The following is a 57,223-nucleotide window of genomic DNA, read 5'->3' as shown; positions in this document are numbered from 1 at the left end:
GAATGCCAGCATCCCCAGCTCCTTGGCCCGGGCAAAAATCGGTGCATGCCACTCCCACGGTGTATGCGCTTTTTCGTACAAGGCATACAGCGAGGTGCCCGCCCACAGGCTGTTGGGGTCCTTGATGAAGAACTCACCTTCGGACAGGTCCAGGGTCATGGTCTCGGCCGTGTAGGTTTGCAGTTTCAAGGCATGGGCGCCGGCCTTGGCCGCCGCTTCGACGATTTGCAGCGCCATGTCCAGTGACTGGTTATGGTTGCCACTCATCTCGGCAATGATGAAGGGCGGCGCGTCAGCACCGATCAAGCGGTTGCCGATCTTGAAACTAGTCATTGCGGTGATCCTTCAATACGCGCGTGAACGCGCAGGCACTCTGGGTGAAACCGGCTTCGCGAAAGACCTTCAGCGACGGCTGGTTGGACGGCAAAACCTGAGCGGTGATGGCGGTCAGTTGTGGCCAATGACGGGTGACGAAGGCCTCGCCCCTGGCCAGTAGCGCCCTGCCCCAGCCCACACCGAAACGGCCTTCGAACAGATAAATCGACACTTCGGCTTCAACGCCACGCCGGTCATAACGCAGCACACCGACCGGGCCGTCATCCGCCTCGGCGATCAATAACAAGCGCTGGTCATTGCTCAGGCTGGCGGTCAGCCAGTTTTGATGGGCTTGTCTGTCAATGACAGCGGTCTGCAGCGACCAGCGCCGCACGGCCTGCGCGTTGCGGCCCTCGAACAACAGCGTCGAATCGTTCAGCGTCGCCGGGCGTATCTGTAAAACCGCGCCGGCCAATGCCGCCGCCACACGCTGCGCGCCACGACCATCGACCAATTGCCGGGAGCGTTCGGCGAGACTCTGGCGCATGCCCTGATTGTCCGCGACAAAACCCACGGCCTGACGCAGCTGTTCAACACTGACCTGCTCACGCGGCCCCAGGTAGACATGAGCCCCCGCCGCCGCCATGACCTCGCCATTGGCCTGCTGATTGTTCGACACTGCAATACAGATCGTCGGCAACCCCAGCGCCGCCCGCTCCCAACTGGTGCCGCCGCCGGCACCGACAAACAGGTCAGCCTTGGTCATCAACCGATAAAAGTCGCTGACAAAACTGTGCAAGCGCCAGTTTGGATGATCTGCCGCCAACGCTTGCATCTGTTCCCAGGCCGGGTTGTCGGCACCGGCCACAAAATCGACGTCCAGCTCATGCAAGTCCGCCATCGCCAACATCGCATGATGCGTCTGCATTGCCGCGTCGAAACCACCAAAGTTCACCAGCACCCGTTTGGCTTGCGGTTTGATCTCGATGGCTACACAGCAGAACTCATCGCGCAGCATCGCAAAACGCGGGCCGAGCAAGGTCTGGCAATCCCGTGGCAGCAGCGAGGCATAAGCCTCAGGCGTTCCGGACAGGTTCTGATTGAGCAGCAGATCGGCGTCGTAGGTGCGCGTCGCGAGATCATCCACTACGGCGATCCGGGGCGCCCAGCGCCGGGCTGCGGTTTGCCAGCGATGGTCGAGGCCATAGTGGTCGACGATGATCCAGTCGAACGCCGGCTGGCCTTTCAACGCCTGAGTCATTGCATCGATGTCCGCTTGCCACGGCAGCATCGATTCGATGGCTTGTTGCGGATCTTCATCGGGATAACGATCGGGCAGCGCAAAGGTTTCGAAGCCCTCACCCGCCAACGCATCCAGTCGATGGCCCGGCAGCAGACGACAGGCAAACGCCACGTGCGAACCCTGCTTGCGCAAGGTTCTGGCCAGTGGCAACAGGCGCGCAATATGGCCGCTGCCAATGGTCGGCGAGGCGTCGGAACGAATCAGCACCCTCATTGCACTTCACCGCCGGCTTTCAATGCCGCGTACAGATATTCGGCACGCTTCCAGTCTTCAACGGTGTCGATGTCTTGCACCAGATACCGCGGCAGAATCACTGGCAGGCTGAGTGGCGAGTACAACGCGTCGCCGCGCAACCATGCCTCTCGGCGCCCCCAGTAAAACTGACCCGCGTCTTGATAGGCCGGCGCCAAGTCCTGAGAGCGGGTGTTACAAAATTCCGGGTATAGCGCGGTCAATGTGCCCTGATCATCAACGGTCAAAGCACGCTGTACCGGGAAACCGAAATCACACACTGAAAATGCAAAGGACTTCGCCGGGTGTTGTCCCAACAACGTCAGCCCTTGCTGCAGAAACCGGGTTTGCAACAAGGGTGCGGTGGCGTAAATGCAGCAGGCAAAATCAAAGTTCTGCTCTCGCAACGCTTGTAAAGCGTGGGCGATCACCGTCGCCGTACCGGTGAAGTCATCCGCCAGTTCTGCGGGGCGCATGAATGGCACTTGAGCGCCGCACGTCCGGGCCAAATCGGCAATCTCTTCGTCGTCAGTGCTGACCAAGACCTGAGCGAACAAGCCTGAATCGAGAGCGGTTTGAATCGAGCGGACAACCATCGGCACGCCGTCGAACGGTTTCAGGTTTTTGCGAGGGATGCGTTTGCTACCGCCGCGAGCCGGGATAATTGCAACGCTGTTCAAGGGCGTTTTTCCAGAAGAAACCAGGTGATGTCATCCACCGGGAATTGCGGGTCGCGGTGATAGCAAAAGCCGTAGTCCAGCAGTTGCAGATCACTGTAACGGTCAAGCATCTCACCAGCGAAATCGCGCTTGAACAGCTTGCCGTTGTTGCCTCGATACGACAGCTCTATCGGCACCGGGTTGTAGTACTCGGCGATCAGGATGTAACGCTGGCTCAGCTTATACAATTGCGCATAGGCGGCGGGTAGCAGCTCGGATGCCACGTGAATAAGTACGCCCTTGCTCAAGGTCAGGTCGTAGCGGCGCTCCCGAGAGTAATCGAACAGAGAGCCTTGCCAGAGCTGCTCAATGTCCAACGCCTGGGCCTGGGCGCAGGCACGGGCATTGATCTCCACGCCAAACAGCTTGCATCGTGGCAGCAGTTGGCGAAGCGCCTGCAAATTGTTGCCAACATTGGTGCCCAGCTCCACCAGGCTATCGATGCACCCAGCGCGGGTCAGTGCTTTGGCAAACAACGCCAAATTCGCCGCCAGCAGTGGTTGACCGACATTACGGTCAACGTACTGGTTACCAAAATCGCCCTGCCAGAATTTTTCCTGCTCGGTCAATTCACGCATCACATTCTCATCGGCCCTTTTCGGCAATGCTTACTTAGTGAGTCGACGCAGTTGTTCGACCACATAGTCTTGTTCTGCATCCGTAAGGTCAGGGTACAACGGCAGGCTGATTGCCTCCGAAAAATAACGCTCGGCCTGCGGAAAGTCTCCATCCTTGAAACCCTGCCCCCGGTAATAGGGTTGCAAATGCACCGGAATATAATGCAGGTTCACGCCCACCCCGGCAGCCCTCAATGTTTCAAACACCTGTGCCTGGTTGAGCTTGAGTAGCGGCAGCTGCAACCGGACTACATACAGGTGCCAGGCCGACTCGGCACCCTGCTGAGCCACCGGCAATGTCACTGCTACACCAGCCAACAATGTTTGATAGCGCGCAGCCAATTGACGACGCTTGGCGACAAACGCATCGAGTCGCTTGATTTGCGACAACCCCAGCGCAGCGTGCAAATCGGTCATGCGGTAATTGAAACCAAGCTCGATTTGCTGGTAATACCACAAGCCCGTCTGCGGCACATTCATCTGCGCCGGGTCACCGGTAATACCGTGGCTGCGCAGGCGCCGCAAACGCTCGGCGAACTCTGGGCGATTGGTAAGTACCATGCCACCTTCGGCAGTGGTAATGATCTTGACCGGGTGGAAACTGAAAATCGTCATGTCGGCGTATTGGCCACAGCCGACTGGCCGTCCCAGATACGAAGCACCTACAGCGTGAGAGGCGTCCTCGATCAGGATAAAACCATAGCGCTCGGACAACTGCGAAATGGCACGCAGGTCACAACTCTGCCCTGCGAACGCGACCGCCACCACCACCTTTGGCAACTTGCCCGTCGCCTCGGCCCGTTCAAGCTTATCTGCCAGCAACCGCGCATCCATGTTCAGGGTGTGCGGGTCGATGTCAACGAAATCGACATCGGCGCCGCAGTAGCGTCCGCAGTTGGCCGACGCGACAAAGGTATTGGGACTGGTCCAGAGCAAGTCGCCCGGTCCAAGACCGGTGACCAAGCAGGCAATGTGCAACGCCGCCGTAGCGTTGCACACCGCTACGGCGTACTCCGCCTGACAGCGTTCGGCCAAGGCTTTTTCAAAGCGCTCAATCGTCGGCCCCTGAGTCAGCCAGGGCGAATTGAGCACTTCCATGACGGCATCGATATCCGTCTGATCAATGTTTTGTCGGCCGTAAGGAATCTTGTAAGTCAGCATGGCCGTGACTCAACACAGTACCCAACCAGCTGGCAGGCATGAGTATCCTTGAACATCATCTTGCCGTTGCACATGTGATAAGTCCTTCTGTTGACCAGACCGCTTAAGCCAGCAACCGCGCCCAATCCACGCCGGTCGCGCTGCCAAGGGTGAAACCCTTGCCGGTCAGGGCGAGGTTCTTGTTGTACGCCAGATCGTGCTGGAATGGCCCAGGCCATTTTTCACGCAAGGCCTGAAGGGCCTGCGGTGCATCGGGCAGGGTGCCGGGGTGAATGACCTGAACCTGTGGCGTCCACACCACCAGATAACCCGCCTGGCCAACTTTCAGGCACAGATCCACGTCGCTGAAGGCTTCGGCGAATACGCCTTCGTCCAGCCCACCTACGTCGTCGAACAAGGCTTTGCCGATCATCAGGCACACGGCCGATACGGCCGAGTAGTTTTGCTCCAGCACCAAACGATTCAGGTAGCCCTTGGCATCTTTACGTTCGCCCACAAACGCCGAACCGACACCGTCATGCATCCCCAGAATCAGTCCAGCCTGGGTGACGTTGCCGTCACGGTCCTGCAACTTGGCACCCACTACGCCCACTTCCGGGCGCTGGGCCTGGTTGAGCAGGGATTCGAGCCAGTTCGGGTTGACCACTTCACTGTCTGCCGCCAACAGCACCAGGTATTCACCCTGGGCCTGTTGAGAGGCCTGGTTGTACAAGGCCGACGCGCTGAGACGTGCCGGAACCCGCAGGATACGGACCCTGTCACCCGGCTGCCCCAGGCCGTCCAGCCATTGCAGGGTATCGCCGGACTGGCTCGCGTTGTCGGCGATCAACACTTCGTAACGGGTGTAACGGGTGCGCTGCACAATCGCGGTCACGCAACGTTGCACCTGCGCCAGGTTGTCTTGGCTCGGCACGATGATCGACACCAGCGGGCGTTCAGTGTGACGGTAGTCAATGCGGTAGGTGCCGGGCTCATCCGAGGTGACTTGCGCTTTGTAGCCACGGGTTGAGAGGTGGCGGATCAATGCCTGACGCTCGTGGGGATTGTCTTCCAGCACGGGCGCACGGGCGATCAGCAGCGGTTCGTCCAAATGAGCCAGCCAGGCCAGGCCACCCTCTTCGATAATACGCAGCAACAGATCAAACTCCAGCGCCTTGCTGAAGTCGGCCTGATAACCGCCTGCGGCCAACCATACATCCTTGCGGATCAGCCAGTGCCGCGCCATCAGCGCGGGCAGACTTTGCAACAAATCAAGGTTGAAGCCAGGACGGAATACGTCCACCAACGCGCCGTGGGCGTCACGGTGAATTTCGTCCACCGCCACCGCTCGGCAGTCCGGTGCAGCGTGCAACTCCAGACCGGCGCGCAACAGACCGCCAGCGGTGAATTCATCACCGGCTTCGGTCAGCAGTAACCAGTCACACGTCGATTGACGCGCGACCTGATTGAGCTTGTCGACATAATTGGCCTGGGTTACCCGAACGAAGTGCAGCGTATTGCGCTCAGTCGTTGCCGCCAGTGGCTCGCCCGTGGTGAACACCACAATTTTGAAGGCGTGGTTGCGCCCTTCCAGCAAACTATCGAGCGTGACCTGAAGCTTGGCCGCGTCGTGATCGAGGTCCAGTATCAGAATGCCGAATTGTGGGCCTCCGTTGTGGGCCGCCAGGTGACGCGAAGTGGCGGCGACTTCATCAGTGTCCGGCGTACGCGCTGCCAGCCACTTGAGCAGGCGACCGGAGCGCATGTCACCAAACGCCTCTTCATGGCCTTGAATCGATACCGCGTCCAGACGCTGGCCCCAAGCGAACATCTTCTGCGCCTCGTCGGTTTTGCCCAGAAGTTCCAACTGCTGCGCCAGGCGCTTGACCACCTGACGGTTGAACGGACCTGCGTCATACGCATGCCACAGCCGATCGACAACGCTTTCGGCGGTGTCGTTGTTGCGTGGCCGCATCATGTCTTCCTGGTCCGCCCAAATACCTTCCAGCCCTTGAAGCTGAACGCGCCCGGCCGGCATGGCGTGCAACAGAAACTCATACTGACTCAGCAGATCAAAAAACGGCTGGTTGTAGTAAGGCAATTCAACGTACTGCATGACCCCGAAGCGGCGTTCCGGCCCCTTGTGCACGTCGGCCCAGCGCGACTCGATAATCGGTTCGGCGGTCAACGAGCAGCCGGTGCGCAGGCACTCGGCCATTGCCTCAAAACTCTCCAGAGCCAGCTGCTTGCCCTGAGCCTGATCCAGGCCGGTGTGCGCAGTTGGCAACGTTGACAGCAACTGGGCGAAAACCTCACGTTCCGCCACCGACTTGGCATCGCTGGCACTCAGGGTGGTATAGACCTCTGTCTTGTGTTCCGAGGTCAGGTAATTGACCTCACGCACGACGTAAGGAATAGGCAGCATTCGCGCCTTGGACCTTGCCAGCATGTAGTACGCATGGCCGATTTCCTGCCATTCGAAACTAATGTCCTCCGGCATCATTGCGTACCAGTCGCGCAACAGTTCGACGCGGTGGACGGCGTAGAACGGCGGAATGTACTGCTGCATGAAATCGATGACCCGGTCCTGAGCACGCTCGGACGAATAGTCTTCGCAGACCTTCTTGTCTCGTCGGTAGTAGCTCACGCTACTGGCCAGCGCCAGGTACATCAGGCAGTAACCGTGGCACATGCCGTAATCGGCGTTCGACTCCAGGAATGAGACTGACGCGTTGAGCGCGTCATGCACAATGAAGTCATCGTCGGCGGCGAACACCATGTACGGCGTGGTGACCTGCTTGACGCCGTAATGCAGTTTGGCGCGCAAGCCCTGGTAGCCAAACTCCGGCAGATGCCGATAGTCGACTGAAGGGTACACACCCTCGATGCCCTCAGTGATGTGGGTCGAGGAGTCCAGCAGTAAAATCCTGCAAGGCAAGCTGCTGTAAAACTTAGCTGCCCGGCGAGCAAATGCCGGCCGGTTGTGGGTGACCAGCACCACCGTCAACAACTCGTTCAGTGGTAATCCGCTTTCAGAACCGTACTTGCCTTGCATTGTCTTTCCCCACAACCGACTGTCGCCCGATGAACTCAAGAAATGATGGTGTTGCTTAACGAACCCGACGCAGATAGCCGTCCGGCGCCACGGTGATCAGCAGCTTGTTCTGCAACTGACGGTCGATCTCGAAGTCAGCGTTTTCTTCCAGGTATTTCCACACGGCGGTCTTCGGGTTGTCGCCTGGGCCCCATGGACGGTCCGGGAAGAAATCGGCCGGCATGTCTTCAACCACGGTGTCCATGACCACGCAGTAGCTGTCCACCGACACCAGCGGTGCGTACAGGCGCAGCTCTTCCAGCACGTGATCGTGGGTGTGGTTGGAGTCGAGCACGAGGATGACTTTCTTGCCCTCGGCGGCAGCGCGTACTTGTGCGGCGATGGCCTCGTCGATGCTCGAGCCTTCGATCATTTTGATGCGCTTGCTCATCGGGTGGCTTTCGATGGCTTCGCGGTTGTGCGGGCGAATGTCGAGGTCGATGCCCAGCACTTCGCCGTGCCCTTGCAGCTCCAGCAACGAGGCGTAGTAGATGATGGAACCGCCGTGGGCGATGCCGCATTCAATCACCAGGTCGGGTTTGACCTGCCAGATGATTTCCTGCATTGCCATCATGTCTTGCGGCAGCTGGATGATCGGGCGGCCCATCCACGAGAAGTGGTAGCTGTACTTATGCTTGGCCGATTGGTTGAAGAAATCCTGGGCCAGACCGGTGAGTTTCTGGTCGTCGCCCTGAGCGGCGATTTGTTCTGCGCACTCGGCTTCGAAGGCTTTATTGATGGTGTTGTCAGTCATTTTTCTAATCTCAATAGTCACTGGAACGAAGCGCTGTCGACGGCGTGATAGACGTAGCGTCCATCGGTCATCCGCTTGATTTCTTCGAGGTAGTTGGAATTCATTACAAACAGGTTGGCGCCTTCGGGCAGCGCGTCCATGGCCTCTTGCGGCGAGGACACACGCACGCCGCTCAGGGGTAGATAACGCCCCTGCTTCGCCGGGTTGATATCGACCACGCGATCCACCGCCACACCGGCCCTTTGCAGGAACAGCGAATAGATCACGCCTTTGGACGATGCGCCCCAGATCGCCGAACCCTGCTGGGGCGCGTCCTGGATAATCTGCACTGCGCGCTCGAGGCTCGTAGTGAAACCTTCAGGCAAGTCCAGGCGTGGCACCGGTTGTTCCGGGGTCAGGCGCAAGGTCGCCAGGTCGGCCACGATGTACAGGTACTGGCCGCCGAACAGGTGGCCGGCCTCGTGCACGTTGCCGAACATCCGGCGCAGGTCATCGAGGCGGAAGTAATTGACGTGCTCGTAGAACAGGTCAAACCAGGCTTTGTGCTCGAGGATCCAGTCGAAGCACGGCACTTCGATGTAGATCTGCCCGCCCTGATTGGCGTGGGCGATCTCGGCGAGAAAACTCACCGGATCCTGAATGTGTTCCAGCACATGGCGCAGCACGATAGCGTCCGCCGCCAGGCCAAGGCCACGGGTGAACGGCGCCTTGATCACGTCGGCGTTGTCGCCTTCGTAGGCCGGGTCGATACCGGTGATGGCGTAACCCAGCCCTTTGAGCAGTTCGAGGAAGTAGCCCTTGCCGCAGCCGACTTCGATCAGTTCCCGGCCCTTGAAGTGGCGAGCAATGATGCCCTCGACATCACCGAGGTGCTTCTGGAACTGGCCCGAATGCGCCTGCTCGTTCTGGTAGTCGGCGTCGTAGCTCAGCTTGTCGGCATCGAAGGCCTGGTTGAAGATCAACCCGCTTTTTTCATCCTGCACCAGGACCATGTCGGCACACGCCGAAGCCCTGGCCGACTCGGGGTCGGCGAAGGTGCGGTTTTGCAACACCGGCAGGTCGGCGACCCGGTACAACTCATGCCTCATGCTCTGCTCCCAGTAGCTGTTGCAAACGGTCCGCCACGCCCCAGAACGCCATCGGCTCGTGGGTCGGGTATGGATAATGACCGAGGTTCAAATGGATCGACGCGCCGCGCTCACGCAGCCGCTGCTCGACCAGCGCCCGCACCGAAACCGGCTGGCCGCTGGAGCAATTGATCACGCCATCGAAGTCACTCTGCTGCACGATAGCGGCGAGGTAACCGGCCGCAGTTTCAATCGCCAGGTAATCACGCAACTGCTCACCGGCCGACATGTTGAAGCTGGCATCGCCCGCGTCGATGGCGCGGTCCAGCGCGGCGAGCAAACTGTTCGGGTTTTGCCCTTCGCCGTGCAGGTAAAACAACCGTGCCCATTGCAGAGTGAACGGTTGAACCTGCTGCAGGTTTTGCAGAAACAGGCGCAGCGTATTTTTTGCCAACCCGTAGGGGTTGCTCGGCTGCGGCGCGCTGTGTTCGCTCAGCGGGCCACTCTGCATGCCGTATTCGAAACAGGTGCCGGTGATCAACACGTGCGAGACGCCCGCCTCGACCGCACCCTTGATGAACCGGTAATCGGCCATCAGGTTGTGCTCGAAGTGGAACAGCGCCCGATAGTTCGGCAACCCTGGCCAGGCCAGGTGCGCCAACGCGTCGACGCCATCGGTCAATGCGGCGATGTTCAAATCGTCGGCGTGAATATCCGCCGCGACGAATTCCACCGCATTGATCCACGGCATGTTCGCGGCAGTCTCGGCGTTGCGCGCCACGGCGCGGACTTCGCAGCCACGGGCGAGCAAGGCGGCGACCAGATGACGGCCGACAAACCCGGTGGCACCGGTCACGAGCACTTTCACAGTACGGTCAACTCAGGCACGGCGATCACGAAGCGCCCCTCCCACTGACGCACCTGCGCCAGTTGCTGACTGACTTCGGTCAGCAGGTTCCACGGCAACACCAGCACGTAATCGGGCTGCTCGAGGTCGATCTGCGCTGGCGACACAATCGGAATGCGGCTGCCCGGCAAATACTTGCCCTGCTTGTGCGGGTTGGCATCGGCCACCCACGCCAGCAAGTCCGGTTTGACCCCGGCGTAGTTGAGCAAGGTGTTGCCCTTGGCCGCGGCGCCGTAACCGACGACGCGTTTGCCGTCGGCCTTGGCCTTGAGCAGGAACCGCAGCAGTTCGTGTTTGATGCGTTCGGCGGCGGGTGCGAGGGTCGCGTAGTACTCGGCAGTTTTCACCCCGGCGGCGAGTTCGGCTTGCAGTTGCTTGGCAACCGTTGGTTGCACGTCGCGGCCTGCACCGTCGGCACGCTGGACGAAAACCCGCAGCGAGCCGCCATGGGTCGGCAACTGAGCGACGTCGAACACTTCTAGTCCATTGCGCTCGCACAAGGTCTGCACAGCGGTCAGCGACAGGTAGGAATAGTGCTCGTGATACAGCGTGTCGAACTGCTGGCCGGCCATCAGCGTCAGCAGTTGGGGAAACTCGAACGTCGCCACGCCGCCCGGCTTGAGCAAGGTGGCAAAACCACCGAGGAAATCATTGATGTCCGGCACGTGGGCCAACACGTTGTTGGCGGCCATCAGGTCGGCGGACCAGCCTTCGCTGACCAACTGCGCCGCGGTGTCGCGACCGAAGAACAGTTCACGAATCTCCAGGCCTTTGTCTCTCGCCGCTTGCGCAGTGCTGCGGGTCGGCTCGACGCCCAGGCACGGAATGCCGCGACCGGCGACGTACTGCAACAGGTAACCGTCATTGGCAGCGATTTCCACCACGCGGCTGTCAGCGGTCAGACCGAAGCGTTCGGTCATCTCGGTGACGTAACGCTCGGCATGGGCCAGCCAGGTGCTGGAGAACGAACTGAAGTAGGCGTACTCGGCGTCGAACAGGCTGTCGGCGCTGGTGTAATCCTCGGTCTGCACCAGCCAGCATTGCTGACACACCGCCACCTTGAGCGGCACCCATTGCTCGGCTTGCTCCAGCTGATCGGCGCGCACATAAGCGTTGGACGGCGGCGAGGTGCCGAGGTCAATCAGCGGCAAGGCCAGGGAAGTCCCGCAACCACGGCAATTCATACACGCACTCCAGCGAAGTGGTCATCAAGCAAGGGATGGCTGGAATCCCGCGCCGACAGATTATTGACAGGCAACGGCCAGGCGATCGCCAGCCGTGGATCGTTCACGCTCAAACCACCCTCGTGCACCGGCGTGTAGTCCGCGCTGTGCAGGTAGAGCAATTCGGCGTCGTCAGTCAGGGTCTGGAAACCGTGGGCGAACCCGGCCGGGATCAGCAGGCTGCGACCGTCACCGGCACGCAGGTGCTCGGCATGCCAGTGCAGGAAGGTCGCGGAATCGGGGCGCAAATCCACCGCCACGTCCCAGACTTCGCCGCGCAGGCAGGTGATCAATTTGGCTTCCGGCGCGCTCGCGTTTTGATAATGCAAACCACGCACACTGCCCCGCTCACGGGTGCAGGAATGGTTGATCTGACGGATATGAAACGGCTCGCCGAAAGCGCTCAGGCTGCCTTCACAGAACAGGCGCGCGAAGTACCCGCGCTCATCCTCGAAGCGTTTGTGCTGCACGCTGAACAGTCCGGCCAGCGGCAATGGCGTTATCGAAAACTCGCTCACAGCGTGCCTCGGTACAGGTTCAACTGGCCCAAGGTGACAGCGCGCATGTCGTCGCCGTTTTGCCAGGCCAGGTGCCAGTCCAGCGTCTGGGTCAGGCACTGCTGCAACGACCAGCGCGGTTGCCAGGCCAACAGCTGACGGGCACGGCTGCTGTCCAGGCGCAACAGGCCGGCTTCATGCAACTCACTCGGTTCGATACGCAAGCCACGGGCCTGCGGCCAGCGGTTGGCGAGCAACTCGACGACTTCGCCGACGCTGCACATGTCCGCCTCACTCGGGCCGAAGTTCCACGCACCGGCAAACTCGGGGCCTTGTTCATAGAGACCTGCCGCCAGTTGCAGGTAACCGGCCAGCGGCTCCAGCGCGTGCTGCCATGGGCGCACGGCTTGCGGGTAGCGCAGGGTCACCGGCTCGTCGGCGGACCAGGCCTTGAGCACATCGGGAATCAACCGCTCAGGTGCAAAATCACCGCCACCCAACACGTTGCCGGCGCGGGCGGTGGCCAGTGCCAGACCGTGCTCGCCGTACTTCTCAGCCGGGAAGAACGACGCGGCGTAAGACTGCGCCAGCAACTCGCAGCAGGCTTTGCTGCTGCTGTACGGGTCGTGGCCACCGAGGGCTTCGTTTTCGCGGTACGGCCACAGCCATTCCTGGTTGGCGTAAACCTTGTCGGTGGTCACCAGCACGCAGGCACGCACACCGCCGACCTGGCGGATCGCTTCGAGCAGATTGAGGGTGCCCATGACGTTGCTGGAGTAAGTCCCCAGCGGGTCGCGATAACCTTCGCGCACCAGCGGTTGGGCCGCCAGGTGCAGGACGATTTCCGGTTGGGTCTCGGCGATCAGCTCCAATAAGGCACCGAGGTCACGCAGGTCGCCGCGCTGATCGTTGATGCCTTCGTGTACGCGCGCCAATTCGAACAGGCTCGGCTCGGTGGACGGGTCCAGCGAAAACCCGCTGACCTCGGCACCGAGGCTTTGCAGCCACAACGTCAACCAACTGCCCTTGAAGCCGGTATGGCCGGTCAGCAGAACCCGCTTGCCGCGCCAGAATTCCTGGCTCAGTCCCATTGTTTCCATGGGGCCTCCCCGCTCAGCCACAGCTGCTCAAGGTGGTTTTTGTCGCGCAGGGTGTCCATCGGGTGCCAGAAGCCGTCGTGCTGGAAGGCTTGCAACTGCTGCTCGTTGGCCAACGCGGCCAATGGCTCGGCTTCCCAGGAGGTCTGATCGTCAGCAATGTAGGGCAGGACCTTGGGCGACAGGACGAAGAAGCCGCCATTGATCCAGCCGCCGTCACCGCGTGGTTTTTCGATGAAGCCTTTGACGCTGTCACCGTCGCGTTCCAGGGCGCCGTAGCGTCCCGGCGGCTGCACGGCGGTCACGGTCGCGAGCTTGCCGTGGGTCAGGTGGAAGTCCACCAGGGCACCGATATTCAGGTCCGAGACGCCGTCGCCGTAGGTGAAGCAGAACGCCTGTTCGCCTTCAACATAACGGGCGGCGCGACGCAGGCGGCCACCGGTCATGGTGTCTTCGCCGGTATCGATCAGGGTCACGCGCCACGGCTCGCTGTAGTTCTGGTGAACGTCCATGCGGTTGTTGGACATGTCGAACGTGACGTCGGAGGTGTGCAGGAAATAGTTGGCGAAAAAATCCTTGATCGCATAGCCCTTGTAGCCAAGACAGATCACGAAGTCATGAATGCCGTGAGCGGAATATTGCTTCATGATGTGCCAGAGAATTGGCTTGCCACCGATCTCGATCATGGGCTTGGGCTTGAGGTGCGACTCTTCGCTGATACGCGTGCCCAGACCACCCGCCAGAATAACTGCCTTCATCATTTCCCCTCTTGTTCGTCACAGCGCCAGCCCAAGCCCGACAGGGCTTTGCGACCATCTGGATAAATCGCATGAGGCAGCATCCATCAGCTTCTGGCTGCGTCGCACATGCTAGATTTATGGCGATTTTCAGGGGACTTGCAGGAAACGCGCCAGCTCGAACGGCGGCGCCGATGTAGCCGCTACCGTTGGGCAGCGACGCCATCAAGGGGACGGATCAATCGGCCAGCCAGCCATTCTCCCAGTAACGCACATTGTCACCGCGCAGCATGAAGTCACGCAGAACCGCCTCGCGCAATTCATCGCCCATGCGGTAGCTGGCATCAGGGTCTGCCAGGTGCATGCGGATGGCTTGCAGCCATTCATCGGTGGAGTTGCTGACCACCCGTGTGCAAGGCAGGTAACCCCGGTAGGCCTCGGTATCGGTACAGACCACCGGGTAGCCACACGCGCCGTACTCCAGCAAACGCAAGTTGCTCTTGCAATCGTTGAAGATATGGAACTCCAGCGGCGCCAATGCCAGGTCCAGGTTCAGACTGGCCAGCTTCGCCGGGTAGATGCTCAGGTCGATGACACCATGGAACTCATACACGTAGGGCAATAGCTCTTCGGGGCACATGCCGAAGAACACCCAATCCACCTCATTGGCCAGTTCACGCACTACATCAGCAATAATCGCAAGGTCACCTGAGTGGCTGGTGCCGCCCCCCCAGCCCACCCGTGGCTTTTTCGAGGTACGACGCTGACTGCGCAGATCACTCCAAAGGTGAGTGGCGAGCATATTCGGCACGACCCGAATGTCGTGATGCATGGACGACAACGCATCGGCCAATGGCTGGGTCGACACCACGACCCGATCGCACAGCCCGATAGCGCGACGAACCAAACGCTCCATCTCGACGTGGTCCGGCATATTGCGAATGTGCAGGTTCTTCTTCGGCGCCTTGATGACATAGTCATCCAGCTCGTAAATCAGCCTGGCATTGGTGTAGGGCTTGAAGGCAGCGATGTCATTGATCGGCCCTTCGCTGTAGCGCCCCTGCAAAATAATGACATCCGGTGAGTCACGTTCGATGTCGATGATCGAAGGAAAATCGTAATAGACCCGCCCGGTTGCCCGCCCCGCCTTCTCCAGTTCAATCAGCGGCTGGAGGGCGCGGTAATGGCCGACCGCCGAAGAGTTGACCGGCAGCGCCATCACTTTCGGAATCTGGCGCGCAGAAAATGGGCTCCATCCTGCGCACATGCCTGGGTCCAGGCTGAAGCTGGACCCCCCCGGCGTATTCAGCATCAGGTTAGGGTTGTAGGCCGGATCGCGAGCAATGATGGGCAGCCAGCGATGGTAAAACGCCTCCTGCTCCTGAGCTCGTAGCGCCAGTTCAGCCGCTCCCACCTCGACGGCAGGCGATGTCCCGATGGTCAGTTGCGCGTACGGAGTCCATACCACCAGATACCCGTTTTGTCGGACTCGCAGACACAGGTCCACTTCGTTGAGGGTTAACGCGAAGTCCTGGGCCTGGAAGCCCCCCATACTCACGAACAGCGTTTTGCGCACCATCAGGCAATCAGCACCGACCGCGCTCAGATCCTGAACCACCAGCAAGCGGTGCATATAACCCACTGAATTCAGCGGATCACCGAGAAATGGCGAGCCCGCCGGACCTTGTAGCCCGAGTATCAGACCGGCATGCAGTACGCGGCCGTCAGGGTTGAGCAGCTTGCCCCCCACCACGCCGACTTCCGGACGTTGAGCATGATTGAGCAACTCATTTAGCCAGTCTCCACGCGTAATGACCGCATACGGGTTGAGCATCAGCACGTAATCACCACGGGCCTGCCGCGCAGCAAAATTGCGCGTTGCCGCGATATTTCCCTGCTGCGCAAATACCTCCACCCGCACCCGATCACTGCCCAGCTGAGCCATGCCACTGAGCCATTCAAGTGTTTGCGGCGACTCACTGCCATTATCGATCAACAGCAACTCGTACTCGCTGTAAGCAGTTTTCTCGAGAAGCGTTTCAACACATCGCTGCACAGCAGCCAACTGGTCTTTGCAGACAATGATGATCGACACCAGCGGGCGGGTCGTATGCAGGTAATCGACCCGATTGAGCAAGGTAAAACTGCCCTGGCGAATCTCATGGGCAACGCCCAATCGTTGCAGATGCGCCTCCACCACCTGCGGGTTGAGGTCAATGACTTCAGGCAGTGCCAACCATTGCGCCAGGCCCAGAGTCGATTCCAGCATCACCTCGGCGATATGTTCGACGACCGTGACGTCGTCATTTTCGACCATGCGCCACAGCATATCGTGAGGCGCCAGTTCGCCGTGGCTTGAATTGAAGCCGCCCAGCGCCAGGAAACGCTCACGCTCAAACGCCAGGGCGCGCCCGACGTATGGATAGCTGCGCATCAGGTCCAGATTGAAATCCGGTTTGAAGACCGGGTCTGCCGATTCACCGTCGCGCAATCCACCTTCATCGCCGTAGATACACAAAGCGCTCGGCGAGACACTGATTCGCTCGGCCAGCAGCAACAGGGCCGGCTCCACCAGTCGATCGCCAGCACGCAGCAGATAGAACCAGTCCGCCCCGTCGAGTTGTGCCAGCAATCCGTTGATCTGTTCACACCAGTCATGCTGCAACGGTAAAGTGAACACCCGCTTGTCGAGATGCGCTTCAGTGCAGGTACTGGACAACACCAGGGTCAGTTCCGGCGCATAGAGCTGTTCGTCAAGGCTCTGCAGCGTGAGGTCCAGACCGGCACGGCTGGCCTGATCATTGATGATGATCGGGACGATCTTCGGTTGCCGCGACCAACCGGCCACGGTTTCCGGCAACAGACGTCGTTGAGTGTCGCTGAGTGTGCGACACGCCAGCCATTGTGCGTAAAGCTGAGAAAAACTCTCGCTGGCAACACCCACCCGATACTCCTGGTGAGCCTGGCGCGTACCCAGGGTCCGACTCAAGGCCACTTCGTCCCAGACGCGCGGTTCTTCTTTACTTCGACTCAATGGCAAGTACCGGACCCACCCCCCGGCGGGCGCACCTTCGCCGCCGCGCACTTTGAGCATCTGCACCAGCCACTGCCTTTCCACCTCGGCCGCGTCCTTCATCGGTTGCTGACGGCTCAAACGATCCGGATGCAGCCTTTCGATGCTCAACACATAGTTGAGTTGCGCGGTGTTGCCCCGACGCATCAGGCAGATATACAAGGCCAGATCGAGAGACGCTACAAAGCAGTGGCCGGGTTGAGTCAGGGCCGGCAGCAGCGCCTGCACATCCTCGCGGCGAAAAAGTGCGTTACTGAACCCACCGAGGAAGTTGATGGGAAAGTTTTCGAAAATCGCCAGCAGGTCATCGCCCTTGAAAATCCCGCAAACCGGCGACAACGTGCTGTTCTCCAGGCGAGAGGGCAGCGGGTGATCGTCGGCATCCCAGAAAACGCGCTGAGCCAGCACCAGATTGATGTCCGCGTTCTCGGCCAGCACCTGCGCCTGGCGCTCGATGCACGCCGGGGACAGTTGATCGTCATCACAGAGAAACTTGATGAATTCGCCTTCAGCCTCATCCAGGCAGGCCAGCAGGTTGCCGACAAAACCCAGCGTCTGCGGATTACGTACATATCGCACGCGCAACACCGCATCACCGGTCAGCGACTCGACAACCTTTTGAATTTCATCGCCGCGACTGTCGTCGCACACAATGATTTCAAGGTTGGCGTATTGCTGCATCAGGGCACTGTGCAGGGCCCGGGCGAAGAAACGCGGGTTGAACGCAGGAATGACGAGGCTGACTAGGGAGACTGGATTCACGACGGGACTCTCAAGCGGTGGATGCTCACCCGGCCGGGTGAGCCCCCTGGTACCGCTGAAAAAAGGCGATTGGTTATTAGCGACTTACGGCCGGGCGCTGTCGCACCCGACGCCTTTAGATCTTATTGAACAAGCCCAACTGAGTGATTTTGCTGAACGCCAATTGCGAGGCCTGCAACATGGTTTGCTGCAACGTCAGTCGCGTCATCACTTCTGCCGGATCGGAATCGCGGATCGACGATTGAGTCTGGGTGTTGGCCATGCCCAGGCTCTGGTTGATCTGGGCTTGAGTATCCAGCGCGGCACCGCGTCCACCCACCGAACTCAAAGCACTGGACAACCGATCGGTGCCACTGGCGAGGTTGGCAATGCCCGAGGTCACGGCAGCTTGCTGCTGCTGCATCAGGACCGGGTTGCCGTTGGTGGGCGCGTTCAATGCACTCTTCAACTGGCTCACGGTATCCAGAATGTTCTGGGTTTGGTGAGTATTGACGGCAATGCTGAACTGATCGTTCGCCCCCGGCGTTGGTGCAGCGCTCATGGTGAAACTCACACCCGATGCAGTGGCAACGTTGCCAACCATCGTCCCGCTGGACACCGGCTTGCTGGTAGCAGTCACCGGTGCCGCGTACAAGTCAAAGGCCGTGGCGCTGGTGAACTTCAGGACAGCCGCGCCCGCAGGGAAACTGGCATGATAATTTGCCGGGTTGGTGATGCTGGTCGAAGTCACCTGCGCCGCCGTCGGGTTGCCCGGGCTGCGGGTCGCCGTGAACGTATCGGGCTTGGCGGCGAGCGTGAAGCTGTGGCCAGGCAACACGGTCGCGGCGTTATCACCGGGCTGCAGATTAATGTTCAGGTTCAGTTCAACACCTCGAAAACTGACAGCCTGCCCCACCGTGGAATTCGGATCGAAAGTGCCGCCCTGCGTGGCTTCGGCGGTGACATCGGTACCGCCCGAGTCAGTGATTTTCAGCTGTGTACCGCTGACAAACGACACGGTATACGGCTCACCGCTACGGAACTTGCTGTCGTAGGTCACATTCGACGACACCTGACCGTTGGACAGTGTTATGCGCCCGTCATCGACAGCCGGCGCGGTCATGGTGACCTGGCTGCGGCTGGTATTGATCGCCTGCTGGAAGACGTCCCAGCCGGTGCTGTTGGTGGCCATCGACATGGTATCGCCGACCTGCAGATCGAGGGTTACCTGATCACCGTTGTAGCTGTAGGTGCCGTCGGTATTGCGCGTGAACGGGACGGTATCACCCTTGGAACCGGAGAAAATGTACGTACCATTTTCATCCTTTGAATTCATCAGGCTCAGCAGTTGGTCTTCGATCTGGCCCAGCTCCGAGGCATTGGCCTGGCGGTCGGCGTCGGTGAAAGTGCCATTACCCGCACCGATGGCCAGTTCCCTGGCGCGCTGCAGCACGTTGGTGATGCTGGTCATCACCGACTCGGTCTGACCCAGGGTCGCTTTGATCGTGTTGGTGTTGGCCTTGAACTGATCGAGCATCGAAGCCTGCTGACCCAGTTGCAGCAGGCGCGAAGCCCCGACGGGATCATCGGCAGCGGTATTGACGCGAACCAGACTGCTGGCCTCTTCGCTGCTCTTGACCGCATTGGCGAAGTTCTTTTGATAATTCGCAGCCGAGGACTCGTAAAACTGACTGGTAGAAATACGCATGGGCTACGACTCCTTAAAGACTGTTGATCAGCGTGCTGAAGGTTTCTTGCGCAGCTTTGATGATCTGCGAAGAGGCGGTGTAGTACTGCTGATATTTGACCAGGTTGCCGGACTCTTCATCGAGATCCACACCCGAGAGAGAGTCGCGGGCGCCCTTGGCATTGGCCAGGATCGCGTCAGTCGCTGCGGTGTCGAGTTTGCTCTGGGCCGCTTTGGAGCCAACGCCTTCGACCAGCTTGCCGTAGGCATCATTCAGCGAAATACCCTTGCTGGCGGCGCCGGTGTCCACCACCTGCTTGGTCTGCAGACCGGCCAACGCGGTACCGTTACGGTTGTCCAGCGTGCCCGGTTGAGCGAACGAAATGTTGATCGCTGATGCCGTGCCCGGCGAGCCTGCGATGGTCATGTCGAACGACGCGGTACGCTGCACGGCCGGCGGACCCGGGTCCATGATCGCCGCACCCGTGGCATCAACCAGCGGAATGTTCAGGCTCAACGTATTGTTCTGGTTCGGTACGATGCTGCCGCTGCCGAGAAGGTTGCCCTTGGCATCGAGCATCTGATAAGTCTGGGTCGCACCACCGGAAGCACCGAACACCACTTTGACCGGTGTCGAGTTCTTCAGACCGTCCTGAATAGTCTGGGTGGTCGCCGGATCGTAGATATCGAAGTGCGTGGTCAGGGTTGGCTGCCCGCTGGACGAGATAGTCAAGGTGCCGCTACCGCCCGGCGCAATGGCCGCACTCAAGGGCGCCGCCATCGCCAGACGCTGGGGGTCGGTCATCTCGGTCTTGATGTTCGTCGCCGCGTTGCGGGTCGGCGTGATCTTGAAGGTGTCACCGGCGGCGGCTGTACCACCACTGAGTGTCAACGAGAAACCATCAATCACTGGCGGCGGCGTGGTCAGGGTGCTGAAAGCCCCCATCGACGTACCGTCCGGCAGGCGCTGCACGGTGTAGTTGGTGCCGCTGGTGAAAGTGACTTTGTAATCGTTGATGGTCAGCTTGCCGCTGTCCTTGATGGTCACATCGAAGTTACCGGAACCGGCGCTGTTGCCGACGGTGGCGACGCTGCGACTGGCTATCTGTGCAGCGCTGTTGATGCTGTTGAACAGGTTCGAACCGAACGCACCGTTCTTGTCGATGCCCTGGGCTTGAAGGCTGTTCATCTGGTCGGCAACAACCAGGGCCACGCGCCCCAGTTCGTTCATGGCCGGATCCAGCACGGTGCTGCGATAACGCAGCAGGCCACCCATTTCACCACCGGTCATCACCGACGTAATGTCGACGGTGCTCGAACCACGATTGAGCTGAATACCCAGGCGCGATGGATCGGCCTGGCTCGGCACCACTTGCAGGGTGCTGGAGGTGCCGCCCATGACCAGCGGCTGGCCGCTGCCCAGGTACACATCAAGGTTACCGTCGCGCTCGATGACCTGCGTACCGGTGAAGGTGGAGAGCTGACGCACGGTTTCGTTGCGAGCGTCGAGCAAATCGTTCGGCATGCCGCCGGACTTGGAAACCTCGGAGATTTTCTGGTTCAACTGCGCCACGGTAGCGGCCAGCTTGTTGACCTGATTAGCCATGTTCGCCAGGTTGCCGTTGATGCTCGCGGCTTGCGCGGTCAATTGGCTGGATACTGAGTTGAAACGATTGCTCAAGGCCTTGGCATCGCTGAGCAGCAGCTGACGGGACGCATCGTCACCCGGCTTGGCGTTGACGTTTTGCACCGAGGCGAAAAACTTGGTCAGGGCCCCATCAACGCCGGTGCTGCTGTCCGAGAGCAATGTATCGAGCGGAGTGACCTGCCCGGCATAGGCTTTCGCATCGCTGTCGAGCGAAGTGGTGGTCTGCAATTGCGCATCGAGGTAGCTGTTGTAGACGCGACGCACATCGGCCAGGGTCGTGCCGGTACCGATGTAGAGGTTGCCGAACTGATTCGAGGCTTTGGTGCCCTGCACGGTTTGCTGGCGTGAATAACCGGCGGTGTCGGCGTTGGCAATGTTATTGCCGGTAGTCATCAACGAGGATTGGCTAGCGGATAGACCCGACATCCCGATATTGAGCAAACTCATGGTTCAGACCTTATGCCTTGTGCCTATAGAGGCGTGGTGGAAGCGCCCGCCGCAGCGTAGTTTTGGTAACTCGTCATCTGTTTGGCTATCTGCGAGATCTTGCTTGCGTAATCCGGGTCGGTTGCATACCCGGCTTTCTGCAACTCGCGTACAAACTGTTCTGGGTTATCGGCCGACTTCACAACATCTTGATAGCGATTATTGGTTTGCAGCAAAGTCACGAGGTCGTGGAAGCTGTCTTTATACGAGTCGTAGGAACGGAACTCGGCCGTCTCCTTGACCATCTCGCCATTCCTGAATTCGCTGGTGATGGCTCGCGCCGAATCACCCTTCCAACTGGTGCCTGCCTTGATGCCAAACAGGTTGTGGCTACTGCTGCCATCCTGGGCACGCATGACCGATTTGCCCCAGCCGGTTTCCAGAGCAGCCTGGGCCACCAGGTAACGCGGATCGACGCCAATGCGCTCGGCGGCTTCCTTGGCCATCGGCAGCATGGTGTTGACGAATTCGTCGGCGGAGCTGAAGGCTTTCTTCGGCGGCGCGAGAGGAATCTGCGCCATCGCACGTCCGTAAATCTGCATCTGCCCGCTCGACTTGCTGTCCGTTTGCGAGGCCAGCCAGTCGCCATTGAAGAGCGGGCCGGCACCGGTCGTGGCCGTCGTCGTGGCGCGCTCTGGCAACAAGGTTTTGTTCGGTGTCGCAGCGGCAGTCGTGGTGGCCGAAGGCACCAGACCGGCGAGCAAGCGATCCGCCAGTTTCGGCGGCAAGGCCAGACGGCGCTGATTGATCAGCTCCATGTCATTGCGATGCGTGCTCTCGCCGGCCGGTGCTTTCACCGAACGCGACGCCCACAACGGACGCTGACCATTGAGCCGCGACAGCGGACCGTCAGTGGCCACGGTGCCAGCCGCAATCGGCGTTGGCACGGCGGCTTTCGCTGCTTCTTGCTTGGCCGCGGACATGGCCGCAGCCTCACCCGGCGCGAGCGGTTTATTCTTCGACATCTGCCGCATCAGCACGTCTGCCAGACCAATACCACCGCCTTCACGAGACATGGAAATGGCCAGTTGCTGGTCGTACATTTCCTGGTATTGCTTGGCCGCTGGCGTGTTAAGCGGGTTGTCCTTGCCCAGCGCTTCGGTAGCCGAACGCATGGACTTGAGCATCTCACCCAGAAACAGCGATTCGAACTCCTGCGCCACTTTGCGCATGTTGCCGTCGCTGTTCTTGTCGCCCACCTTGAGCTGGTTCAAACGATTCAAGTCCGAATAGGAACCGGAGTCGCTGCTGCTGACCAGACCGCTCTTGCGCATATCCATGACAGCCGTCCTCAGATCACGATCAGGTCGGCTTGCAACGCGCCAGCCTGTTTCAGTGCTTCGAGGATCGCCATCAAGTCGCCCGGCGCCGCGCCGACCTGGTTCACCGCACGGACGATTTCGTCGAGGGTGGTGCCCGGGCCGAACTTGAACATCGGCTTGGCTTCTTGCTGTGCGTTAACCCGCGAGCGCGGCACGACGGCCGTCTGACCATTGGACAGAGGGCCGGGCTGGCTGACAATCGGGTCTTCGGTGATGGTCACGGTCAGGCTGCCGTGGGTCACGGCGGCGGGTGAGACCTTGACGTTCTGGCCGATCACGATGGTGCCGGTACGCGAGTTGATGATGACTTTCGCCACCGCCTGACCCGGGTCGACTTCAAGGTTTTCCAGGATCGACAGGTAGTCGACACGCTGGCTCGGATCAAGCGGTGCACTGACGCGAATCGAACCGCCATCGATGGCCTGGGCAACACCCGGGCCGAGCAGGTTGTTGATCTTGTCGACGATGCGCTTGGCGGTGGTGAAGTCCGAGCGGTTGAGGTTCAGCGTCAGGCTATTGCCCTGGTTGAAACCGCTCGGCACCGAACGTTCGACCGATGCACCGCCGGGGATACGACCGGCCGACGGAACGTTGACAGTGATCTTGGAACCGTCACGACCTTCGGCATCAAAACCACCCACCACCAGGTTGCCCTGAGCGACGGCGTAAACGTTGCCGTCGATACCTTTGAGCGGGGTCAACAGCAAGGTGCCGCCGCGCAAGCTCTTGGAGTTACCAATGGAGGAAACGGTGATATCAACCTGCTGACCCGGTTTGGCAAACGCCGGCAAGTCCGCACTGATCGAAACCGCTGCGACGTTCTTCAACTGCACGTTGCCCGAACCCGGCGGCACCTTGATGCCGAACTGCGAGAGCATGTTGTTGAAGGTCTGCAGGGTGAAAGGCGTCTGCGTCGTCTGGTCACCGGTGCCGTTAAGCCCGACCACCAGGCCGTAGCCAATCAATTGGTTGGACCGCACGCCGGAAATACTGGCGATATCCTTCAGCCGCTCGGCCTGAGCACCGAAGGCTGCGGACATCAGGAACGCAGCCACCATCAGGTGTTTGAAATTCAACGTGGCCACCTAGAAAGGGAACAGCGGGCTGAGGAAGAAACGGTCGAACCAGCCTGGCTGACTCGCATCGGCAAACGAACCGGTGCCCGAGTAGGTGATGCGTGCATCGGCGACGCGGGTCGACGACACGGTGTTGTCGGTGGCGATGTCATCGGAGCGCACCAGACCGGCAATCCGCACCAGCTCGTCGCCGGTGTTGAGGGTCATCCACTTCTCGCCGCGTACCGCGATGATGCCGTTGGGCAGCACATCAGCCACGGTGACAGTGATCGAACCGACGAGGGTGTTGCCCTGCGCCGCCTTGCTGTCGCCCTTGGTCGCGCGGTCGCCTTCATAGCTGGCGTCCAGACTCAAGTCACCACTGCCGAACGGGTTATTGGTGTTGGGCGTGGAGCCGAACAAGGAGCTCAGGCCGATGCTGGCCTTGCTGTTCTTGCCAATTTGCGAATTGGCGTTTTTGCTCGCCTGGGTCTTCTCGTTCAGGGTGATGGTGATGATGTCACCGACCCGGAACGCCTTGCGGTCGCTGTACAGGTTCTGCTCAAAACCGGCTTGATAAATCGAGCCATTGTTTGCGGCAGCCGGCAACGGCGTGCGCGGCAACACCGGCGCGTAATACGGGTCATTGGGCTTGGGCGTCGAGGGGACGCAGCCTGCGAGCACAACAGCCCCACTCAGTGCCAGAACAGATACAAAGCGATTCATGACCCTACCTCACGGTGTTGCAGGCGACCTCATGGTCGCCTCATAGACTTGATTACAGATTCTGCGTTACGAACGAGAGCATCTGGTCGGCGGTGGAGATCACCTTGGAGTTCATCTCGTAGGCGCGCTGAGTGGTGATCATGTTGACCATCTCTTCAACGGTGCTGACGTTGGACGTTTCCAGGGTGTTCTGCAGCGTGGTGCCGAAACCGTTCAGGCCCGGAGTACCGACTTGCGGCGCGCCGGAAGCAGCGGTTTCCAGGAACAGGTTGTTGCCCACTGCCTGCAGACCGGCCGGGTTGATGAAGTCGGCGGTTTGCAGGTTGCCGATCACCTGGTTGGCCGGGTTACCCGGAACGGTGATAGACACCGTGCCGTCGCGACCGACCGTGAAGGTCTGCGCGTCGTTCGGAATCACAATGGCCGGTTCCAGGGCGAAGCCGCTGGCATTCACGATCTGACCGTTGGAGTCGAGGTGGAAGGTACCGTCACGGGTGTAGGACGTGGTGCCGTCCGGCTGCAGGATCTGGAAGAAACCGCGACCGTCGACCGCCAGGTCAAGTGGCTGCTCCGTGGTTTGCAGGCTGCCGGCGGTGAAGTTTTTCTGGGTGCCGACGATGCGCACACCGGTACCCACTTGCAGACCCGACGGCAGCTCGCTGTCCTGGGTCGACTGGGCGCCTGGCTGGCGTTTGATTTGGTAGAGCAAGTCCTGGAACTCGGCGCGGTCACGTTTGAAACCCGTGGTCGACACGTTGGCCAGGTTGTTGGAAATAGTGGTCAGGTTGGTGTCCTGGGCGGACAGACCTGTTTTGGCAACCCATAGAGCCGGAAGCATTCAATTCTCCTCGTGCGCCTGTTTTACGGCGCGACGTTCTGATAATTAGCTGATCTGCAAGACCCGAGCCATGGCCTGGTCATCGTCTTTGGCGGTGTTCATCATCTTGATGTGCAGCTCGAACTGCTTCGACAAAGCCAGTACCGAGGTCATTTCTTCCACGGCGTTGACGTTGCTCGACTCAAGAAACCCGGACACCAGTTTGACGCCGGCGTCGGCTTGCGCCGGCTTGCCGTCCTTGGTGTGGATCGAACCATCCAGGCCTTTGGTCATGTTCTTCAGGTCAGGGTTGACCAGCTTGATGCGGTCGACTTCAGCCATCACACGCGGGCCTTCGCCCATCGCACGGATGCTGATGGTGCCGTCTTCGCCGACTTCGATTTGCTGCTCGGGCGGCACGGCGATCGGACCGCCATTGCCCATCACCGGCATGCCGTTGCCGGCGCGCAGTACGCCGAGGGCGTCCACGTTCAGGCTGCCGGTGCGCACGTAGCTTTCAGCGCCATCGGGCGTCTGCACGGCAATCCAGCCGCTGCCTTGCACCGCAACATCGAGGTCGCGACCGGTTTCAACCAGCGAACCAGGGGAGAAGTCTGTGGCCGGGCGTTCGGTCATCGCAAACGCACGCGCCGGAAAGCTGTCACCAAACACCGGCATCGAACGGGCCTGTTCCAGGTCCTTCTGAAAACCGTTGGTGGAGATGTTTGCCAGGTTGTTGGCATGAGCCTTCTGCGCCAGTGCATTCTGGCTGGCGCCGGTCATTGCCACATAAAGGTACTTATCCACACTCTTTCCTCTGCATGCCGGACGTTTGCCGCCCACCGCTGTACTGATGAGCGACAAGCAATTTGCAGACCAACTTATCCTTGGCGGCGCCGGGCCCGGCAAACAAAGGAGTTGAGGGGTTTCAGAGGGGAATGGGGGATTGTGTCAAAGTCGAAAAACCGGCGCGGAAATGCCGGTGAGTGGCAAGGATCAGCCTGACCACTGATCGTTCCCACGCGGACCGCGGGAACGATCATTTGCTTAGGCGCCCGGTTCTTTGCCGACATCATGTTCACGCAACTTGTTGGCAATGGTCGTGTGCGAAACCCCCAACCGCTTGCCCAGTTGCCGACTGCTCGGATGCTCGGAATACAATCGCTCCAGTACCGCTTTCTCGAAACGTCCGACGATCTCATCCAGCCCCCCCTCCAGCGAGAAATCGCCAAGCGGCTGACGCACACCGTAATCCGGCAAGCGAATATGTTCGGCCTTGACCGTCCCGCCCTCACACAACGAAACCGCCTGGAACAACACATTTTCCAATTGGCGGACATTGCCCGGCCAATGGTAACGACTGAGGCGCTCCATCGCCGCCGGCGCCAATTTCGGCAGCGGGCAACCGATCTGCCGACTGGCCTGGTCGAGGAAGTGTTCCACCAACGGTGTCAAACCATCGAGGCATTCGCGCAGTGGCGGGATGTGCAGCGAGAGCACGTTCAAGCGGTGATACAAATCCTGGCGAAACTCACCGCGCGCGCACAGCTCCGACAAATCCACCTGGGTGGCGCAGATCACCCGCACATCCAGGTACACCTCTTCATCACTGCCAACACGACGGAAGCAACCGTCCTGCAAAAAGCGCAGCAATTTCACCTGCAAGCGCGGGCTCATTTCCCCAACGCCATCGAGAAACAGCGTACCGCCAGCCGTCAGTTCCAGCAGGCCAAGCTTGCCCTCGGCGCGCGCGCCTTCGAAGGCGCCAGGGCCGTAGCCGAACAATTCGGTCTCGGCCATCGACTCCGGCAAACCGGCGCAATTGAGCGCCATCAACGGCGACTGCCCGCGCGGGCTGGCAAGGTGGCAGGCGCGCGCCAGCAATTCTTTACCGGTGCCGGTTTCCCCTTCTATCAATAGCGGCGCATCCAGCGGCGCCATGCGCCGGGCCTCGCGCACCACCGCGGCCATCACCTTCGAGCTTTGGAAGATGCTGTCGAACCCACGCAACTCCTGCTTGCGCACGTTGTAGATGCGCTCCCCTACCCGGTCGGCGCGGTGCAGCGTAAGGACCGCGCCAGCCATGGCTTCGCTGTCGTCGTGCTCTGATTGCAGCGGCGCAATGTCGGCCAGAAACACGTCACCCTTGACCTTGACCCGCAGCCCATTGATGCGCGACTTGTTGGCCCGCACCAGTTCCGGCAAATCAAAGTCTTCGGCGTAACGCGACAGCGGAATCCCTGGCACTTCATCCACCCGCACCCCGAGCAACTGCGCCGCCGCCCGGTTGGCCGCAACGATGGAGCCGCCCATGTCGATCGACAGCACCGGAAACTCCAGGGCGCCGAGCAAGGCATTGAGCTCCATGTGCCGACGCTCGCTAGGCATCAGCCCTACACGCTTGACGCCGAATACACCGGCAATCGATTCGAATTTCGGACGCAGGGCCTGAAACTGAATGTTGATCAGGTTCGGGCAATGCAGGTAGATCGCATTGCCATGCTCACCGCCGACCTCCCCCCGGGCGACGTTGATCCCGTACTCCACCAGCAAATTGAGAATGTCGCGCAGGATGCCGATGCGGTTCTGGCAGTGGACTTTGATACGCATATAAAGGCCCGAAGAAAGGGGGAATCGAGGTCCCGCGCGCGGAATTTCTGCGTGGGAGCCAAGTTAGTCGTCAAGATTATGTGACACCCCGACGCCATTTCAAACCCGCAAATCTCAACAACTGCGCCGTAGCCGCCAAAGCGTAACGAATACTTTACGAAAAATGCCGATTTGTCCTGCAAGGATCGCCGAACACCTGCTGCAACACTTCGCGCCTTGGAGTATTTCTAGGTCCATAGCAGCACATAACAAGAACGATATCCCCTCGCAGGAGAGCAGCATGAAGCAGACGCAGTACGTGGCTCGCGAGCCCGATGCGCAAGGTTTTATCGACTACCCCGCTGAAGAACATGCGGTGTGGAACACGCTGATCACTCGTCAACTGAAAGTGATCGAGGGCCGTGCGTGCCAGGAATACCTGGACGGTATCGAAAAACTCGGTCTGCCCCACGACCGCATTCCGCAACTCGGTGAAATCAACCAAGTCCTCGGTGAAACCACCGGTTGGCAAGTGGCCCGAGTCCCGGCGCTGATCCCCTTCCAGACGTTTTTCGAGTTGCTGGCGAACAAGCAGTTTCCAGTGGCAACGTTTATTCGTACCCGCGAAGAGCTGGATTACCTGCAAGAGCCGGACATTTTCCACGAGATCTTTGGCCACTGCCCGCTACTGACCAACCCGTGGTTCGCTGAATTCACCCACACCTACGGCAAACTTGGCCTGCAAGCGACCAAGGAAGAACGCGTTTACCTGGCGCGCCTGTACTGGATGACCATTGAGTTCGGCCTGGTCGATACCGCTGATGGCCTGCGCATTTACGGCGGCGGCATTCTTTCTTCTCCAAAAGAAACCGTTTACTGCCTGTCGAACGAACCTGAACATCAGGCGTTCGATCCGCTGGAATGCATGCGCACGCCGTATCGAATCGACATCCTGCAACCGCTGTACTTTGTCTTGCCGAACCTCAAGCGTCTGTTTGACGTGGCTCATGAAGACATCATGAGCATGGTCAAACAAGGCATGCAGCTGGGCTTGCACACCCCGAAATTTCCGCCAAAGGCTGCGTGATCCGCTGCTTTTAGAAACACGTGAGCCTGTCAGGAACCGACGCTTTGGTTTAGCGTGGTGTCACTGACGGCCGATTTCCAATTATTCGATTCCAGGAATTCAACATGTCTACATTGAACCAAGCCCACTGCGAAGCCTGCCGCGCCGATGCCCCTCAGGTCAGCGACGAAGAATTGCCGATCCTGATCAAGCAGATCCCGGACTGGAACATCGAAGTCCGCGACGGCGTGATGCAACTGGAAAAGCTGTTCCTGTTCAAAAACTTCAAGCACGCACTGGCGTTCACCAACGCGGTCGGTGAAATCTCCGAGGCCGAAGGTCACCACCCTGGCCTGCTGACCGAATGGGGCAAAGTCACCGTCACCTGGTGGAGCCACTCCATCAAGGGCCTGCACCGCAACGACTTCATCATGGCTGCGCGCACTGACGAAGTGGCCAAGGACGCCGAGGGCCGCAAATAATGCATTTCGACGCCATAGGTCGAGTTCCCGGCGATCCGATTCTCGGCTTGATGGAAGCCTATGCCCAGGATCCGAACCCGCGCAAATTCGACCTCGGCGTGGGCGTCTACAAAGATGCCCAGGGCCTGACGCCGATTCTGCAGTCGGTGAAGCTGGCCGAGCAGCGTCTGGTGGATCGCCAGACCACCAAGACCTACATCGGTGGTCATGGAGAACCGGCCTTCGGCATAGCCCTGAGTGAGCTGGTGCTCGGTGCGGACTCCGCACTGATTGCCGGTCAACGCGCCGGGGCGACCCAGACACCGGGCGGCACCGGCGCATTGCGCTTGAGTGCCGACTTCATCGCCCAGTGCCTGCCGGGCCGTGGCGTGTGGTTGAGCAACCCGACCTGGCCGATCCATGAAACCATTTTCGCGGCGGCCGGGGTCAAAGTCAGTCATTACCCGTACGTGGGCAGCGACAACCGCCTCGACGTCGAGGCCATGCTCGCGGTACTGAGCGAGGCGCCCAAGGGCGACGTGGTGTTGCTGCATGCCTGCTGCCATAACCCGACCGGTTTCGATCTGTCCCATGACGACTGGCATCGAGTGCTGGACGTGGTGCGCAGTCGCGATCTGCTGCCGTTGATCGACTTCGCCTACCAGGGTTTCGGCGATGGCCTGGAACAGGATGCCTGGTCGACCCGTCTGTTCGCTGACGCGTTGCCGGAAGTGCTGATCACCAGTTCCTGCTCGAAGAACTTCGGTTTGTACCGCGACCGCACCGGCGCACTGATTGTCTGCGCGAAAACCGCTGACAAGCTCGTGGACATCCGCAGCCAACTGGCCAACATCGCCCGCAACCTGTGGTCGACGCCGCCGGATCATGGGGCTGCTGTAGTCGCGACCATTCTTGGCGACCCGGAGCTGAAAAGCCTCTGGGCCGACGAAGTGGAAACCATGCGCTTGCGCATCGCCCAGTTGCGCAGTGGCCTGGTCGAAGCGTTGGAACCGCATGGTTTGCGCGAGCGTTTTGCGCACATTGGCGTGCAACGCGGGATGTTCTCGTACACCGGTTTGACGGCGGAACAGGTTAAACAGCTGCGCGATCATCACAGCGTGTACATGGTCAACTCCGGCCGGGCCAACGTGGCGGGGATTGATGCAACGCGTCTGGATCTGCTGGCTGAGGCCATCGCCGAAGTCTGTTAGTAACGCCCTGCAGGAATGAGCCTGCTCGAGCTAGCGGTCTATCCGTCACATGGGTGTCGGATGCACCAACGCTTCGCGAGCAGGCTCATTCCGACTTGTATTGCTCGCTCTTCCAGACCTGTCTAGACAATCCCATCCGTCGAAACAAATGGATATAAAAGTCTATTTGTCATTTTCAGTGCTGTATCCTGCCCAAGCTTTGTATAAGCGCGGATCTACCAGATCTATCAACAGACTTTGCGAGGAGCGCGAACATGCACGAGATCCCTAATCTCCCCTTCCCAAGCCTGCACGAAACTGAGCAGACAACCACGCAACAAGCCGGCGCCCAACAGCCCGAGCCCAAAGAAGCCACTGAACGCCGCCAGGCCGACAGCGAAGACTGAAACACCTGCAATGCCAGACCGTGTGGAAAGCGCTAACATGCGCTTTCCACACCGCCTGAACCCTCGAGCTTCACACCATGACCGACAAATTTGATGAGACCCAGGCCAACGTCCTGATCGGCACCGCCGAGAAGATGATCGAGGTCTGGAATCGCCTCTCCCCCGAGAAACAAGCCGCGCTGCTCGCCCGCTTCGGCACTCAAGAAAACGCCCTGGCCGCCTTGGTCACGACGCAACTGGTTGCTCCCGCCAAGCCCTGATCCAAGCCGCCCGGCAAATAGTTTTACTTTTTCCACGACCCGCGAACGCTCGCGCCGTTATCATGAGCAGCCTATCTATCCTGCTTTCCCGTGGACCTTTACCCATGCCTGAAAACCAGCGCCCCCTGGCGGTCACGCTGCAAGTCGTTTCCATCGTTCTGTTTACCTTCATCGGCTACCTGAATATCGGCATTCCGCTGGCCGTATTGCCCGGCTACGTCCACAGCGACCTGGGTTTCGGCGCGGTCATCGCCGGTCTGGTGATCAGCGTGCAATACCTCGCCACCCTGCTCAGCCGTCCTTATGCCGGGAAAATCATCGACAACAAGGGCAGCAAACTGGCGGTGATGTACGGTCTGGCCGGCTGCGGTTTGAGTGGCGTGTTCATGCTGATTTCGGCCTGGACGCAAAGCTTGCCGACCGTGAGCCTGATCAGCCTGTTGATCGGTCGTCTCGTGCTCGGCAGCGCGGAAAGCCTGGTCGGCTCGGGATCGATTGGCTGGGGCATCGGCCGGGTCGGCGCGGCCAACACCGCCAAGGTAATTTCCTGGAACGGCATCGCCAGTTACGGCGCACTGGCCGTCGGTGCACCGTTGGGCGTGCTTCTGGTTCATCAGTTGGGCTTGTGGAGCATGGGCGTGAGCATCGTGCTGCTCGCCGTTCTGGGCCTGGCACTGGCCTGGCCAAAAACCGCCGCGCCGATCGTGGCCGGCGAACGCTTGCCGTTCATGCATGTGCTGGGTCGGGTACTGCCCCACGGTTGCGGCCTGGCGCTGGGCTCGATCGGTTTCGGCACCATCGCCACCTTCATCACCTTGTATTACGCCACGCAACACTGGGATAACGCGGTGTTGTGCCTGAGCTTGTTCGGCGCCAGTTTCATCGGTGCGCGCCTGTTGTTTGGCAATCTGATCAACCGCCTCGGCGGATTCCGCGTGGCGATTGCCTGTCTGTCCGTGGAAACCTTGGGTTTGTTGCTGCTGTGGCTGGCGCCTGATGCCCATTGGGCACTCGCCGGTGCGGCGCTGAGCGGTTTCGGATTTTCGCTGGTGTTCCCGGCGCTCGGCGTGGAAGCGGTCAACCTCGTGCCGGCCTCCAGCCGCGGCGCGGCTGTCGGGGCTTATTCGTTGTTCATTGACTTGTCGCTGGGGATTACCGGGCCATTGGCCGGCGCCATTGCGGCCGGGTTTGGTTTTGCGTCGATCTTTCTGTTTGCTGCGATTGCAGCGCTCAGCGGCTTGGCATTGAGCGTTTATTTATACCGACAAGCGCCGAAGCAACGCGAAGCCCGGGAGTCTCGCTAAAAGTCGACCTTGCCGCGCCCGGCTTTGATGCTGCCGCGCTTGGTCTTGGATTCGAGTCGACGCTTTTTTGAACCCAATGTCGGCTTGGTCGGGCGACGCTTCTTTTCGACCTTGGTCGCGCTGAGAATCAGCTCGGTCAAGCGCTCCAGCGCATCGGCACGATTGGCTTCCTGCGTGCGGTATTGCTGGGCCTTGATGATCAACACGCCTTCGCTGGTGATGCGACTGTCACGAAGCGCCAGTAATCGCTCCTTATAAAATTCAGGCAAGGACGAAGCCGGAATGTCGAAGCGCAGGTGCACGGCGCTGGAGACCTTGTTGACGTTCTGCCCACCCGCGCCTTGCGCACGAATGGCCGTCAACTCGATCTCGGCATCCGGCAGATGCACGTTGTTGGAAATCACCAGCATGGAAAAACGTCCGAATTCAGAGTGCGCAGGATACCGCGAATGGAAAGCAGGAATACGCTCCCGCAGGTTTTGTAGCGCGCACAAAAAACCCGACACAGTGGCCGGGTTTGTTGTTTTTGCGTGCCGCGTTACTTTACTGAAGCCTGCAACGCATGCTGCGCACCGCGCTTGTTCTTGATGCCGTAGCAGATCCACATAAACACAACCCACACCGGAATCGCGTACACCGAGATCTGAATCCCTGGAATCAGCAGCATCACGCACAGGATGAACACCACGAACGCCAGGCAGATGTAGTTCCCGTAGGGGTACCACAGCGCCTTGAACAGCGGCGTTTGTTTGGTCTTGTTCATGTGCTGGCGGAACTTGAAGTGCGAGAAGCTGATCATCGCCCAGTTGATCACCAGGGTCGCCACCACCAGCGACATCAACAGTTCCAGCGCATTTTGCGGGATCAGGTAGTTCAACAGCACCGCAATCAGCGTCACCGCCGCCGAAGCGAGGATCGAACGCACCGGCACGCCGCGCTTGTCGATCTTCGACAGGGCCTTGGGCGCATCGCCCTGCTCGGCCATGCCCAGCAGCATACGGCTGTTGCAGTAGGTGCCGCTGTTGTACACCGACAACGCCGCGGTCAGTACCACGAAGTTGAGGATGTGCGCGGCGGTGTTGCTGCCCAGCATCGAGAACACTTGCACGAACGGGCTGCCGCTATAGGAATCACCGGACGCATTGAGGGTCGCCAGCAGACTGTCCCATGGCGTCAGCGACAATAGAATGACCAGCGCGCCGATGTAGAAAATCAGGATCCGGTAGATCACCTGATTGATGGCTTTCGGGATCACGGTTTTCGGCTTGTCGGCCTCTGCTGCGGTGAAACCGAGCATTTCCAGGCCGCCAAAGGAGAACATGATGATCGCCATGGCCATCACCAGACCGCTGACGCCGTTCGGGAAGAAACCACCGTGTGACCACAGGTTGCTGACCGACGCTTGCGGGCCGCCGTTGCCGCTGACCAGCAAGTAGCTGCCCAGGGCAATCATGCCGACGATGGCCACGACCTTGATGATCGCGAACCAGAATTCGGCCTCGCCAAAGACTTTGACGTTGGCCAGGTTGATCAGGTTGATCAGGACGAAGAAGCCGGCAGCGGAGACCCAGGTCGGGATGTCCGGCGCCCAGTAGTGGATGTACTTGCCGACGGCGGTCAGCTCCGACATGCCCACCAGGATGTACAGGATCCAGCAGTTCCAGCCCGACAGGAAGCCGGCGAAACCGCCCCAGTATTTGTGCGCGAAGTGGCTGAAGGAACCGGCGACGGGCTCTTCAACGATCATTTCGCCGAGCTGTCGCATGATCATGAACGCGATGAAGCCGCAGATGGCGTACCCGAGGATCATCGACGGGCCCGCGGATTTCAGGACCCCGGCCGAGCCGAGGAACAAACCGGTACCGATCGCGCCACCGAGGGCGATCAATTGAATGTGGCGATTTTTCAGGCCGCGCTTCAGCTCGCCTGACTGCGAGTTTTGTCCACTCATGAAAAGGGTCTCACGTTCTGCATCGTTACAACGTTCATGCGTCACCTGTTTGTTTTTATCTGTGACGAAATCGAACCCGGCACACTCGTGGCGTGGCGGAGTGAACAAGGCGGATAGCCTTGAGGTTTGCGCATTTGCGCAGGAGGTCACAGGTAAAACGCGGCGCATTGTACACCGCTAACCCCCTGCTGCCAGACCCGCTGGATCAGCGTGTTGTAAGCCGGGATTGCCTGTGTCCGCCCCGGGTGTCCCGGGCGGCTGCAAATAGAGAGTCAGACCCTTGCGGGCCATCGACGGGAACGATTGAAAAATCGCCCCACGGGGAGAGATGGGTTTTAATCACGGCGTACATTGCGCCTCCTTCTTGTTATGCACCTGCACGACAGGCATGGGGCGCATCTGACACTTCCTGCGCCGCTGAAACAAGCAGGCCAGAGCCTTGGGCGACGGTTGAGCGGATTGATTTCGGCAGGTTTTCCTTACACCCATTCCGTGAGCGTCAACCCATGCTATTTCAGGCGCCGTTTCGTCAGTATTTCTTTACAGGGCGTAACGATTATTTTCCGGGTCGGATTTATCTGCAGGACGACTGCAAATTGACGATAGGAAGCTTCCTAAGGAAAAAGCCGAGTTAGTTTTTGTTTTCTATTAATAAATAATCATTAAAAAAACAAACCGGACAGTTCAGTGAAAATCTTATTTGATTATTTGTTTGCATTATAAAAGTCCCTCAACTAGGTTTTCAGCGACTTGCCTAGCCGCATCGACTGGCAAGTTGTTTCTACTCAAAAAGTCATTAAGGAGTTTCACATGCAAGCACTGGATAAAGACTTGGAAACTGACCTGCAACTGGACGATTGGTTTGAAGCACCCACCCATGAAGCCGCCGTAGAAATGATGCAAGCCGATGCGGTAGTGCCGTTCGGCACGGCGATGTGGCCTCTGTAAGACCTCCCGGCAGGCGCAATCCGGCCGGTTGTGCCTGCCTCTTTTCCCGGATTGTCACGGAGGACAGCATGGACAAGTATCGCGCCATTACGCATTTTCTCTACTACCTCGAACAGCACCCGGCCCTTGCCGGAATCAACCCGGCGAAAGTCTTGCTTGGCCACACTGCCGATTACGAAGCGCTGACCGCCGCCATTGCAGAACACGCCAGTGGCCGCCAACCGTTCCGTTTCAACACGCTACGCCTTGATCTGGAACCCACGGCTTCGCTGGCCCAGGCCATTGCCGACAGTGATCTCTACATTTTCTTCTACGACGCTTCCACCCTGCCCAACCCACGCCCCGAAGGCCCTGAGTTTGTCCGCGCATTGCAGGCCGTGATGGCCGAGAACTGGAAGAAATCCCTGCTGTTCAAGGATTACGGCGATTACTTCTACGACACCTTCAGTGTCACCCCGCAACGCATTGCCGGGTTGAACAGTCACTTGATCCAGCGCCTCTCCCAGGCCACAACGTTAAGTTTCAAAGATGAACATGGCTCCTGGTTTGACGCTCCGCTGAACAGCATTAAAAAGTGGACGGCCATCAATGGCGTCGGCAACTTTGATCTGGCACCCGGTGAAATCGCCACGCACAGCGAAGCGATTAATGGGCGGGTGAAGTTCATGGGTACTTTTCTCGGTACGATTCCATTTGCCCGCAAATATGGAGTATTGGAATCACCGCTGGAGTTATGGATCGAGAACTCGACCATCCGCAAAATCGCCACCGAGGTGCCGGGGCTGGAACATGACTTCAATAAATACCTGGAGGCCAATCCGTCGAATCGAAGGATTGAGGAACTGGGGATTGGCACCAATGAGGGGGTGAAAACCTTGTATTCGCGCAATGCCGGGTTCGAGGAGCGCCATTGCGGACTGCACCTTGGATTGGGCGGTGGCGCCAAGGGTAGCCATCATCTGGATTTGATCTTCTCCAGTGGCGTGTTGGCGCTGGATGATGAGCCGGTTTTTGATGGGCGGTTTGTGTTCTAGCCTCAGCTTCTGCGGTGTTGCGGCTGACGCCTTCGCGAGCAAGCCCGCTCCCACAGGTGACCGAGTGGGCTTGGAGAAATGCGATCAAATGTGGGAGCGGGCCTGCTCGCGAAGAGGCCAGAATACCCACCACATCACTTAAGTTAGACCAAAAAAAACGCCATCCCGAGGGATGGCGTTTTTTTGGGGCGCTTACCGATTACTCAGGCTTGCGACGACCAAAGCCCGGACGCTGGCCCGAACCGGCTGGCGCGCCGCGACGCTTGCCCGATGGCGCGTCCTTGTCGACCAGGACGATGCCCGGGCGTTTCTTCGGCGCTGGCTTGGCCGGGCGCTTGGTATCGGCAGGACGGTCGGCCACTGGCGTACCGCGACCCGACTCACTACGACCTGCCGGAGCACCGCGATCACTGCGACCGCCGCTTGGCGCACCACGGCCTTCGCCGCGCTCGGTGCGACCATTGGCCGGACGTGGTGTGCGTGGAGCGCGCTCGCCATCAGCACGAGGGGCTGCTGGCTTGCGAGCTGGACGCTCGCCTTCGAAATGCGGCTCACGGCTATCACGCGGAGCAACCGTTGGCTGTGCACCGGCCGCTGGACGCAAGGTGCGCACGCGTTCGGTCTTGCCCATCGGACGCGACGATTTACGCTGCATACGGTCAAGCTTGTCTTTGCTCTTCGCATTCATCTGCGGCATGGCGACCGGCGTCAGGCCGACTTCAGCGCTCAGAATGTCGACTTCGTACTGGCTCATTTCGCGCCAGCGGCCCATCGGCAGGTCGGAGTTGAGGAACACCGGACCGAAACGCACGCGCTTCAGACGGCTGACCACCAGACCCTGGGATTCCCACAAGCGACGAACTTCGCGGTTACGACCTTCCATCACCACGCAGTGGTACCAGTGGTTGAAACCTTCGCCACCTGGCGCTTGCTTGATGTCGGTGAACTTGGCCGGGCCGTCCTCAAGGACGACGCCCGCTTTCAGGCGCTCGATCATCTCGTCATCGACTTCGCCACGTACACGTACCGCGTATTCACGGTCCATTTCGTAGGAAGGGTGCATCAGGCGGTTAGCCAGCTCACCGTCGGTGGTAAACATCAGCAAGCCAGTGGTGTTGATGTCCAGACGGCCGATGTTGATCCAGCGACCTTCTTTCGGTTTTGGCATCTTGTCGAATACGGTCGGACGGCCTTCCGGGTCGAGGCGGGTGCAGATTTCACCGTCGGGCTTGTTGTACATGATCACGCGGCGTACCGACTCGGCGGCTTCTTCGCGCTTGATCACGCGGCCATCGATGGTGATGGCGTCATGCATGTCGACACGCTGACCGAGCGTGGCGTCTTTGCCATTGACCTTGATGCGGCCGTGGCTGATCCAGGCTTCTACGTCACGGCGCGAGCCGACGCCGATACGGGCGAGGACTTTTTGCAGTTTTTCGCCTGCTGGGCCGATTTCCTGGTCGTCTTTCTGGTCGTTGATACTCATCTGGGCACCTCCCGGTGTGGTCTGTTCAGGCGTTGCCTGAAGCGATGTAAATCTGTGCTCTTGGCGAAGGGATCGCCGAAGGGTCGCGAATCATACGCCCATGCGAGCGTTTTCGCATCAAAGAGTAGTTGATGAACGCAGAGTTACCTGTTTTTCCGCCGGCCGGTGGCGCCGAGTTTGATCAACCTGAGCGATGCTTCGGTGAGAACGGTGCGTTTGTCGAGCTTGTCGAGTTTCTTCCAGGCCCTGATTTCACGCTTGCTGCGGCCGCAGCCGAGGCAGATGTCGTCGGTGAATTTGCAGATGTTGATGCAGGGGTCTTTGGTTGAGCTCATCAAATAATCCAGTCCACTCCTGCATCGATAGCGTCTACAAAACCCAGGTCAGTCGTCGAACTCGCGGCGTTCGGCTTCGATGGCTTCGGCCAGCGCCCGGGCTTCGGCTTCTTCATCGCTCAATTCGGGCTCGGGCTCAGGCTCGGATTTCGGTTGTTCGAGGGCGGCAACGGCAGCCAGGAGTTTTTCGCGAGCTTCGGCGACGCCCAGAATATCGTCCTCCGGTTCCGGCTCGTCTTCAACTGTGGCTTCAGGCTCGGCCAGACGTTCACTATTGATGACAGGCTCAACCGCGGTCATCTCGCCATCGCGCAACAAATCATCGAAGTCGGTCTTGAGCCCCTCCTCCATGGTGTCCAGCTCCAGCAGCAACGTGTGGAAACTGGTTTCTTCCTTGGGTTCTTCCGGCTCGGCACTGGCATCCGCCAATTCCTGCAGGCTGGCAGGCACGGGCGCGTCGTCGAAATCGAGTACCGGGTCCGGTTCCAGCTCGCGCAGTTCGGCCAACGGCGGCAGATCGTCGAGGTTTTTCAGGTTGAAGTGATCGAGAAACGCCTTGGTAGTCGCGAACATCGCCGGTTTGCCGGGCACATCGCGGTAGCCGACGATACGGATCCACTCACGCTCCATCAGCGTTTTGACGATCTGACTGTTGACCGCCACGCCCCGCACGTCTTCGATCTCGCCCCGGGTGATCGGCTGGCGATAGGCGATCAGCGCGATAGTCTCGAGCATGGCGCGGGAATAACGCTGCGGCCGTTCTTCCCACAAACGCCCGACCCATGGCGAAAACTTTTCGCGAATTTGCAGGCGGTAGCCGGAGGCGACTTCCTTCAGCTCGAAGGCACGACCGTCGCAGGACTTGGCGAGGATCGTCAGCGCTTTCTTGAAAACCGGCGGCTCCGGCCGTTCGCCCTCTTCGAAGAGTTCGAACAGGCGCTCAAGCGATTGCGGTTTTCCCGAGGCCAACAGAAAGGCTTCAAGCAGTGGCGCCAGCTCGCGGGGTTCAGTCAGGTTCATGATTCAACTCGTTATTCGGCTCGGGCCCGCACGTGGATCGCTGCGAACGGCTCATTCTGCACCAGCTCGACCAAGGATTCCTTGACCAGTTCGAGGATCGCCATAAAGGTCACCACCACCCCCAATCGCCCCTCTTCTGCGGTGAACAGCTCGACAAAGGGCACAAAACCGCCGCCCTTGAGCCGGTCCAGCACATCGCTCATGCGTTCGCGGGTAGACAGTGCCTCGCGGCTGACCTGGTGGCTTTCGAACATGTCGCCACGGCGCAGGACCTCGGCCATGGACAACAGCAACTCCGACAGGCGCACATCCGGCAACAGTTTTCGCGCCCGGGCTTCCGGTGCATCCAGCTTGGGCACCACCACGTCACGGCCGACACGGCTCAGGCCATCGATGCCTTCGGCGGCCGCCTTGAAGCGCTCGTATTCCTGCAAGCGGCGGATCAGCTCGGCGCGCGGGTCGTCTTCTTCGTCTTCGATGGTTTCGGCGCGGGGCAACAGCATCCGCGACTTGATCTCGGCCAGCATTGCGGCCATCACCAGGTACTCGGCGGCCAGTTCCAGGCGCACCGACTGCATCAACTCGACATAGCCCATGTACTGGCGAGTGATTTCCGCCACCGGGATGTCGAGGATGTTGATGTTCTGTTTGCGGATCAGGTACAGCAGCAGGTCGAGCGGGCCTTCAAAGGCTTCGAGAAAGACCTCGAGCGCATCCGGCGGGATGTACAGGTCCAGCGGCATTTCCAGCACCGCCTGGCCATACACCATCGCGAAGGGCAGCTCTTGCTGGGCGCCGGCCTGACTGTCAACTGCGGGTTCTACTGCCGACATCTACGCCTCGGCCATGAACGGCGAAGGGTCGCCGCAACCGACACGGATCACTTCCGGCTCGCCGTCGGCGAGGTTGATCACCGTGGACGCCTTGATCCCGCCGTGACCGCCGTCGATGATCAGGTCGACCTGATGCTCAAGCAACTGGCGCATTTCATGGGGATCGCTCAGCGGATCGGTGTCACCGGGCATGATCAGGGTCACGCTCATCAGCGGCTCACCCAACTGTTCCAGCAAAGCCAACGCAATTGGATGGCTCGGCACTCGCAGGCCTATCGTGCGCTTTTTCGGGTGCAGCAACAGCCGCGGGACTTCGCGGGTGGCGTTGAGAATAAAGGTGTACGGCCCTGGCAGGTGCGCCTTGAGCAGGCGGAACGTGCCAGTGTCTATCTTGGCGAACAGCCCCAACTGCGAGAGGTCGCTGCAAATCAGCGCGAAATTGTGTTTGTCATCCAGCCCACGCAAACGACGCACGCGCTCTACGGCATTCTTGTCGCCGATCTGGCAACCAATGGCGTAGGACGAGTCTGTGGGATAAATCACCACCCCGCCGCTGCGAATGATCTCGACTGCCTGCTTGATCAGGCGCGCTTGCGGGTTTTCCGGATGAATCTGGAAAAATTGACTCACATTCTCTACCTGTTCAGACGGCGGCAATAATTGGGTCATGTTTGAATCGACACCACAGTGGTGGCAGATCCTCCGGGAGCGGACGGTATTCGCCGATCTCGGACCAGCCTCCAGGGCCATGAAAATCACTGCCGGCGCTGACCAGCAGACCGAACTCACGAGCAAGAATAGCCAGGCTGCCCACTTGTTCGGCGGGCTGATGGCCATTGACCACTTCAATCGCGTGGCCCCCGGCTTGAATATAGTCAGAAATCAGGCGGCGACGCTTGCTGCGAGTGAAATCGTAGTGCCATGGGTGCGCCAGGCTGACCCAGGCTTTCGCCGCGCGCAGGGTTTCGACGGTCTCTTCCAGGGTCGGCCAGTGTTGCTTGACGTCGCCCAGCTTGCCGGCGCCCAGCCATTTGCGGAAGGCTTCGGCACGATCCTTTACAAACCCTTCACGCACCATCCAGTCGGCGAAGTGCGGACGGGCCGGCGCGTTGCCGCTGTCGCCCAGTTCCTGCTGCACGGCACGGGCACCTTCCAGCGCCCCCGGCATGCCCTTCAACGCCAGCTTGCGGCTTATTTCTTCGGACCGTAGCCAACGGCCTTCGTGCAATTTTGCTATCGCCTCGACCAACGGCGGCGCCGTGACGTCAAATCCATAACCCAAAACGTGAATGGTCGCGCCGCCCCAGGTGCAGGACAATTCGATGCCATTGACCAGTTGCATCCCCAGCGTCGTCGCGGCTGTGCGGGCCTCATCGAGGCCCTCAAGGGTGTCGTGATCGGTCAAGGCCAGGACTCGCACGCCTTTCTCGAACGCACGCGCAACCAGTACCGCAGGCGCCAGGGCGCCATCGGAGGCCGTGCTATGGCAGTGCAAATCAACATTCACGGGACTTTGTTACCTCAAATCAGCTGGCGCTATCGCGCGCCCATATGTTTGTTATTATGCCGCCACATCCTGCTTCTGGCTGCCACTGTGAAACAATTCATCGATTTCATCCCGCTCTTGCTGTTTTTCATCGTCTTCAAACTAGACCCAAGGGTCGTCGACATCGGCGGTCTTGAGTTCACTGTAGGCGGAATCTACAGCGCCACCGCAATGTTGATCATCAGTTCGCTGGTGGTTTACGGCACGCTGTTCATCAAGCAGCGCAAGCTTGAGAAAAGCCAGTGGCTGACCCTCATTGCCTGCCTGGTCTTCGGTAGCCTGACCCTGGCGTTCCACAGCGAAACCTTCTTGAAGTGGAAAGCGCCGGTGGTGAACTGGTTGTTTGCCCTGGCATTCATTGGCAGCCACTTCGTCGGTGACAGCCTGCTGATCAAGCGAATTATGGGTCATGCGCTGACTCTGCCGGAGCCCGTCTGGACGCGCCTGAACATTGCCTGGATCGCCTTCTTCCTGTTTTGCGGTGCCGCCAACCTGTTCGTCGCGTTCACCTTTCAGGACTACTGGGTCGACTTCAAAGTCTTCGGCAGCCTGGGCATGACGCTGCTGTTCCTGGTTGGCCAAGGCATTTACTTGTCCCGCCACCTGCACGACGCCGATACCACTACGCCAAAAACCGAGGACTGACATGCTTTACGCAATCGTTGCCACAGACGTCGCCAACTCGCTGGAAGCCCGACTGGCCGCGCGCCCTGCCCACCTTGAACGCTTGCAGGTGCTCAAGGGCGAAGGCCGCATCGTATTGGCCGGTCCGCACCCGGCGGTCGACAGCAATGATCCGGGCGCTGCGGGCTTCACCGGCAGCCTGATCGTCGCCGAATTCGATTCCCTCAGTGCCGCACAGGCCTGGGCCGACGCTGATCCGTATATCGCCGCAGGCGTCTACGCCAACGTTTCGGTCAAGCCATTCAAGCAAGTCCTGCCGTAACTTTTCCCCTCATATGCCCCCCGCGCGGTGAACCTTGTCGGTTCATCGCGCTCTCAACGCTCATTATTCTCGTTTGCCTGCCGACAACCTGCCCAATCACTCGATTGGAATCAGGAGTCGCGATGCGCAAGGGTCCGTTGTGTCTGTTGTTGGTGACGTTGTCGATCATGGCCCCGGCCCACGGTGAAGAAGGCGCTGAGGGCGGTAATTCGACGCCGCTGTCCCTGAGCGCCGGCAGCCAGATTAGCGAGTTGCAGCAACGCTTGAAGGTCAGCGAGCAGCAACGGGAAGAATTGAACAAGCAACTGCAAAATACCGATGCCGAACGCGAAAGCGCTCAACTGAGCCGGTTGCGCCAAGAGAATCAGCGCCTCAAGCTGCAACTCAAGGAAGTGCAGGCCAGTAGCCCGTTGCCACGTCTGCTGACTGATCAGCAGCAATGGTTTGTTATCGGCGGCGGAGTAGCGCTATTGGCCCTGCTCTGCGGTATCTTCGCCAGTGGTGCCACCAGAAAACGTCGGCAATGGCTAAATTGAGTGATTCATGAGCGAGCTGTTACTAATTGATGATGACCAGGAGCTGTGCGAGCTCCTGAGCAGTTGGTTGAGCCAGGAAGGCTTTCAGGTCCGGGCTTGCCACGACGGCCAGAGTGCCCGCCGCGCGTTGGCCGAAACCTCTCCCGCCGCCGTGGTGCTGGACGTGATGCTGCCCGACGGCAGCGGTCTGGAGCTGCTCAAGCAATTGCGCAACGATCACCCGGATTTGCCGGTGCTGATGTTGTCAGCACGCGGCGAGCCGCTGGACCGCATCCTTGGCCTGGAACTGGGCGCTGACGATTACCTGGCCAAACCCTGCGACCCACGGGAACTGACAGCCCGCTTGCGCGCGGTGTTGCGTCGCAGCCATCCGGCCGCGGTGTCCAGCCAGCTGGAATTGGGCGATCTGTGTTTCAGCCCGGTGCGCGGCGTGGTCAGCATCGATGAACAGGAATTCACCCTCACTGTCTCCGAAAGCCGTCTGCTTGAAGCCCTGCTCAAGCAACCCGGCGAGCCGCTGGACAAACAGGAACTGGCGCAGATCGCCCTCGGCCGCAAGCTGACCCTGTACGACCGCAGCCTGGACATGCACGTCAGCAACCTGCGCAAGAAAATCGGCCCGCACCCCGATGGCCGTCCGCGCATCGTTGCGCTGCGCAGCCGCGGTTACTACTACAGCCTCTAATCCCGAACGCGATTCCCTGTAGCCGCTGTCGAGCCCCGGCGAACGCAGCCTCGCAGGCTCGACAGCGGCTACACGGGCCATGTGTGTCCAAAGGTGGTGCAAGTGTCAGGTCGGCGACAAACCGTCTTTACCCAAGCTTTACGCTCCGCTGACCGCCGCTGACCTTGATCTCCGTAATCTGTACTCATCCGGAACGTACCGGGAACGAGACAAGGAGATTCACCATGCGCAAGACTCTTATCGCTCTGATGTTCGCCGCCGCTTTGCCGACCGTTGCCATGGCCATGCCCGAGGGCACCGGCCCGATGGGTGGGCCGATGGACGGCTCGCGCCACGGCGGTCAGATGCATGGCATGCACGGTAAAGGCCCGTACAGCCAGCTGGACTTGAGCCGCGAACAGCGCGAACAGATCCGCAAGATCATGGGCGAGCAAATGCACGAGCGTAAGCAACTGGTCGACAAGTACCTGGAGAAACTCTCGCCAGCCGACCAGAAAGCCCTGAAAGACGAAATGACCGCCCAGCATCAGAAAGTCGAAGCCGATGTACGCGCCGTGCTGAAACCGGATCAACAGAAGAAATTTGACGAAATCCAGAAAAAGCAGGCTGAGCGTCGCGCCGAGTGGGCCGAGTTCAAGGCGTGGAAAGCGCAACAACCGCAAAAAGCGCAATAATGCGCTGACCCCGGACCCAGCGGCCAGCCCCGTTGGGTCTAATACCACCCAGTTTCAGTGTGGGAGCGAACTGTGGCGAGGGGGCTTGTCGGACCGCCGCACCGCCCCGTTGGAGTGCAAAGCACTCCCAACATCTTCGAACATTATCGAGATTTTTGGGGGTTGCTGCGCGACCCGACGGGGGCAAGCCCTTTCACCACAGCAAGCCCGCTCCCACCGGGATTTGCGTCAGCTTGAGGATTTTCTGTGCGTTCATTATTCTGGCGTATCCTGGCCAGTTTCTGGTTAGCCATCGCTCTGGTAGCAGGGCTGTCCATTCTGCTCGGGCATATGCTCAACCAGGATGCGTGGATCCTCAGCCGCCATCCGGGCCTCAATACCCTGGCGCAAGAGTGGACGCAAACTTACGAATCCCAGGGTGAAGAAGCCGCCCAGGACATTCTGGAACAGCGCAAACGTCAATATCACATTGACGTTCAGGTGTTGAACGAAAGCGGCGACCCGGTCGTCCGTGGGACCTTCCCACGTCGCGCAGCCGCTTTCGAGGCCCGGCAGAACAACGACGACCGGCGTCTGCCATGGCGTCGTTTGACCGCGGAATACACCAGCGAAAAAACCGGTGACACCTACCTTCTGATCTATCGCATCCCGCACCCGGAACTGGATTCCTGGCACCGCGAAAGCCTGTTGTGGCCGTTGAGTGCACTGGGCATCGCGTTGGTGGTGCTGACTTTGTTCAGCCTGTTCGTCACCCTGTCGATCACTCGCCCGCTCAGCCGTTTGCGCGGTGCCGTGCATGACCTGGGTCAAACCACGTATCAGCAGAACAGCCTGGTGAAACTGGCCAACCGACGCGACGAGTTCGGCGTGCTGGCCAACGACTTCAACCGCATGGGCTCACGCCTGCAAAGCTTGATCGGCAGCCAGCGGCAGTTGCTGCGCGATGTGTCGCATGAGCTGCGCTCCCCGCTCGCCCGACTGCGTATTGCGTTGGCTTTGGCGGAACGGGCCAACCCTGAAGAACGGGAAAAACTCTGGCCGCGCCTGACTCGCGAATGCGACCGCCTGGAAGCGTTGATCAGCGAAATCCTCGTGCTGGCGCGGGTCGATGCCGACAACGCCAGTGCCGAAGAGGTCGACCTCAACGCGTTGCTCCAAACGCTGCAAAAGGACGCGCAACTGGGTTCACCGGAACAGAACGTCCGTCTTCAGGCAGAGCCGCAACTGAACCTCAAGGGCTGGCCGACGATGATCGAGCGCGCCGTCGACAATCTGCTGCGCAACGCCCAGCGCTTTAATCCGGTGGGGCAGTCGATTGAAATGCAGGCGGTGCGCCAGGGTGAACGCATTGTGGTCAGCGTGCGTGACCACGGGCCGGGCGTGAACGCCGAGCATTTGAATCAGTTGGGTGAGCCGTTTTATCGAGCCCCGGGGCAAACCGCGGCCGGGCATGGTCTGGGCCTGGCAATTGCTCGCCGTGCGGCGGAACGCCATGGCGGGAGTCTGGTGCTGGCCAATCACCCGCAGGGCGGGTTCGTGGCCAGCCTGGAATTGCCGTTGGTGCCGGGAGCGGTCGTTCAACCGTAAAAGCACTGTTGATCTTCAGGCCTTGGCAGGCCAAGCACTGACGAATTCAGCGAGGTCGACTGTGTCGGCCACGCGCGGTTCTTTCTGCGGTGTGCCGAGGTATAGGAACGCGATCACCTCTTCCCCTTCCGCCAGCCCAAGCCCTTTGGCCACATGTGCCGAATAGGCCAGTTCACCGGTGCGCCATACCGCACCAATCCCTTGTGCATACGCCGCCAGCAAAATCCCGTGCGCCGCGCACCCCGCCGCCAACAGTTGCTCGGATTTCGGATACTTGACGTGATCCTGCAACCGCGCAATCACCACCACCACCAATGGCGCACGCAGCGGGCCGTTGCGCGCCTTGTCCAGTGCCGCTTCCGACACCTCGTTGTCTTGCAGCTTCGCCGCTTCGGCCAGCAGCTCGCCCATTTGCTCGCGCGCTGCGCCCTCGACGGTCAAGAAGCGCCAAGGCTGCAAATGGCCATGGTCCGGCGCACGCATGGCGGCGCCAAACAGCACTTCGCGTTGCGCGGCAGTCGGTGCCGGGTCAAGCAGTCGTGGAACGGAAACACGGTTGAGCAAAGCGTCGAGAGCCTGCATCGGCCACCTCCTGAAAAAATGTTTGGCTATTCTAGCTGCAAGTGCGCAAGCGGCGTCGGTTTACATGCCCTGCCCCGCAGGTAGAATGGCGCCCACTCCCACATCAGCCCGAGCGGATTTCATGGCGTTGCCGACTTTACGGATCATTGGTTTTATCATCGGCATCTTCCTGATCACGCTGGCCATCGCCATGGTTGTGCCCATGGCGACCCTGGTGATTTTCGACCGCACCCACGAGCTGCCCTCGTTCCTCTGGGCGAGCATGATCACCTTTCTCGCCGGCCTGGCGATGGTTATCCCCGGTCGTCCCGAACACATCCATCTGCGTCCACGGGACATGTACCTGTTGACCGTCAGCAGTTGGCTGGTGGTCTGCCTCTTCGCCTCGCTGCCTTTCATGCTGGCTCAACACGTCAGTTTCACCGACGCGATCTTTGAAAGCATGTCCGGCATCACTGCCACCGGTTCGACGGTCCTCAGCGGCCTCGACGCCATGTCCCCCGGTATCCTGATCTGGCGTTCGCTGCTGCACTGGCTCGGCGGCATCGGTTTCATCGGCATGGCCGTGGCGATTCTGCCGCTGCTGCGTATCGGGGGCATGCGCCTGTTTCAGACCGAGTCCTCGGACCGTTCCGAAAAGGTCATGCCCCGTTCGCACATGGTGGCGCGCTTGATCGTGGCCGCATACGTCGGCATCACCATTGTCGGCAGCCTGGCGCTGTGGTGGGCCGGGATGAGCCTGTTCGATGCAATCAACCACGCGATGTCAGCGATCTCCACCGGCGGTTTCTCCACCTCGGACCAGTCGCTGGCCAAATGGGCGCAACCGGCGGTGCACTGGGTGGCGATTGTCATCATGATTCTCGGCAGCCTGCCCTTCACCCTGTACGTAGCAACCTTGCGCGGCAATCGTCGGGCATTGATCAGGGATCAACAGGTTCAAGGGTTGCTCGGTATGTTGCTGGTGACCTGGCTGGTGCTCGGCACCTGGTACTGGTGGACCACCCAACTGCATTGGCTCGACGCCTTGCGGCATGTGGCGTTTAACGTGACGTCGGTGGTCACGACCACCGGTTTTGCGTTGGGTGATTACAGCCTGTGGGGCAATTTCTCACTGATGCTGTTCTTTTACCTGGGCTTTGTCGGTGGCTGCTCTGGCTCGACGGCCGGCGGGATCAAGATATTCCGCTTCCAGGTCGCCTATATCCTGCTCAAGGCCAACCTTAACCAACTGATTCACCCGCGCGCGGTGATCAAGCAGAAGTACAACGGTCACCGACTCGACGAAGAAATCGTACGTTCGATCCTGACCTTTTCGTTCTTCTTCGCCATCACCATCTGCGTCATCGCGTTGCTGCTCTCACTACTCGGTGTGGACTGGATGACCGCCCTGACCGGTGCGGCCAGTACCGTATCCGGTGTCGGGCCGGGGTTGGGGCCGACCATTGGGCCATCAGGTAACTTTGCGACCTTGCCGGATGCCGCCAAGTGGATTCTGTCGTTCGGCATGCTGCTGGGCCGACTGGAGATCATTACGGTGTTTGTTCTGTGCATTCCTGCGTTCTGGCGCCACTGACCTGCGCCGCCGCTTCGGTCATGTGCGCCCGGTACTCGCCGGGTGTGGCATCGAACCAGCGGCGGAATGCGCGGAAGAAATTGCTCGGGTCGGCGAACCCCAGCAGGTAGGCAATTTCCAGCAGGGTCATGGTCGGCTGGGCCAGGTATTGCTCGGCCAATTCGCGCCGGGTGTCATCGAGCAAGGCCTGGAAACTGGTGCCCTCTTCCTGCAAGCGTCGCTGCAAGGTGCGTTGCGACAGGTGCAGCGTCTGCGCCACGGTTTCGCGCTTGGGTTCGCCCTGGGGCAGCAAACGGCACAACACTTGCCGCGCCTTGTGCGTCACGCGGCTCTCGGAAAACCGCGCCAGGTACTCGCCGGCAAACCGGTCGTGCAACAACGCCATCGCCTCGTTCGCGGTCGGCAGCGGCGCCTCCATGTCGGCACGCTCGAAGATCAATGCGTCGTAAGGTGCGTTGAACAGCAACGGCGCATGAAAGGCTTGTTTATAGGGTTCGAGGTCGACCGGTTGATCGCCCTGTATCAGCACCTTGCGCGGTTGCAGGGTTCGCCCGGTCAACCAGCCGCACAACGCCAGCGCACAGGCCAGTGACGCCTCGGCACTTTGCCGGGTCGGCGGCAGGTGATCGCCGTGGACCGTCAAAATCAGCGCATAGCCTTCATCCAGCAGTCGGAAACTCAGGTCGGCACTTTCGGCAATGATCCGCTGATAGCGCACCAGCCGCTGAAAGCCTTCGGCCAGGGTCTGGCTGGACATCAAGGCGTAACCGGCGACATGGAAGGACGCCGGTCGTACCACTTTTCCCATGTTCAGGCCGATCGCCGGGTTGCCGGACAGCTCAACCGCGCGCTGCCACAGTCGCGTCATGGAATCTTGCGGAAAACGCGCATCCGGATCCTCCAGTGCTGCGTAGTCGAGCCCTAGCTGATTGAACAGTGCCCGGCAATCCAGGCCGTCCATCTCCAGTGCTTTGACAATCCCCATCGCCCAGCTTGCAGAAGTCGTTCGTTCGCTCATGGCGTTTGCTTACTGTTCAGTGAGCCGTCTGACGCGGCGGGTTTTCGAAGGATACTAAAGTGGCGCCTATTGTCACTGGCTGATGCCAATGATCACTCTAGACTCAAATAAGCTAGCCGCAGCACATCTTGCAATCAGAACAATAACCACAGAGATCGCAGTCGTGGAAAACATCAGACGTTTCAACAGCTTTGCTGAGTTCTACCCGTATTACCTCAGCGAGCACAGTGACAGTACTTGCCGACGACTGCACTTCATCGGCACGACGCTGGTCATCTTCATTCTCGCCTTGACCATCGGTAAAGGCGCGTGGCTGCTGTTGTGGGCCCTGCCGCTGGCGGGTTACAGCTTCGCCTGGGCCGGGCATTTCTTTTTCGAGAAGAATCGGCCTGCGACCTTCCAGCATCCTCTTTATAGCCTGGTCGGCGACTTTGTCATGTACCGCGACATGATTCTGGGTCGCGTACCGTTCTAAGCACCGTTAACAAGACGAGAATTGTCGATGAATGCCACCGCCCGCTTCACCCACATGAAGGATGGCACGCAGGAAGACTGGGCGATCATCGCCGCCGACTTCAGTGCCTACGCGAGACAATTGCCTTCAAGGATCGTGGCGCACCTGAAGTTGCTGGAGGGCGATTTTGGTGGCTTCCCGGTGGACCGTCTGACCCACTCCCTGCAAACCGCCAGCCGCGCCTGGCGCGATGGCCGTGATGAGGAATATGTGGTCTGCGCGTTGCTGCATGACATCGGCGACACCTTGGGCTCCTACAATCATCCGGACATTGCCGCGGCGATTCTGAAGCCGTTCGTCAGTGCCGAGAACCTGTGGATGGTGGAGAAACACGGGATTTTCCAAGGCTATTACTTCTTCCATCATCTGGGCATGGACCGGCACCTGCGCGAGCAATTCAGCGGGCATCCGCAGTATCAGGCGACCATCGAATTCTGTGCCAAATATGATGCGGCGGCATTTGACCCGGCGTATGACACGCTGCCGCTGAGCTTCTTTGAACCGATGATGGAACGGTTGTTTGCGAAGCCGAAAAACTCGATCTACAAAGCGGCGATGGAAGAATACTCGCCGGCCTGATACACCGAGCGGAATTCTGTGGTGAGGGGCCTGCCCCCGTTCGGCGGCGAAGCCGTCGTAAAACGACGAATGGGGTCTGTCAGGTGTAACCGGCCGAATGGTTTTGAGGGCCGCTTCGCACCCAAACGGGGGCAAGCCCCCTCGCCACAAAGGGCATGCCTATGCCGGCTCGGCAACCTTCAGCGCCTTCAATTCCGCCTCCCGCGCCTGCGCATCCGCCAGCCGATACAACTCGATCGACCCGTCCCAATGCTCGATCAGCGCCGTGCACGACTCCACCCAATCCCCGCAATTGAGGTAGTCCACCTCGCCCACCTTGCGAATCTCGGCATGATGAATGTGCCCGCACACCACGCCATGCAACCCGCGTTTCACGCATTCGTGGGCGATGGCTTCCTCGAAGTCGCTGATGAAGCTGACCGCAGTCTTTACCTTGTGCTTGAGGTACGCCGACAACGACCAATAGCCGTAGCCATACCGGGCACGCCAGTGATTGAGCCAGCGGTTGAGAGTCAGGGTAAATTCGTAGGCCCAATCCCCGAGGAACGCCAGCCAGCGGTGATAGCGGGTGATGACATCGAACTGATCGCCGTGGATCACCAACAGATGACGGCCATCGGCGGTCACGTGCACGGCTTCGTCGACCAACTGGATGTTGCCCAGGATCAGCTTCGAATAACGACGCAGGAACTCGTCGTGATTGCCGGTGACGTAGATCACTTCGGTGCCGCGCTTGCTCATGGTGAGCAAACGACGAATGACGTTGGTGTGCGCTTGGGGCCAGTACATGCCGCCGCGCAGTTTCCAGCCATCGATGATGTCGCCGACCAGGTAAATCCTGTCCGCGTGAAAGCCCTTGAGAAACTGCGACAGGTGCTCGGCCTGGCAGTCTCGAGTGCCCAGGTGCACATCGGAAATCCACAAGGTCCGCACTCGTTGCTTACGACTGGGTTTGGCGAGCTCGGCGCTGGTCATGGGCAACCCTCTGCGATTGTTTTTCCAAGCTTGCGCCGGTCGGGTTAATCGACCATGACAGCGGTGAGTCATTCCTGTGACAGCGACGGGCCGGTGTAGACTGGCCGCATCTTGCCCAGGAGAGCGGTGATGCGCCCGATCCTCACACTACGCCAGTACACCCACGACCTGATCGTCCACAGCCACGACCACGCCCAACTGGTATTCGGGCTGTCGGGCGCGCTGGATTTCGAAGTCGACGGACATGGCAGTCAGGTGGTGCAGCAGAGTTTCGTGGTAGTGCCGTCCGGTTTTCATCACGCCTGTGGCAGCAGCAACGGCAGCCGCTGCCTGGTGCTGGATGTGCCGAGCGATCAGTGGGTTTCACAGTCGCTGGGCGAACACGCCGAGGCCAGCCGTCGTCTGCTCGACAACGCCGGACGCCTGCCGCTGGATGCCGGGCAAAGCCAATTAGTCAGCTGGCTGGCGGGCAGTCAGGTCAACGATCCATTGATCGCGCAACAAGGCGCGGTGCTGTTATTGGCCAGTCTCAACAATGCGAAGCCGACCAGCGTGGGTGGACGACGCCTGCCGTATGCGGCGATGAATGCGCACATCGACCGGCACGCCGCCCATCCGCTGCAAGTGGCGGACCTGGCCGGTGTCGCCGGGTTGTCCAGCGCCCGGTTGCATGCACGGTTTGTGGCCGAGTGTGGACAGACACCGATGGACTACATCCGCAGTCGGCGGCTGCATATTGCGGTGGGATTACTGCGGGATTCGCCATTGCCCATCGGCGAGATTGCCAGTCGGGTCGGCTACAGCTCACAGAGCGCCTTCGCCGCCGCGGTGTTGCGCGAGTTTGGCGCCTCTCCCGGTAAGCTGCGGCGCGAGGCTGGCGACAAATGAGGCGAGTCTGACGACAGACAGGTGCGCAGCCAGCGCTCTAGACTGCACCTCTGTTGGTTGTATTGATCAAGGATTGCCATGACTCCCCGTACCGCCCTTGGCGCCCTGCATATCGGCGCATTGATGTTTGGCCTGACCGGTGTGTTCGGCAAACTCGCCGCCGCCTCCCCTGCTGTTATTGTCTTTGGCCGTGCCGCGTTTGCGGTGCTGGCACTCGCGGTTTTTGCGCGCTTGGCCAGCAACACCCGTTGGCAGAAACTTGAAGCCGTGGATTGGCGCCGCCTGCTGCTCGGCGGCTTGTTGCTGGCCGGGCATTGGGTGAGCTTCTTTATTGCGGTGAAGGTGGCGGGCGTGGCGATTGCGACCTTGGGTTTTGCCAGTTTCCCGGCGTTTACCGTGATCCTGGAAGGGCTGATCTTCCGCGAGCGGATTCGCGCCAATGAAATCCTGCTGGTGGTATTGGTGAGTGTCGGGTTGGTGTTGGTCACGCCTGACTTCGATCTGGCGAGCGGCGCCACCACCGGTCTGCTCTGGGCCGTCGGTTCCGGGTTGTTGTTTGCCCTGCTGTCGCTGACCAACCGGGCCAGTTCCGGACGCATCCCGCCGGTACAGGCCGCGCTGTGTCAAAACGTGGTGGTCGCGCTGTGCCTGCTGCCTGTCGCGGCACCGCAGTTGAGCGAAGTGCGTGGTATCGACTGGCTGTGGATCGGCCTGCTAGGGGTGTTCTGCACCGGCGTCGCTCACAGTCTGTTCGTCGCCAGCCTGGCGGTAATCAAGGCCCGCACGGCGGCGGTGGTGTTCGCCCTGGAGCCGGTTTACGGGATCACCATGGCCTGGCTGTTGTTCAATGAACATCCGACGCTGCGGATGCTGATCGGCGGCGCGCTGATCATTGTCGCGATCGTGGTTTCCAGCCGGCTGTCCGGTGGTTCAAGCAAGAAAACCGTGGCGGCTGAAGCGGCGTCTCACTGAGTGCGGTCGTTGTGGCCCAGGTCGCGGTCCGGGTCAATCTGATCGCGGACCCGCTGCTTGAGCACCTTGGCTTCAGGGAAGCCGCCATCGGCCTTACGTTCCCAGAGCTGCATGCCGTCACAAAAAATATGGAACACCCCACCGGTGCCGGGCACCAGCGACACTTTGCCCAGGTCATCACCGAAGGTGCTGAGCAGCTCCTGAGCGAGCCAGGCGGCACGCAACAGCCATTGGCATTGCGTGCAATAGGTGATGATGATTTCCGGTTTGTGCACGGTCATGACAGGCAAGTCTCTGAGTCTTGGGGCGCAGCCATCATAGAGCCTCAGCCGATACCGGCCAACAGACTGCGCGCGGTCTGCCTGAGCGGTTCGTCACCGTCCTTGAGCAATTCGTTGAGCAGCTTGATCGCGCGGTCGAGGTCGCCATCGTCGATGCAGGTCTGGGCTTGTTCCAGTTTGCCGGCGCTGGATGGCACCTCCGGGGCCAGGCACAGCGGCTCAAGTTCCAGCGACTGAGGTGCATCGATGAATTCGTCGAGGAAGTCGTCATCCAGTGATGGCGTGTCAGGTTCGGGGTCCCATTCCAGTTCGGGCGCTTGCTGCGACGACTCGGCAGGCAGTTCGTACACGTCGGGCAACATGTGCAGGCTCGAGGTGAAGGTCAACTCGTCTGAAGGTGTAGCGGCGGGCGGCGGGCTGTCAAAAGGACTGACCAGATCCCAATTCGAATCCATCGACAACTCATCCAGGTTCAATTGGAATTCATCGTCTGGCAGAGCTTCCACAGGGGCGACTACGGGCGCAGCCTCCATGGGCACGGCACTGCTCAGTTTCGGGTGGCTGGCGCGGATGTCATGAAGCTTTTGCGGGTCGAACCCGGCGTCTCGCAGGCTGCTTTCCTGTGCGTCATAGGCCTTCACGTCACCTTGTTTGCCGAGCACTTCCAGCAATTGCACCGCCAGATCCGTGCGCTGAGGTTCCTTGGTCAGCGCCTCTCGCAACATGGCGGCGGCTTCGGAAAACCGACCATACGTCAGGTAGATGCCGACCCCTTCCAGCACATCACCCGCTGAGGCTTCTTCACGATGATCGGACGCGGTGTTGAGCTGGGCCTTTTCGACCAGCGACTGCACAGGAGGATCAAGCATCGGCTCCTGCCGTGAGGGCAAATCAGGGGCTGCATCGGGCAAGGCCACGACCTGCTGACGTCGATGACGAAGGAACAACCCGAGCAACACCAACGCCACCAGTGCCAGCAAGCCGATGATCAATTGCCAATGGGTCGCGTCCTCGACAGCCACAGGCGCGGGCACGACCGCCGTCGGCGCAGCGGGCTCGGCTGGCGTTTGTCTGACGTCGGCCAATTGGGTCTGCAGTTCGGTGATTTGCTTTTTCTGACCGGCGATCTGCTCGTCCAGAGCCGCCAGTTTCGCCTTCAACTCATCGATGGTTTTTTGCAGTTGCTGGTTTTGCAGGACAGCGGCGGCCAGTTGCTCGGCCACAACGGGATCAATCACAGGGGCGACGGCAGGTTGCGGGGGAGCGGGGTTCTTCGCAGGTGCCGCTGGCGGACTGGCCGGTTTGACGACCGGAAATGCAGAAGGCAGGGATTCGGCAACCGGCTCATCAGCGGCGGGTTCAATCCCCGGGGTGCCCGGCGGATCAATCAGTACCGTGTATTCGCGCAGCAAGCGCCCGTTGGGCTGATTGAGCTGCACCACGAAATTCAGGAAAGGTTCTTTGACCGCTTTGCTGGAGGTCACCCGGATCAGGTTGCGATTGCCTCGCAGGATCGGGGTGAACTTCAGATTGTTGAGGAAGAACACCCGTTCGACGCCGGCGCGGCTGAATTCCTCCGCCGTCGCCAGGCTGACGGACAACTCGCCCTCCTCCAGACCACCGACATCGATCAGAGCGATGTCGGCACTCAACGGCTGGTTCAGCGCGGAACGGAGCGTGATGTCCCCCAAGCCCAGCGCGGGCGCCAATGCCGAGTAGGTGATAGCGCCACCGAGCAGAAACGACCTGACGCCACACCGCAAAACCAACCGCCAACTCTCGAGCATGAGCATCCCTTAGATAACAGAACCAACCTATGCGTGTTTGCACATCCGGTACGAACACGATATTGCGTAGTAGTTCTTTATAGTCTGCCCAACGGGGTATCTCAAAAGTCCGGCGTGCGGTTATGCCTCAAGATTTTTCCAGGTTGCCCAGAATATGTCCGTGAACCCGCATGCACACCTTCAGATCCGCCTCATCGACACCCGCGAACAATTCGTGGCGCAGTTGCGTGGCGATGGTTTCAATTTGTTCGATCAGGGGACGGGCCGGCGCGCAGAGGACAATTTTTTTCGCTCGACGGTCTTCCAGCACGGCTTGGCGCTGTACCAGGCCTTGGGTTTCAAGGCTGTCGAGCAAACGGGCCAGCGTCGGCCCTTCGACACCGACGCTTTGCGCCAGCTCACGTTGGGTCGGGGCTTCCTCGAAACGGGCCAGGTGCAGCAGCACCAGCCAGCGTGCCTGGGACAGTCCCAGACCGGCGAGACGGCGGTCCAGTTCGGCACGCCAGCCACGCGACATCTGGGCCAATTGCATGCCAAAACGGTGTTGATCGGTTAACGGCATAAAACACTCATGATTAGACAGAAATTAATTAAAACTAATTATTAGTCAGCTAAGCATGGCCGTTGGCTTGAGGCAAGGTTTGGTCTGTAGTGAATCGTTACATCAACCTGCGGGGCTGCTTAAACCTCAAATTCCGATTGCAGGGCGGCACGCACGCAGTACAAAACGCCTTCCGGCACTCGCCCGGCAAACAGCGCGGCGATTTCAGAAACCGCTGGCAACTCACCTTCGCCGTCGAGGAACGCATCCTGGACTTCGCCCATCAAGTCTTCCGGCAGGTCCAGCGCTTGTTCCAAAGACAGCTGCTGCTTGCCAATCGCTTCGGCGAGCATGGTGTAGACGTTCTTTTCCGAGCATTGCAGCTGGCCGGCGATTTGCACTGGGGTCATGCCGGCGCGAGCCAGGGTAATCAGTTCGTGGCGCACGTCGGCCACGACTTTCGGTGCCTCGACCTGACCGCCCAGCACTTCGAGGAAGGCCTCGCCATAACGCTCGAGTTTGCGTGCGCCCACCCCGCTGACGGTGGCCATTTCCGCCAGCGAAGTCGGCTGGCTGCGGAGCATTTCCAGCAGCGTCGAATCGGGGAAGATGACGTACGGCGGCACGCCATGCTCTTCGGCCAGTTTGCGCCGCAAGGCACGGAGCGCCTCCCACTGCTCGCGCTCTTCGCCACGCACCAGCTGGCTCGCCGGGCTCTTGCTGCTTTTCGCGGTGGTTTGCGGCTTCAGGTCGCGACGCAGTTCCAGGGTCACTTCGCCCTTGAGCAGCGGCCGACAGGTGTCGCTCAGGCGCAGACCGCCGTAGCCTTCAAGGTCGATGTCGGCCAGACCACGGGCAACCAGCTGTCGGAACAGAGAGCGCCATTCACTCTCGCCCATCGCCTTGCCGACACCAAACACGGACAGATGCTGATGGCCAATGCTGCGGACTTTTTCGTTGTCCTTGCCCAGCAACACGTCGACCAGATGCCCGACGCCATAACGCTGCCCGGTGCGGTAAATCGCCGAGAGTGCCTGACGGGCCGGCTCGGTGGCATCCCAGGTCTGCACCCCATCGACGCAGTTGTCGCAGTGGCCGCACGGCTCTGGCATGTCTTCGTCGAAGTAGGCCAGCAAGGTCTGGCGACGGCAGCGGGTTTCTTCGCAGAGCGAGAGCATCGCGTCGAGTTTGTGCTGCTCCAGACGCTTGTGTCGCTCGTCGCCTTCGGAGTTCTGCAACATTTGCTTGAGCATCACCACGTCTTGCAGGCCGTAGGCCATCCAGGCATCGGCCGGCAAGCCATCGCGACCGCCGCGACCGGTTTCCTGGTAATAGGCCTCAAGGGATTTCGGCAAATCGAGGTGAGCGACAAAGCGCACGTTAGGCTTGTCGATGC

At 59.9% G+C, this 57,223-nt stretch carries 56 protein-coding genes (2 of these 56 only partly in view); 19 read left to right on the top strand and 37 right to left on the bottom strand.

Translation table 11 applies throughout. The annotated features are described in order from the left end of the window. The 22 genes from pseI to NL116_RS08310 all read right to left on the bottom strand — a co-directional run. A protein-coding gene (gene pseI, locus NL116_RS08415; RefSeq protein ID WP_494376785.1) for a pseudaminic acid synthase crosses the window boundary here: on the bottom strand, nt 1-333 show its beginning. The gene continues 720 nt to the left of window position 1, outside the view; 333 of the gene's 1,053 nt are visible here — the first part of the coding sequence; it begins with the start codon at nt 331-333; its stop codon lies off the left edge, out of view. Beyond that, entirely contained in the window at nt 326-1,831 is a 1,506-nt protein-coding gene (gene pseG / locus NL116_RS08410) for a UDP-2,4-diacetamido-2,4,6-trideoxy-beta-L-altropyranose hydrolase (protein WP_494376784.1), read from the bottom strand. Before pseG ends, pseI begins: the two co-directional genes overlap by 8 nt. Continuing rightward, entirely contained in the window at nt 1,828-2,529 is a 702-nt protein-coding gene (gene pseF / locus NL116_RS08405) for a pseudaminic acid cytidylyltransferase (RefSeq protein ID WP_494376783.1), read from the bottom strand. Before pseF ends, pseG begins: the two co-directional genes overlap by 4 nt. Then, nucleotides 2,526-3,146, bottom strand: coding sequence for a pseudaminic acid biosynthesis-associated methylase (locus tag NL116_RS08400; RefSeq protein ID WP_494376782.1), 621 nt, complete (start codon nt 3,144-3,146; stop codon nt 2,526-2,528). The genes pseF and NL116_RS08400 overlap by 4 nt, the downstream gene beginning before the upstream one ends. A 30-nt stretch (nt 3,147-3,176) precedes the next feature. After that, nucleotides 3,177-4,346, bottom strand: a complete 1,170-nt coding sequence (gene pseC, locus NL116_RS08395; protein WP_494376781.1) for a UDP-4-amino-4,6-dideoxy-N-acetyl-beta-L-altrosamine transaminase — start codon at nt 4,344-4,346, stop codon at nt 3,177-3,179. A 103-nt stretch (nt 4,347-4,449) separates the two neighbouring features. Beyond that, complete coding sequence (locus NL116_RS08390; protein ID WP_494376780.1) at nt 4,450-7,380, bottom strand: TIGR00180 family glycosyltransferase; 2,931 nt, start codon at nt 7,378-7,380, stop codon at nt 4,450-4,452. Between the two features lie 55 nt (nt 7,381-7,435). Continuing rightward, entirely contained in the window at nt 7,436-8,173 is a 738-nt protein-coding gene (locus NL116_RS08385) for a cephalosporin hydroxylase family protein (RefSeq protein ID WP_027922337.1), read from the bottom strand. Between the two features lie 17 nt (nt 8,174-8,190). After that, a complete protein-coding gene (locus NL116_RS08380) occupies nt 8,191-9,261 on the bottom strand; it encodes a class I SAM-dependent methyltransferase (protein WP_494376779.1) in 1,071 nt (356 codons plus the stop codon). After that, nucleotides 9,251-10,108, bottom strand: coding sequence for an NAD-dependent epimerase/dehydratase family protein (locus tag NL116_RS08375; RefSeq protein ID WP_494376778.1), 858 nt, complete (start codon nt 10,106-10,108; stop codon nt 9,251-9,253). Before NL116_RS08375 ends, NL116_RS08380 begins: the two co-directional genes overlap by 11 nt. After that, nucleotides 10,105-11,331 (bottom strand): methyltransferase domain-containing protein, encoded by a 1,227-nt coding sequence (locus tag NL116_RS08370; protein WP_494376777.1) that lies wholly within the window; start codon nt 11,329-11,331, stop codon nt 10,105-10,107. Before NL116_RS08370 ends, NL116_RS08375 begins: the two co-directional genes overlap by 4 nt. Further along, a complete protein-coding gene (locus tag NL116_RS08365) occupies nt 11,328-11,888 on the bottom strand; it encodes a dTDP-4-dehydrorhamnose 3,5-epimerase family protein (protein ID WP_494376776.1) in 561 nt (186 codons plus the stop codon). The genes NL116_RS08370 and NL116_RS08365 overlap by 4 nt, the downstream gene beginning before the upstream one ends. Next, the gene (rfbG, locus tag NL116_RS08360) at nt 11,885-12,967 is read right to left on the bottom strand and encodes a CDP-glucose 4,6-dehydratase (protein WP_494376775.1); all 1,083 of its coding nucleotides are present in this window, start codon (nt 12,965-12,967) and stop codon (nt 11,885-11,887) included. Before rfbG ends, NL116_RS08365 begins: the two co-directional genes overlap by 4 nt. Continuing rightward, the gene (gene rfbF / locus NL116_RS08355; protein WP_494378023.1) at nt 12,949-13,722 is read right to left on the bottom strand and encodes a glucose-1-phosphate cytidylyltransferase; all 774 of its coding nucleotides are present in this window, start codon (nt 13,720-13,722) and stop codon (nt 12,949-12,951) included. Before rfbF ends, rfbG begins: the two co-directional genes overlap by 19 nt. A gap of 217 nt (nt 13,723-13,939) precedes the next feature. Continuing rightward, nucleotides 13,940-17,536, bottom strand: a complete 3,597-nt coding sequence (locus NL116_RS08350) for a glycosyltransferase (protein WP_494376774.1) — start codon at nt 17,534-17,536, stop codon at nt 13,940-13,942. A gap of 115 nt (nt 17,537-17,651) precedes the next feature. Next, entirely contained in the window at nt 17,652-19,223 is a 1,572-nt protein-coding gene (locus NL116_RS08345) for a flagellar hook-associated protein 3 (RefSeq protein WP_494376773.1), read from the bottom strand. A 13-nt stretch (nt 19,224-19,236) separates the two neighbouring features. After that, on the bottom strand, nt 19,237-21,297 hold the full coding sequence (gene flgK, locus NL116_RS08340; protein WP_494376772.1) for a flagellar hook-associated protein FlgK: 2,061 nt from the start codon (nt 21,295-21,297) through the stop codon (nt 19,237-19,239). Nucleotides 21,298-21,320: 23 nt separating this feature from the next. After that, the gene (gene flgJ / locus NL116_RS08335) at nt 21,321-22,616 is read right to left on the bottom strand and encodes a flagellar assembly peptidoglycan hydrolase FlgJ (protein WP_494376771.1); all 1,296 of its coding nucleotides are present in this window, start codon (nt 22,614-22,616) and stop codon (nt 21,321-21,323) included. An 11-nt stretch (nt 22,617-22,627) separates the two neighbouring features. Beyond that, nucleotides 22,628-23,716: a flagellar basal body P-ring protein FlgI gene (locus NL116_RS08330; protein WP_494378022.1), complete on the bottom strand. Its 1,089-nt coding sequence runs from the start codon at nt 23,714-23,716 to the stop codon at nt 22,628-22,630. A 27-nt stretch (nt 23,717-23,743) separates the two neighbouring features. After that, complete coding sequence (gene flgH, locus NL116_RS08325; RefSeq protein ID WP_494376770.1) at nt 23,744-24,439, bottom strand: flagellar basal body L-ring protein FlgH; 696 nt, start codon at nt 24,437-24,439, stop codon at nt 23,744-23,746. Nucleotides 24,440-24,491: 52 nt separating this feature from the next. Further along, nucleotides 24,492-25,277, bottom strand: coding sequence for a flagellar basal-body rod protein FlgG (gene flgG / locus NL116_RS08320; RefSeq protein ID WP_027922324.1), 786 nt, complete (start codon nt 25,275-25,277; stop codon nt 24,492-24,494). 45 nt (nt 25,278-25,322) lie between these two features. Further along, a complete protein-coding gene (locus NL116_RS08315) occupies nt 25,323-26,063 on the bottom strand; it encodes a flagellar basal body rod protein FlgF (protein WP_059181392.1) in 741 nt (246 codons plus the stop codon). 240 nt (nt 26,064-26,303) lie between these two features. Next, a complete protein-coding gene (locus NL116_RS08310) occupies nt 26,304-27,866 on the bottom strand; it encodes a sigma-54-dependent transcriptional regulator (RefSeq protein ID WP_494376769.1) in 1,563 nt (520 codons plus the stop codon). Nucleotides 27,867-28,146: 280 nt separating this feature from the next. On the opposite strand from NL116_RS08310, the gene phhA reads away from it, so the two are divergent. The 6 genes from phhA (at nt 28,147) to NL116_RS08280 (ending at nt 32,533) form a co-directional block, all read left to right on the top strand. Further along, nucleotides 28,147-28,932, top strand: coding sequence for a phenylalanine 4-monooxygenase (phhA, locus tag NL116_RS08305; protein ID WP_494376768.1), 786 nt, complete (start codon nt 28,147-28,149; stop codon nt 28,930-28,932). A 104-nt stretch (nt 28,933-29,036) separates the two neighbouring features. Continuing rightward, on the top strand, nt 29,037-29,393 hold the full coding sequence (locus NL116_RS08300) for a 4a-hydroxytetrahydrobiopterin dehydratase (protein ID WP_027922316.1): 357 nt from the start codon (nt 29,037-29,039) through the stop codon (nt 29,391-29,393). Then, nucleotides 29,393-30,583, top strand: coding sequence for an amino acid aminotransferase (locus NL116_RS08295; RefSeq protein WP_494376767.1), 1,191 nt, complete (start codon nt 29,393-29,395; stop codon nt 30,581-30,583). The genes NL116_RS08300 and NL116_RS08295 overlap by 1 nt, the downstream gene beginning before the upstream one ends. A 254-nt stretch (nt 30,584-30,837) precedes the next feature. After that, nucleotides 30,838-30,969, top strand: coding sequence for a hypothetical protein (locus NL116_RS08290; protein ID WP_010461912.1), 132 nt, complete (start codon nt 30,838-30,840; stop codon nt 30,967-30,969). A 77-nt stretch (nt 30,970-31,046) separates the two neighbouring features. Then, nucleotides 31,047-31,229 (top strand): hypothetical protein, encoded by a 183-nt coding sequence (locus NL116_RS08285; protein WP_494376766.1) that lies wholly within the window; start codon nt 31,047-31,049, stop codon nt 31,227-31,229. Nucleotides 31,230-31,333: 104 nt separating this feature from the next. After that, nucleotides 31,334-32,533: an MFS transporter gene (locus tag NL116_RS08280; protein WP_494376765.1), complete on the top strand. Its 1,200-nt coding sequence runs from the start codon at nt 31,334-31,336 to the stop codon at nt 32,531-32,533. On the opposite strand, the gene arfB is transcribed toward NL116_RS08280, so the two are convergent. Next, a complete protein-coding gene (gene arfB, locus NL116_RS08275) occupies nt 32,530-32,943 on the bottom strand; it encodes an alternative ribosome rescue aminoacyl-tRNA hydrolase ArfB (RefSeq protein WP_008010994.1) in 414 nt (137 codons plus the stop codon). The genes NL116_RS08280 and arfB overlap by 4 nt on opposite strands. A gap of 128 nt (nt 32,944-33,071) precedes the next feature. Continuing rightward, nucleotides 33,072-34,484 (bottom strand): amino acid permease, encoded by a 1,413-nt coding sequence (locus NL116_RS08270; RefSeq protein WP_494376764.1) that lies wholly within the window; start codon nt 34,482-34,484, stop codon nt 33,072-33,074. Nucleotides 34,485-35,294: 810 nt separating this feature from the next. Here NL116_RS08270 and NL116_RS08265 point away from each other — a divergent pair. Both NL116_RS08265 and NL116_RS08260 read left to right on the top strand, forming a co-directional pair. Next, the gene (locus NL116_RS08265; RefSeq protein ID WP_494376763.1) at nt 35,295-35,432 is read left to right on the top strand and encodes a hypothetical protein; all 138 of its coding nucleotides are present in this window, start codon (nt 35,295-35,297) and stop codon (nt 35,430-35,432) included. 68 nt (nt 35,433-35,500) lie between these two features. Continuing rightward, the gene (locus NL116_RS08260; protein ID WP_494376762.1) at nt 35,501-36,466 is read left to right on the top strand and encodes a M29 family metallopeptidase; all 966 of its coding nucleotides are present in this window, start codon (nt 35,501-35,503) and stop codon (nt 36,464-36,466) included. Between the two features lie 199 nt (nt 36,467-36,665). Here the strand turns inward: NL116_RS08260 and rluB are convergent, their stop codons facing one another. The 6 genes from rluB to NL116_RS08230 all read right to left on the bottom strand — a co-directional run bounded on the left by rluB (nt 36,666) and on the right by NL116_RS08230 (nt 41,647). Then, nucleotides 36,666-37,952: a 23S rRNA pseudouridine(2605) synthase RluB gene (gene rluB / locus NL116_RS08255; RefSeq protein ID WP_494376761.1), complete on the bottom strand. Its 1,287-nt coding sequence runs from the start codon at nt 37,950-37,952 to the stop codon at nt 36,666-36,668. A 143-nt stretch (nt 37,953-38,095) separates the two neighbouring features. Next, a complete protein-coding gene (locus tag NL116_RS08250; RefSeq protein ID WP_494376760.1) occupies nt 38,096-38,287 on the bottom strand; it encodes a DUF1289 domain-containing protein in 192 nt (63 codons plus the stop codon). Nucleotides 38,288-38,335: 48 nt separating this feature from the next. Next, entirely contained in the window at nt 38,336-39,307 is a 972-nt protein-coding gene (scpB, locus tag NL116_RS08245; protein WP_494376759.1) for an SMC-Scp complex subunit ScpB, read from the bottom strand. An 11-nt stretch (nt 39,308-39,318) separates the two neighbouring features. After that, nucleotides 39,319-40,140, bottom strand: a complete 822-nt coding sequence (locus NL116_RS08240) for a segregation and condensation protein A (protein WP_494376758.1) — start codon at nt 40,138-40,140, stop codon at nt 39,319-39,321. Beyond that, entirely contained in the window at nt 40,141-40,770 is a 630-nt protein-coding gene (locus tag NL116_RS08235; RefSeq protein ID WP_494376757.1) for an L-threonylcarbamoyladenylate synthase, read from the bottom strand. A gap of 13 nt (nt 40,771-40,783) precedes the next feature. Continuing rightward, on the bottom strand, nt 40,784-41,647 hold the full coding sequence (locus tag NL116_RS08230; RefSeq protein WP_494376756.1) for a PHP domain-containing protein: 864 nt from the start codon (nt 41,645-41,647) through the stop codon (nt 40,784-40,786). A gap of 87 nt (nt 41,648-41,734) precedes the next feature. Between NL116_RS08230 and NL116_RS08225 the strand changes: the two genes are divergently transcribed. The 6 genes from NL116_RS08225 to NL116_RS08200 all read left to right on the top strand — a co-directional run bounded on the left by NL116_RS08225 (nt 41,735) and on the right by NL116_RS08200 (nt 46,114). Further along, nucleotides 41,735-42,331, top strand: a complete 597-nt coding sequence (locus NL116_RS08225) for a septation protein A (protein WP_494376755.1) — start codon at nt 41,735-41,737, stop codon at nt 42,329-42,331. 1 nt (nt 42,332) lies between these two features. Then, on the top strand, nt 42,333-42,632 hold the full coding sequence (locus tag NL116_RS08220; protein ID WP_494376754.1) for a YciI family protein: 300 nt from the start codon (nt 42,333-42,335) through the stop codon (nt 42,630-42,632). 122 nt (nt 42,633-42,754) lie between these two features. Next, entirely contained in the window at nt 42,755-43,168 is a 414-nt protein-coding gene (locus NL116_RS08215) for an SH3 domain-containing protein (protein ID WP_483840722.1), read from the top strand. Between the two features lie 7 nt (nt 43,169-43,175). Continuing rightward, nucleotides 43,176-43,853 (top strand): response regulator transcription factor, encoded by a 678-nt coding sequence (locus tag NL116_RS08210; protein ID WP_129442122.1) that lies wholly within the window; start codon nt 43,176-43,178, stop codon nt 43,851-43,853. A gap of 224 nt (nt 43,854-44,077) precedes the next feature. Then, a complete protein-coding gene (locus tag NL116_RS08205; RefSeq protein WP_494376753.1) occupies nt 44,078-44,527 on the top strand; it encodes a Spy/CpxP family protein refolding chaperone in 450 nt (149 codons plus the stop codon). A 246-nt stretch (nt 44,528-44,773) separates the two neighbouring features. After that, nucleotides 44,774-46,114, top strand: coding sequence for a sensor histidine kinase (locus NL116_RS08200; RefSeq protein WP_494376752.1), 1,341 nt, complete (start codon nt 44,774-44,776; stop codon nt 46,112-46,114). Nucleotides 46,115-46,129: 15 nt separating this feature from the next. Here the strand turns inward: NL116_RS08200 and NL116_RS08195 are convergent, their stop codons facing one another. After that, nucleotides 46,130-46,696 (bottom strand): nitroreductase family protein, encoded by a 567-nt coding sequence (locus tag NL116_RS08195; protein ID WP_494376751.1) that lies wholly within the window; start codon nt 46,694-46,696, stop codon nt 46,130-46,132. Nucleotides 46,697-46,817: 121 nt separating this feature from the next. On the opposite strand from NL116_RS08195, the gene NL116_RS08190 reads away from it, so the two are divergent. Beyond that, complete coding sequence (locus NL116_RS08190; RefSeq protein ID WP_494376750.1) at nt 46,818-48,272, top strand: TrkH family potassium uptake protein; 1,455 nt, start codon at nt 46,818-46,820, stop codon at nt 48,270-48,272. Here NL116_RS08190 and NL116_RS08185 read toward each other — a convergent pair. After that, the gene (locus tag NL116_RS08185; RefSeq protein ID WP_494376749.1) at nt 48,229-49,290 is read right to left on the bottom strand and encodes an AraC family transcriptional regulator; all 1,062 of its coding nucleotides are present in this window, start codon (nt 49,288-49,290) and stop codon (nt 48,229-48,231) included. The two genes, NL116_RS08190 and NL116_RS08185, sit on opposite strands and share 44 nt — an antisense overlap. Before the next feature lie 163 nt (nt 49,291-49,453). Between NL116_RS08185 and NL116_RS08180 the strand changes: the two genes are divergently transcribed. Together NL116_RS08180 and NL116_RS08175 are read left to right on the top strand one after the other, a co-directional pair. Then, a complete protein-coding gene (locus NL116_RS08180; protein WP_494376748.1) occupies nt 49,454-49,765 on the top strand; it encodes an Mpo1-like protein in 312 nt (103 codons plus the stop codon). Between the two features lie 27 nt (nt 49,766-49,792). Continuing rightward, on the top strand, nt 49,793-50,383 hold the full coding sequence (locus tag NL116_RS08175; protein ID WP_494376747.1) for an HD domain-containing protein: 591 nt from the start codon (nt 49,793-49,795) through the stop codon (nt 50,381-50,383). 159 nt (nt 50,384-50,542) lie between these two features. Here NL116_RS08175 and NL116_RS08170 read toward each other — a convergent pair whose 3' ends face one another. Further along, nucleotides 50,543-51,358 carry a UDP-2,3-diacylglucosamine diphosphatase gene (locus tag NL116_RS08170; protein ID WP_494376746.1) on the bottom strand — a complete coding sequence of 272 codons (816 nt, stop codon included), beginning with the start codon at nt 51,356-51,358 and terminating at the stop codon, nt 50,543-50,545. Nucleotides 51,359-51,487: 129 nt separating this feature from the next. On the opposite strand from NL116_RS08170, the gene NL116_RS08165 reads away from it, so the two are divergent. Both NL116_RS08165 and NL116_RS08160 read left to right on the top strand, forming a co-directional pair. Continuing rightward, nucleotides 51,488-52,246 (top strand): helix-turn-helix transcriptional regulator, encoded by a 759-nt coding sequence (locus NL116_RS08165; protein WP_494376745.1) that lies wholly within the window; start codon nt 51,488-51,490, stop codon nt 52,244-52,246. A 78-nt stretch (nt 52,247-52,324) separates the two neighbouring features. After that, nucleotides 52,325-53,218, top strand: coding sequence for a DMT family transporter (locus NL116_RS08160; protein WP_494376744.1), 894 nt, complete (start codon nt 52,325-52,327; stop codon nt 53,216-53,218). Here the strand turns inward: NL116_RS08160 and NL116_RS08155 are convergent. From NL116_RS08155 to recQ, 4 genes are all read right to left on the bottom strand, one after another. Beyond that, nucleotides 53,212-53,499 (bottom strand): Rdx family protein, encoded by a 288-nt coding sequence (locus NL116_RS08155; RefSeq protein WP_494376743.1) that lies wholly within the window; start codon nt 53,497-53,499, stop codon nt 53,212-53,214. The genes NL116_RS08160 and NL116_RS08155 overlap by 7 nt on opposite strands. A 44-nt stretch (nt 53,500-53,543) precedes the next feature. Then, the gene (locus tag NL116_RS08150; RefSeq protein ID WP_494376742.1) at nt 53,544-55,286 is read right to left on the bottom strand and encodes a motility hub landmark protein FimV; all 1,743 of its coding nucleotides are present in this window, start codon (nt 55,284-55,286) and stop codon (nt 53,544-53,546) included. 127 nt (nt 55,287-55,413) lie between these two features. Continuing rightward, the gene (locus NL116_RS08145; RefSeq protein ID WP_494376741.1) at nt 55,414-55,848 is read right to left on the bottom strand and encodes a MarR family transcriptional regulator; all 435 of its coding nucleotides are present in this window, start codon (nt 55,846-55,848) and stop codon (nt 55,414-55,416) included. Nucleotides 55,849-55,967: 119 nt separating this feature from the next. Then, nucleotides 55,968-57,223: the 3' portion of a DNA helicase RecQ gene (gene recQ / locus NL116_RS08140; protein ID WP_494376740.1), read on the bottom strand. The gene runs 871 nt beyond the window's last position; 1,256 of the gene's 2,127 nt are visible here — the last part of the coding sequence; its start codon lies off the right edge, out of view — the gene reads right to left on this strand; its stop codon occupies nt 55,968-55,970.

This window comes from Pseudomonas sp. FBCC-B1667 (assembly GCF_059133255.1).
Note: the sequence above shows the minus strand (reverse complement) of the source record. Positions and strands in the feature narration are given on the sequence as shown.

Excerpts from the sequence above, each read along its gene's own strand:
- NL116_RS08170 (WP_494376746.1), bottom strand. The coding sequence starts at position 51,358 with ATGACCAGCGCCGAGCTCGCCAAACCCAGTCGTAAGCAACGAGTGCGG.
- rluB (WP_494376761.1), bottom strand. The coding sequence starts at position 37,952 with ATGAGTATCAACGACCAGAAAGACGACCAGGAAATCGGCCCAGCAGGC.
- NL116_RS08220 (WP_494376754.1), top strand. The coding sequence starts at position 42,333 with ATGCTTTACGCAATCGTTGCCACAGACGTCGCCAACTCGCTGGAAGCC.
- NL116_RS08390 (WP_494376780.1), bottom strand. The coding sequence starts at position 7,380 with ATGCAAGGCAAGTACGGTTCTGAAAGCGGATTACCACTGAACGAGTTG.
- flgJ (WP_494376771.1), bottom strand. The coding sequence starts at position 22,616 with ATGGATATGCGCAAGAGCGGTCTGGTCAGCAGCAGCGACTCCGGTTCC.
- NL116_RS08370 (WP_494376777.1), bottom strand. The coding sequence starts at position 11,331 with ATGAATTGCCGTGGTTGCGGGACTTCCCTGGCCTTGCCGCTGATTGAC.
- NL116_RS08150 (WP_494376742.1), bottom strand. The coding sequence starts at position 55,286 with ATGCTCGAGAGTTGGCGGTTGGTTTTGCGGTGTGGCGTCAGGTCGTTT.
- flgK (WP_494376772.1), bottom strand. The coding sequence starts at position 21,297 with ATGAGTTTGCTCAATATCGGGATGTCGGGTCTATCCGCTAGCCAATCC.
- arfB (WP_008010994.1), bottom strand. The coding sequence starts at position 32,943 with ATGCTGGTGATTTCCAACAACGTGCATCTGCCGGATGCCGAGATCGAG.
- NL116_RS08285 (WP_494376766.1), top strand. The coding sequence starts at position 31,047 with ATGACCGACAAATTTGATGAGACCCAGGCCAACGTCCTGATCGGCACC.
- NL116_RS08165 (WP_494376745.1), top strand. The coding sequence starts at position 51,488 with ATGCGCCCGATCCTCACACTACGCCAGTACACCCACGACCTGATCGTC.
- NL116_RS08330 (WP_494378022.1), bottom strand. The coding sequence starts at position 23,716 with ATGGTGGCTGCGTTCCTGATGTCCGCAGCCTTCGGTGCTCAGGCCGAG.
- NL116_RS08185 (WP_494376749.1), bottom strand. The coding sequence starts at position 49,290 with ATGAGCGAACGAACGACTTCTGCAAGCTGGGCGATGGGGATTGTCAAA.
- NL116_RS08265 (WP_494376763.1), top strand. The coding sequence starts at position 35,295 with ATGCAAGCACTGGATAAAGACTTGGAAACTGACCTGCAACTGGACGAT.
- NL116_RS08295 (WP_494376767.1), top strand. The coding sequence starts at position 29,393 with ATGCATTTCGACGCCATAGGTCGAGTTCCCGGCGATCCGATTCTCGGC.
- rfbF (WP_494378023.1), bottom strand. The coding sequence starts at position 13,722 with ATGAAGGCAGTTATTCTGGCGGGTGGTCTGGGCACGCGTATCAGCGAA.
- NL116_RS08205 (WP_494376753.1), top strand. The coding sequence starts at position 44,078 with ATGCGCAAGACTCTTATCGCTCTGATGTTCGCCGCCGCTTTGCCGACC.
- flgG (WP_027922324.1), bottom strand. The coding sequence starts at position 25,277 with ATGCTTCCGGCTCTATGGGTTGCCAAAACAGGTCTGTCCGCCCAGGAC.
- NL116_RS08400 (WP_494376782.1), bottom strand. The coding sequence starts at position 3,146 with ATGCGTGAATTGACCGAGCAGGAAAAATTCTGGCAGGGCGATTTTGGT.
- NL116_RS08345 (WP_494376773.1), bottom strand. The coding sequence starts at position 19,223 with ATGCGTATTTCTACCAGTCAGTTTTACGAGTCCTCGGCTGCGAATTAT.
- NL116_RS08250 (WP_494376760.1), bottom strand. The coding sequence starts at position 38,287 with ATGAGCTCAACCAAAGACCCCTGCATCAACATCTGCAAATTCACCGAC.
- pseC (WP_494376781.1), bottom strand. The coding sequence starts at position 4,346 with ATGCTGACTTACAAGATTCCTTACGGCCGACAAAACATTGATCAGACG.
- NL116_RS08280 (WP_494376765.1), top strand. The coding sequence starts at position 31,334 with ATGCCTGAAAACCAGCGCCCCCTGGCGGTCACGCTGCAAGTCGTTTCC.
- NL116_RS08195 (WP_494376751.1), bottom strand. The coding sequence starts at position 46,696 with ATGCAGGCTCTCGACGCTTTGCTCAACCGTGTTTCCGTTCCACGACTG.
- NL116_RS08175 (WP_494376747.1), top strand. The coding sequence starts at position 49,793 with ATGAATGCCACCGCCCGCTTCACCCACATGAAGGATGGCACGCAGGAA.
- phhA (WP_494376768.1), top strand. The coding sequence starts at position 28,147 with ATGAAGCAGACGCAGTACGTGGCTCGCGAGCCCGATGCGCAAGGTTTT.
- NL116_RS08385 (WP_027922337.1), bottom strand. The coding sequence starts at position 8,173 with ATGACTGACAACACCATCAATAAAGCCTTCGAAGCCGAGTGCGCAGAA.
- NL116_RS08145 (WP_494376741.1), bottom strand. The coding sequence starts at position 55,848 with ATGCCGTTAACCGATCAACACCGTTTTGGCATGCAATTGGCCCAGATG.
- NL116_RS08160 (WP_494376744.1), top strand. The coding sequence starts at position 52,325 with ATGACTCCCCGTACCGCCCTTGGCGCCCTGCATATCGGCGCATTGATG.
- NL116_RS08210 (WP_129442122.1), top strand. The coding sequence starts at position 43,176 with ATGAGCGAGCTGTTACTAATTGATGATGACCAGGAGCTGTGCGAGCTC.
- scpB (WP_494376759.1), bottom strand. The coding sequence starts at position 39,307 with ATGAACCTGACTGAACCCCGCGAGCTGGCGCCACTGCTTGAAGCCTTT.
- NL116_RS08270 (WP_494376764.1), bottom strand. The coding sequence starts at position 34,484 with ATGAGTGGACAAAACTCGCAGTCAGGCGAGCTGAAGCGCGGCCTGAAA.
- NL116_RS08260 (WP_494376762.1), top strand. The coding sequence starts at position 35,501 with ATGGACAAGTATCGCGCCATTACGCATTTTCTCTACTACCTCGAACAG.
- NL116_RS08155 (WP_494376743.1), bottom strand. The coding sequence starts at position 53,499 with ATGACCGTGCACAAACCGGAAATCATCATCACCTATTGCACGCAATGC.
- pseG (WP_494376784.1), bottom strand. The coding sequence starts at position 1,831 with ATGAGGGTGCTGATTCGTTCCGACGCCTCGCCGACCATTGGCAGCGGC.
- NL116_RS08215 (WP_483840722.1), top strand. The coding sequence starts at position 42,755 with ATGCGCAAGGGTCCGTTGTGTCTGTTGTTGGTGACGTTGTCGATCATG.
- NL116_RS08240 (WP_494376758.1), bottom strand. The coding sequence starts at position 40,140 with ATGTCGGCAGTAGAACCCGCAGTTGACAGTCAGGCCGGCGCCCAGCAA.
- rfbG (WP_494376775.1), bottom strand. The coding sequence starts at position 12,967 with ATGGAAACAATGGGACTGAGCCAGGAATTCTGGCGCGGCAAGCGGGTT.
- NL116_RS08300 (WP_027922316.1), top strand. The coding sequence starts at position 29,037 with ATGTCTACATTGAACCAAGCCCACTGCGAAGCCTGCCGCGCCGATGCC.
- NL116_RS08380 (WP_494376779.1), bottom strand. The coding sequence starts at position 9,261 with ATGAGGCATGAGTTGTACCGGGTCGCCGACCTGCCGGTGTTGCAAAAC.
- NL116_RS08290 (WP_010461912.1), top strand. The coding sequence starts at position 30,838 with ATGCACGAGATCCCTAATCTCCCCTTCCCAAGCCTGCACGAAACTGAG.
- NL116_RS08310 (WP_494376769.1), bottom strand. The coding sequence starts at position 27,866 with ATGCGTATCAAAGTCCACTGCCAGAACCGCATCGGCATCCTGCGCGAC.
- flgH (WP_494376770.1), bottom strand. The coding sequence starts at position 24,439 with ATGAATCGCTTTGTATCTGTTCTGGCACTGAGTGGGGCTGTTGTGCTC.
- NL116_RS08190 (WP_494376750.1), top strand. The coding sequence starts at position 46,818 with ATGGCGTTGCCGACTTTACGGATCATTGGTTTTATCATCGGCATCTTC.